The 55308-nt window shown below is 64.3% G+C and carries 57 protein-coding genes and 2 tRNA genes (2 of these 59 running past the window's edge); 30 read left to right on the forward strand and 29 right to left on the reverse strand.

The annotated features are described in order from the left end of the window. On the forward strand, positions 1–55 hold the end of the coding sequence (locus tag ACVJGD_RS11375) for a hypothetical protein (RefSeq protein WP_456634428.1). Its footprint begins 77 nt before the window's first position; only the last 55 of its 132 coding nucleotides appear in the window; its start codon lies beyond the left edge, outside the window; the stop codon is at positions 53–55. Positions 56–365: 310 nt separating this feature from the next. On the opposite strand, the gene ACVJGD_RS11380 is transcribed toward ACVJGD_RS11375, so the two are convergent. After that, positions 366–451, reverse strand: a tRNA-Tyr gene (locus ACVJGD_RS11380). 206 nt (positions 452–657) lie between these two features. On the opposite strand from ACVJGD_RS11380, the gene rlmB reads away from it, so the two are divergent. Beyond that, on the forward strand, positions 658–1488 hold the full coding sequence (gene rlmB / locus ACVJGD_RS11385; RefSeq protein ID WP_456634429.1) for a 23S rRNA (guanosine(2251)-2'-O)-methyltransferase RlmB: 831 nt from the start codon (positions 658–660) through the stop codon (positions 1486–1488). Positions 1489–1543: 55 nt separating this feature from the next. On the opposite strand, the gene ACVJGD_RS11390 is transcribed toward rlmB, so the two are convergent. The 3 genes from ACVJGD_RS11390 to ACVJGD_RS11400 all read right to left on the reverse strand — a co-directional run bounded on the left by ACVJGD_RS11390 (position 1544) and on the right by ACVJGD_RS11400 (position 3405). Beyond that, positions 1544–1978 (reverse strand): hypothetical protein, encoded by a 435-nt coding sequence (locus ACVJGD_RS11390; protein WP_456634430.1) that lies wholly within the window; start codon positions 1976–1978, stop codon positions 1544–1546. 94 nt (positions 1979–2072) lie between these two features. After that, a complete protein-coding gene (locus ACVJGD_RS11395) occupies positions 2073–2549 on the reverse strand; it encodes a hypothetical protein (RefSeq protein WP_456634431.1) in 477 nt (158 codons plus the stop codon). 160 nt (positions 2550–2709) lie between these two features. Then, entirely contained in the window at positions 2710–3405 is a 696-nt protein-coding gene (locus ACVJGD_RS11400; RefSeq protein ID WP_456634432.1) for a HoxN/HupN/NixA family nickel/cobalt transporter, read from the reverse strand. A gap of 216 nt (positions 3406–3621) precedes the next feature. Here ACVJGD_RS11400 and ACVJGD_RS11405 point away from each other — a divergent pair, with 216 nt between their 5' ends. The 7 genes from ACVJGD_RS11405 (at position 3622) to ACVJGD_RS11435 (ending at position 7925) form a co-directional block, all read left to right on the forward strand. Continuing rightward, complete coding sequence (locus ACVJGD_RS11405; protein ID WP_456634433.1) at positions 3622–4068, forward strand: hypothetical protein; 447 nt, start codon at positions 3622–3624, stop codon at positions 4066–4068. A gap of 121 nt (positions 4069–4189) precedes the next feature. Continuing rightward, positions 4190–4264: transfer RNA gene (locus ACVJGD_RS11410), tRNA-Thr, on the forward strand. Positions 4265–4366: 102 nt separating this feature from the next. Continuing rightward, complete coding sequence (locus tag ACVJGD_RS11415; RefSeq protein ID WP_456634434.1) at positions 4367–4519, forward strand: hypothetical protein; 153 nt, start codon at positions 4367–4369, stop codon at positions 4517–4519. Between the two features lie 107 nt (positions 4520–4626). Further along, positions 4627–4806 (forward strand): hypothetical protein, encoded by a 180-nt coding sequence (locus tag ACVJGD_RS11420; RefSeq protein WP_456634435.1) that lies wholly within the window; start codon positions 4627–4629, stop codon positions 4804–4806. A gap of 61 nt (positions 4807–4867) precedes the next feature. After that, positions 4868–6736: an acyltransferase family protein gene (locus ACVJGD_RS11425; RefSeq protein ID WP_456634436.1), complete on the forward strand. Its 1869-nt coding sequence runs from the start codon at positions 4868–4870 to the stop codon at positions 6734–6736. A 162-nt stretch (positions 6737–6898) separates the two neighbouring features. Next, positions 6899–7294, forward strand: a complete 396-nt coding sequence (locus tag ACVJGD_RS11430; protein ID WP_456634437.1) for a hypothetical protein — start codon at positions 6899–6901, stop codon at positions 7292–7294. A 334-nt stretch (positions 7295–7628) separates the two neighbouring features. Then, a complete protein-coding gene (locus ACVJGD_RS11435; protein ID WP_456634438.1) occupies positions 7629–7925 on the forward strand; it encodes a hypothetical protein in 297 nt (98 codons plus the stop codon). On the opposite strand, the gene ACVJGD_RS11440 is transcribed toward ACVJGD_RS11435, so the two are convergent. The 4 genes from ACVJGD_RS11440 to ACVJGD_RS11455 all read right to left on the reverse strand — a co-directional run bounded on the left by ACVJGD_RS11440 (position 7902) and on the right by ACVJGD_RS11455 (position 10200). Further along, on the reverse strand, positions 7902–8141 hold the full coding sequence (locus ACVJGD_RS11440) for a hypothetical protein (protein WP_456634439.1): 240 nt from the start codon (positions 8139–8141) through the stop codon (positions 7902–7904). The genes ACVJGD_RS11435 and ACVJGD_RS11440 overlap by 24 nt on opposite strands. A gap of 146 nt (positions 8142–8287) precedes the next feature. Further along, positions 8288–9004: an outer membrane protein gene (locus tag ACVJGD_RS11445; protein ID WP_456634440.1), complete on the reverse strand. Its 717-nt coding sequence runs from the start codon at positions 9002–9004 to the stop codon at positions 8288–8290. 284 nt (positions 9005–9288) lie between these two features. After that, positions 9289–9714, reverse strand: a complete 426-nt coding sequence (locus tag ACVJGD_RS11450) for a hypothetical protein (protein ID WP_456634441.1) — start codon at positions 9712–9714, stop codon at positions 9289–9291. 210 nt (positions 9715–9924) lie between these two features. After that, positions 9925–10200, reverse strand: coding sequence for a His-rich protein BRANT (locus ACVJGD_RS11455; RefSeq protein ID WP_456634442.1), 276 nt, complete (start codon positions 10198–10200; stop codon positions 9925–9927). 287 nt (positions 10201–10487) lie between these two features. On the opposite strand from ACVJGD_RS11455, the gene ACVJGD_RS11460 reads away from it, so the two are divergent. Next, positions 10488–11030, forward strand: coding sequence for a tetratricopeptide repeat protein (locus ACVJGD_RS11460; protein WP_456634443.1), 543 nt, complete (start codon positions 10488–10490; stop codon positions 11028–11030). Positions 11031–11684: 654 nt separating this feature from the next. Then, entirely contained in the window at positions 11685–13022 is a 1338-nt protein-coding gene (locus ACVJGD_RS11465) for an IS1182 family transposase (protein WP_456633186.1), read from the forward strand. A 353-nt stretch (positions 13023–13375) separates the two neighbouring features. Here the strand turns inward: ACVJGD_RS11465 and ACVJGD_RS11470 are convergent, their stop codons facing one another. Continuing rightward, positions 13376–14965 carry a S10 family peptidase gene (locus ACVJGD_RS11470; protein ID WP_456634444.1) on the reverse strand — a complete coding sequence of 530 codons (1590 nt, stop codon included), beginning with the start codon at positions 14963–14965 and terminating at the stop codon, positions 13376–13378. 287 nt (positions 14966–15252) lie between these two features. Between ACVJGD_RS11470 and ACVJGD_RS11475 the strand changes: the two genes are divergently transcribed. From ACVJGD_RS11475 to ACVJGD_RS11495, 5 genes are all read left to right on the forward strand, one after another. Next, positions 15253–15921 carry a hypothetical protein gene (locus ACVJGD_RS11475; RefSeq protein WP_456634445.1) on the forward strand — a complete coding sequence of 223 codons (669 nt, stop codon included), beginning with the start codon at positions 15253–15255 and terminating at the stop codon, positions 15919–15921. Between the two features lie 215 nt (positions 15922–16136). Continuing rightward, complete coding sequence (locus ACVJGD_RS11480) at positions 16137–18269, forward strand: CHASE2 domain-containing protein (RefSeq protein ID WP_456640228.1); 2133 nt, start codon at positions 16137–16139, stop codon at positions 18267–18269. A gap of 113 nt (positions 18270–18382) precedes the next feature. Then, positions 18383–19162 carry an NAD kinase gene (locus tag ACVJGD_RS11485; RefSeq protein ID WP_456634446.1) on the forward strand — a complete coding sequence of 260 codons (780 nt, stop codon included), beginning with the start codon at positions 18383–18385 and terminating at the stop codon, positions 19160–19162. An 82-nt stretch (positions 19163–19244) separates the two neighbouring features. Beyond that, entirely contained in the window at positions 19245–19790 is a 546-nt protein-coding gene (locus ACVJGD_RS11490; RefSeq protein ID WP_456634447.1) for a response regulator, read from the forward strand. A gap of 20 nt (positions 19791–19810) precedes the next feature. Beyond that, positions 19811–20392: an Hpt domain-containing protein gene (locus ACVJGD_RS11495; protein ID WP_456634448.1), complete on the forward strand. Its 582-nt coding sequence runs from the start codon at positions 19811–19813 to the stop codon at positions 20390–20392. A gap of 154 nt (positions 20393–20546) precedes the next feature. On the opposite strand, the gene ACVJGD_RS11500 is transcribed toward ACVJGD_RS11495, so the two are convergent. The 10 genes from ACVJGD_RS11500 to folE form a co-directional block, all read right to left on the reverse strand. After that, the gene (locus ACVJGD_RS11500) at positions 20547–21722 is read right to left on the reverse strand and encodes a DUF2336 domain-containing protein (RefSeq protein ID WP_456634449.1); all 1176 of its coding nucleotides are present in this window, start codon (positions 21720–21722) and stop codon (positions 20547–20549) included. Between the two features lie 276 nt (positions 21723–21998). After that, positions 21999–22988, reverse strand: a complete 990-nt coding sequence (locus ACVJGD_RS11505; RefSeq protein WP_456634450.1) for a transglycosylase SLT domain-containing protein — start codon at positions 22986–22988, stop codon at positions 21999–22001. A 242-nt stretch (positions 22989–23230) separates the two neighbouring features. Beyond that, the gene (locus tag ACVJGD_RS11510; RefSeq protein ID WP_456634451.1) at positions 23231–24022 is read right to left on the reverse strand and encodes a c-type cytochrome; all 792 of its coding nucleotides are present in this window, start codon (positions 24020–24022) and stop codon (positions 23231–23233) included. Next, complete coding sequence (locus tag ACVJGD_RS11515; protein WP_456634452.1) at positions 24019–25644, reverse strand: b(o/a)3-type cytochrome-c oxidase subunit 1; 1626 nt, start codon at positions 25642–25644, stop codon at positions 24019–24021. The genes ACVJGD_RS11510 and ACVJGD_RS11515 overlap by 4 nt, the downstream gene beginning before the upstream one ends. After that, complete coding sequence (locus ACVJGD_RS11520; RefSeq protein ID WP_456634453.1) at positions 25634–26212, reverse strand: cytochrome C oxidase subunit II; 579 nt, start codon at positions 26210–26212, stop codon at positions 25634–25636. The genes ACVJGD_RS11515 and ACVJGD_RS11520 overlap by 11 nt, the downstream gene beginning before the upstream one ends. A 2-nt stretch (positions 26213–26214) precedes the next feature. Next, positions 26215–26382, reverse strand: coding sequence for a hypothetical protein (locus tag ACVJGD_RS11525; protein ID WP_456634454.1), 168 nt, complete (start codon positions 26380–26382; stop codon positions 26215–26217). A 222-nt stretch (positions 26383–26604) separates the two neighbouring features. Beyond that, positions 26605–27807 carry a c-type cytochrome gene (locus ACVJGD_RS11530; protein ID WP_456640229.1) on the reverse strand — a complete coding sequence of 401 codons (1203 nt, stop codon included), beginning with the start codon at positions 27805–27807 and terminating at the stop codon, positions 26605–26607. A gap of 68 nt (positions 27808–27875) precedes the next feature. Further along, a complete protein-coding gene (locus ACVJGD_RS11535; RefSeq protein WP_456634455.1) occupies positions 27876–28487 on the reverse strand; it encodes a c-type cytochrome in 612 nt (203 codons plus the stop codon). A 209-nt stretch (positions 28488–28696) separates the two neighbouring features. After that, entirely contained in the window at positions 28697–29119 is a 423-nt protein-coding gene (gene hisI / locus ACVJGD_RS11540; RefSeq protein ID WP_456634456.1) for a phosphoribosyl-AMP cyclohydrolase, read from the reverse strand. Positions 29120–29147: 28 nt separating this feature from the next. Next, the gene (gene folE / locus ACVJGD_RS11545; protein ID WP_456634457.1) at positions 29148–29849 is read right to left on the reverse strand and encodes a GTP cyclohydrolase I FolE; all 702 of its coding nucleotides are present in this window, start codon (positions 29847–29849) and stop codon (positions 29148–29150) included. A gap of 247 nt (positions 29850–30096) precedes the next feature. Between folE and ACVJGD_RS11550 the strand changes: the two genes are divergently transcribed. Beyond that, positions 30097–30543, forward strand: a complete 447-nt coding sequence (locus tag ACVJGD_RS11550; protein WP_456634458.1) for an iron-sulfur cluster assembly scaffold protein — start codon at positions 30097–30099, stop codon at positions 30541–30543. 195 nt (positions 30544–30738) lie between these two features. Here ACVJGD_RS11550 and ACVJGD_RS11555 read toward each other — a convergent pair whose 3' ends face one another. Further along, positions 30739–31674: a hypothetical protein gene (locus tag ACVJGD_RS11555; protein ID WP_456634459.1), complete on the reverse strand. Its 936-nt coding sequence runs from the start codon at positions 31672–31674 to the stop codon at positions 30739–30741. Between the two features lie 245 nt (positions 31675–31919). Between ACVJGD_RS11555 and yidD the strand changes: the two genes are divergently transcribed. Continuing rightward, complete coding sequence (yidD, locus tag ACVJGD_RS11560) at positions 31920–32264, forward strand: membrane protein insertion efficiency factor YidD (RefSeq protein WP_456634460.1); 345 nt, start codon at positions 31920–31922, stop codon at positions 32262–32264. A gap of 112 nt (positions 32265–32376) precedes the next feature. Then, a complete protein-coding gene (locus tag ACVJGD_RS11565) occupies positions 32377–32544 on the forward strand; it encodes a hypothetical protein (protein ID WP_456634461.1) in 168 nt (55 codons plus the stop codon). Positions 32545–32562: 18 nt separating this feature from the next. On the opposite strand, the gene ACVJGD_RS11570 is transcribed toward ACVJGD_RS11565, so the two are convergent. Both ACVJGD_RS11570 and ACVJGD_RS11575 read right to left on the reverse strand, forming a co-directional pair. Continuing rightward, positions 32563–33780, reverse strand: a complete 1218-nt coding sequence (locus tag ACVJGD_RS11570) for a hypothetical protein (RefSeq protein WP_456634462.1) — start codon at positions 33778–33780, stop codon at positions 32563–32565. A gap of 2 nt (positions 33781–33782) precedes the next feature. Then, on the reverse strand, positions 33783–35156 hold the full coding sequence (locus ACVJGD_RS11575) for an APC family permease (RefSeq protein WP_456634463.1): 1374 nt from the start codon (positions 35154–35156) through the stop codon (positions 33783–33785). Positions 35157–35509: 353 nt separating this feature from the next. Here ACVJGD_RS11575 and ACVJGD_RS11580 point away from each other — a divergent pair, with 353 nt between their 5' ends. After that, positions 35510–36739: an alpha/beta hydrolase gene (locus ACVJGD_RS11580; protein ID WP_456634464.1), complete on the forward strand. Its 1230-nt coding sequence runs from the start codon at positions 35510–35512 to the stop codon at positions 36737–36739. Between the two features lie 4 nt (positions 36740–36743). Here ACVJGD_RS11580 and ACVJGD_RS11585 read toward each other — a convergent pair whose 3' ends face one another. Then, positions 36744–37913 (reverse strand): MFS transporter, encoded by a 1170-nt coding sequence (locus ACVJGD_RS11585; RefSeq protein WP_456634465.1) that lies wholly within the window; start codon positions 37911–37913, stop codon positions 36744–36746. A gap of 279 nt (positions 37914–38192) precedes the next feature. On the opposite strand from ACVJGD_RS11585, the gene thrS reads away from it, so the two are divergent. Beyond that, complete coding sequence (thrS, locus tag ACVJGD_RS11590) at positions 38193–40238, forward strand: threonine--tRNA ligase (RefSeq protein ID WP_456634466.1); 2046 nt, start codon at positions 38193–38195, stop codon at positions 40236–40238. Positions 40239–40383: 145 nt separating this feature from the next. Further along, positions 40384–40947 (forward strand): nitroreductase family protein, encoded by a 564-nt coding sequence (locus tag ACVJGD_RS11595; RefSeq protein WP_456634467.1) that lies wholly within the window; start codon positions 40384–40386, stop codon positions 40945–40947. Between the two features lie 19 nt (positions 40948–40966). Here the strand turns inward: ACVJGD_RS11595 and ACVJGD_RS11600 are convergent, their stop codons facing one another. From ACVJGD_RS11600 to ACVJGD_RS11610, 3 genes are all read right to left on the reverse strand, one after another. Next, positions 40967–42094, reverse strand: a complete 1128-nt coding sequence (locus ACVJGD_RS11600; RefSeq protein WP_456634468.1) for a lipase family protein — start codon at positions 42092–42094, stop codon at positions 40967–40969. A gap of 186 nt (positions 42095–42280) precedes the next feature. Continuing rightward, positions 42281–44749 carry a putative bifunctional diguanylate cyclase/phosphodiesterase gene (locus ACVJGD_RS11605; RefSeq protein WP_456634469.1) on the reverse strand — a complete coding sequence of 823 codons (2469 nt, stop codon included), beginning with the start codon at positions 44747–44749 and terminating at the stop codon, positions 42281–42283. A gap of 370 nt (positions 44750–45119) precedes the next feature. After that, positions 45120–46181, reverse strand: coding sequence for a hypothetical protein (locus ACVJGD_RS11610; RefSeq protein ID WP_456634470.1), 1062 nt, complete (start codon positions 46179–46181; stop codon positions 45120–45122). Positions 46182–46397: 216 nt separating this feature from the next. Between ACVJGD_RS11610 and ACVJGD_RS11615 the strand changes: the two genes are divergently transcribed. Next, positions 46398–47450 (forward strand): patatin-like phospholipase family protein, encoded by a 1053-nt coding sequence (locus ACVJGD_RS11615; RefSeq protein WP_456634471.1) that lies wholly within the window; start codon positions 46398–46400, stop codon positions 47448–47450. 3 nt (positions 47451–47453) lie between these two features. Here ACVJGD_RS11615 and ACVJGD_RS11620 read toward each other — a convergent pair whose 3' ends face one another. Both ACVJGD_RS11620 and ACVJGD_RS11625 read right to left on the reverse strand, forming a co-directional pair. After that, positions 47454–47882 carry a CBS domain-containing protein gene (locus ACVJGD_RS11620; RefSeq protein ID WP_456634472.1) on the reverse strand — a complete coding sequence of 143 codons (429 nt, stop codon included), beginning with the start codon at positions 47880–47882 and terminating at the stop codon, positions 47454–47456. A 199-nt stretch (positions 47883–48081) separates the two neighbouring features. Continuing rightward, the gene (locus ACVJGD_RS11625; RefSeq protein WP_456634473.1) at positions 48082–48879 is read right to left on the reverse strand and encodes a rhomboid family intramembrane serine protease; all 798 of its coding nucleotides are present in this window, start codon (positions 48877–48879) and stop codon (positions 48082–48084) included. A 402-nt stretch (positions 48880–49281) separates the two neighbouring features. Here ACVJGD_RS11625 and ACVJGD_RS11630 point away from each other — a divergent pair, with 402 nt between their 5' ends. The 5 genes from ACVJGD_RS11630 to ACVJGD_RS11650 all read left to right on the forward strand — a co-directional run bounded on the left by ACVJGD_RS11630 (position 49282) and on the right by ACVJGD_RS11650 (position 51723). Further along, positions 49282–49545, forward strand: coding sequence for a hypothetical protein (locus tag ACVJGD_RS11630; protein WP_456634474.1), 264 nt, complete (start codon positions 49282–49284; stop codon positions 49543–49545). Positions 49546–49751: 206 nt separating this feature from the next. Continuing rightward, positions 49752–49898: a hypothetical protein gene (locus ACVJGD_RS11635; protein WP_456634475.1), complete on the forward strand. Its 147-nt coding sequence runs from the start codon at positions 49752–49754 to the stop codon at positions 49896–49898. A gap of 109 nt (positions 49899–50007) precedes the next feature. Then, positions 50008–50307: a hypothetical protein gene (locus ACVJGD_RS11640; RefSeq protein ID WP_456634476.1), complete on the forward strand. Its 300-nt coding sequence runs from the start codon at positions 50008–50010 to the stop codon at positions 50305–50307. A 354-nt stretch (positions 50308–50661) separates the two neighbouring features. After that, positions 50662–51216 (forward strand): PAS domain-containing protein, encoded by a 555-nt coding sequence (locus ACVJGD_RS11645; protein WP_456634477.1) that lies wholly within the window; start codon positions 50662–50664, stop codon positions 51214–51216. Positions 51217–51279: 63 nt separating this feature from the next. Further along, the gene (locus ACVJGD_RS11650; protein ID WP_456634478.1) at positions 51280–51723 is read left to right on the forward strand and encodes a cupin domain-containing protein; all 444 of its coding nucleotides are present in this window, start codon (positions 51280–51282) and stop codon (positions 51721–51723) included. A 57-nt stretch (positions 51724–51780) separates the two neighbouring features. Here the strand turns inward: ACVJGD_RS11650 and ACVJGD_RS11655 are convergent, their stop codons facing one another. Beyond that, positions 51781–52170 (reverse strand): COG4315 family predicted lipoprotein, encoded by a 390-nt coding sequence (locus tag ACVJGD_RS11655; protein WP_456634479.1) that lies wholly within the window; start codon positions 52168–52170, stop codon positions 51781–51783. A 270-nt stretch (positions 52171–52440) separates the two neighbouring features. Between ACVJGD_RS11655 and ACVJGD_RS11660 the strand changes: the two genes are divergently transcribed. Beyond that, positions 52441–53592, forward strand: a complete 1152-nt coding sequence (locus ACVJGD_RS11660) for a DJ-1/PfpI family protein (RefSeq protein ID WP_456634480.1) — start codon at positions 52441–52443, stop codon at positions 53590–53592. Between the two features lie 106 nt (positions 53593–53698). After that, positions 53699–55308: the 5' portion of an Orn/Lys/Arg family decarboxylase gene (locus tag ACVJGD_RS11665; RefSeq protein WP_456634481.1), read on the forward strand. It continues 748 nt past the right edge of the window; only the first 1610 of its 2358 coding nucleotides appear in the window; it begins with the start codon at positions 53699–53701; its stop codon lies beyond the right edge, outside the window.

Here is a 55308-nt window from a genome sequence, read left to right on the forward strand (position 1 = left end):
GGCGAAGCCCTGCTTCACGATGATCTTCGCCCGCGCGCGAGGATCGCAAGGATGATCTGCAGATCAAGAAATTCATTGCGATTTATCGGTCGCAGCTCGATCGCTCATATCGGTATGGCGATAGTCGGTTCGGACAACCACAATTCCGGCCTTCTCGATTTCGAAATGGTCGCCCGCTGCCTTCGAACCTTGGCACCTTCCGACCAGCGAACCGCATCGCCCAGCCCTTGGCCGTGTCGCTCGCCTGCTGAATTTGGCGGACGATTGGCTTCTTTCGCCGCGTCAGGATCGGGCCGATGCGTTGCTTGAACGCGAGCTCTGTAACGCGCCGCGTCAAACAAATTCAGCAAAATCAAATAATTGGCTGGTGGGGGAGGCAGGACTCGAACCTGCGAAGCCATGAGGCGGCTGATTTACAGTCAGCTCCCTTTGCCACTCGGGACACTCCCCCGTCCTAACAGCGTCGGACGCCACCCGCCCGAGGTGGCGGCGGACAGGTCAATCGGTGACGCTGATGACCGCGGGACCCGTCGGGGTGCGCGGCCGGCGCGTTTATGGGCGAAGGGCGGTGGCAAAGTCAACCAAGGGAAGCCGTTATTCGGCATCCTTTTGCCGGCGAAATTGCCATTGTCCGGAACCCGTGACACAAGGCCTGTGATGAGCGATCGTGACCGCAAGCCCTCGTTCCGCCGTGGCGGGGCTAAACCATTTGAAAAAGGACGAAAATCGGCCGGGCGGCCGGCCTGGCGCAGCCGCGATTCGGACGCGGACGGCCCGGTGATTCTCTACGGCTGGCATACGGTTTCGCTGGCGCTGGCCAATCCGGAGCGCCGGATCCGCAAGCTGTTCGTAACCGAGAATGCGGCCCGACGGCTTGCCGACGAAGGGATCGACACGCGGGTGACCCCGGAGGTCGTCCGCCCCAGCACGATCGACCAGCGCCTGGGGCCGGATGCGGTGCATCAGGGACTGCTGGCGGAGGCCGATCCCCTGCCCTCGCCGGATATCGATACGCTGGAGCCCGAGGGCATCGTGCTGGTGCTCGACCAGATCACCGATCCGCACAATGTCGGCGCCATCCTGCGCTCGGCCGCCGCCTTTGCGGTGAAGGCGATCGTCACCACCGCCCGCCACAGCCCCGAGGCGACCGGGGTGCTCGCGAAATCGGCCTCCGGCGCGCTGGAGCTGGTGCCGCTGGTGACCGTGCAGAACCTCGCCCGCGCGCTGACCGCGCTGAACGAACGCGGCTTCCTGACCGTCGGCCTCGACAGCCAGGGCAGCGAGGATCTCGGCCAGGTCGCGCTACGGCAGCCGCTCGCACTGGTGCTCGGGGCCGAGGGCAAGGGACTAAGACAACTGACGCGGGAGACCTGCAGCGTGGTGGCGCGGCTCGACATGCCCGGCGAGATCAAGAGCCTCAACGTCTCGAACGCCGCGGTGCTCGCGCTCTACATCGGCGCAAGCCGGCTAGGTTTGATGGGCAAATGAAAGCGCCCGCTCGCGCAATGCGAACGGGCGCCGATCCCGGGAAGCTCCGGTCAGGTCAGTAGTAGCGGCGCAGCACGCGCTGGCCGTGGTAATATTGCGAGTGGCCGTAGCGATACTGCGAACGATAGTAGCGCGGGCGCCATGGACGATAGTACGAGACCCCGCCCTCGCGATAAGTCGGGACCGGCGCCCAGTTGCCCGGACCGGTATAGGTCGGACCCTGATTGACGTAATAGTACTGTTGCTCCGGATCCGGGAGCCGCTGGGTGACCCAGCCGTAGCCAGGGCCACAGCCGCCGCAGCCGGAGGTGTAGTTGTAGCTCCAGACCGGTGCAGAATAGACCGGCGCGGCGTAGATCGGCGCCGCGCAGGGACTGGCATAATAGCCATAAGAGCCACACGGCGAGCATGAGCCGTACCCGCACGCCATTGCGGGTGCTGCGGCCATGACCGCGACAGCCGCGATCATTCCCGAAATTATTTGACGCATTACTCTCTCCTGTTGGTGTGTTCTTGTTGGCTCATCTCTTTGTTTGAGCATGATCTTTTTCGGAAAACCGGTTTCCACTTTTCCGGATCATGCTCTAGCGCGGAATTCTCGGCGGCCGGCGGTGATGGTCGCGCGGGAACTGGTCATACTGCGGCGCATAGATGATGGGCGGCGGATCGACGGGCGGGTCGGATTGCGCCGGCAGCGGCATCGACTGCGCGGACCAAGATTGGTGATAGCTTTCGGCGGGCTTGGGCAGACGCCGATTTGAGGGTGGCTCGATCTCCAGGCGCCCATAGCCCGGCATGTGGCCGAGGCTCGGATAGTAGTGGCCGACATTGGGCTCGGGATCGATGTAGCGGCCGCCATAGATGGTCGGCTGCACATGGACGTTCTTGCCGAGGCCCCACTCGCCTTCGATCACGGCATAGGAGGCATCGATGCCGTTGATGATGATCGGCACGCCCCGGCGATAGGGAACGACGATATCGAAGCCGCCGCCGGAGCCACCGCCGGCGAAGGCCGTCGACGTCACCGCCAGAAGGATCCCCGCTGTAATGCCAACGCGCATCGGTTGCTTTCCTGTCTCTTGCAGCAACCTAATCGAATGCGCGCGGTCAAAGGTTAAGGCGGCCGACCAAACTGCCGGTAAGCCTAACGCGTGAGCATGCCGGCTCGCTCAATTGCGACCGATCGCGATCAGGATTTGTTAACGCCGTAAGTGCGGGCCCTTACGCCAGCAGCGTCTCGACGATGGTGTTGACGCCGATCGCGATTGTCGCAAGCCCGACCGCGCCCTGCAGGCCGCGATTGGCCCAGGTGAGCCAGCGCGCGGACGCCGCGATCGGCACCGCAATCACGGTGGACAGCGCGCCCATGCCCACCATCGAGCCGATCCCGAACAGGGCGACGTAGCCCAATCCGACGACCGGGCTCGAGGCTTGCGACACCGCTAGCACCAGCAGCGCCGCGGAGCCGGCCATGCCGTGCATCAGGCCGACCAGCAGCGTGCGCCAGCGAAAGCCGTGCGCGTGGACATGCGTGGCGGAACGATGCGGCGTCGTCTCGCCGGCATGGCTGTGGGCATGGAAATGCACCGTGCCGTCGCTGTGGCCATGGCGGTGGAAATGGACCCGGTCGCGCCACAGACGCCACAGCACATGGGTGCCGAGCCCGATCAGCATGATGCCGACGGCGGCCTCGATCGGCTGGACCACCGTCTCGGGGATCGCGTGTCCGAGCAGGATGGCAACGCCCGCAAAGCAGAACAGCGTGAGCGTATGGCCGAGTCCCCAGGTCAGCCCATGCCTGAGGATGTCGCCGACATGGGCCCGGCGCGCAGCGATGCTGGAAACGGCGGCGATGTGGTCGGGCTCGAGCGCGTGCTGCATGCCCAGCAGAAAACCAAGTCCCAGAATTCCAAACATGCGCCCCGTCCGCTCGAGGCCCCCATTTGACACGAAGTCGCGGCCGTTGTCAGGCCACTCCTTCAACAAAGGCGGCGCGTCAACGTCCGCGAGTACCAGCTCTCCTATGCGCCTGATGCGATCACCTGGGTTTGAAATCGCGTGAACAGGATCGTTGGAACAGGCCGCCTGCACGGCCGCTTGGTTTCCGTTGCGATCTCAACGAGAGGAGCTCACATGAGACAACTCGCTATCGCCGGCGCCGCCGCGCTGCTTGCTTCCGCCCTGGCCGCTCCCGCCGGGGCGCAACAGGTGATCTACAATCCCGGCTATTGCGCGCAGTTCTATCCGAACGCCAATTGCCAGAACAAAGGACCGGGAAATCCCTATACGGGTGACTACCAGCAGCGTCGCGCCGCCGCCTATGGGTACAACAATAGCTGGAACAACAGCTACGCCCGCTGGGACGACGGCCGCGGCTTCTGGCCGGGCAACGTCGCGGCCGGAGTTGTCGGCGGCGCCGTCGGCACGGCAGCCGCGGTCGCAACCGCGCCGTTTGCCGGCTTCGACAACGGCTACCGGGGCGGTTACTACACCCAGAGCTATGCCGAGCGTAACGGCATGGTCTGCACGCCCGGCAGCTGGTTCCGCGGCGAGGATGGCCGCCGCCACCCCTGCCAGTAACGCAATCGACGAGTTGGGGAAAAGGCGGCCGATCGACCGCCTTTTCCTTGCGCGGTCTCGCCTGGCTCCCCTCAGGTTCTGGCCCTGAGCCCACAAGTCTGATATGCGAGCGGCCGAAATCGCCGGCTTAGCTCAGCGGTAGAGCAGCAGTTTTGTAAACTGAAGGTCGGGGGTTCAATCCCCTCAGCCGGCACCACCCGCCCATCAAAGCGCCGTGTTTTGCGCTCAGATCGTTTCAAGTCATTTCTGCTATCGGAGGCGGACTGCGCACGTATTTCAGCCCAACAGGATTTTGAGAATGACTTATTTCATCTACGCCCGCGACGGCACCGGGCAGATCATCCTGAAGCGCGAGAGCGAGGATGCAGCGCTGAAGAAGGCGCACGAACTCAAGGAGATGGGCTGGTGCGACGTCGAGGTCCGCCAGGACAAGAAGCCCGCCGCTGCGTAGCTTTTTTGTTTTGACGCGTTTTCTTGACGCGAACCGGTATCCACTTCGCTCGAAAACGCTTTAGTGAACCTTTGCGGACTGTGCTGGACATACGTTCGAGGTGCGACATGTCCGACACACAACACTACCGGTTTCAATCCGAGCAGGCGAAGCGGTTGGCCCATCAGGTCACTGATGCAGAGGTTCGCGAAAAACTGCTCGAAATGGCCGATGAATATGGCCGCTACGCCGACCTGATCGAAGCAAAGGCGGCAGAACGGATCACCGAAGCGGCGACTACAGGCTGAATGGCTGTGCTCGCCCGCCGCTCTGGCGGCGTCGGCGTGGACCGGGTACACCATCCGCACAATGGTGCATCACGAAACGCCGTACCGGCCCGATATCGACGGCCTGAGGGCAATCTCTATCCTGCTGGTCGTCGGTTATCACGCGCAGCCTTGGCTGGTGCCGGGCGGCTTCATCGGCGTTGACGTCTTCTTCGTCATCTCTGGCTTCCTGATTACGCGGATCATCCTGACGCGGGTCGATGTCGGCACCTTCTCGTTCGCCGATTTCTACGCGCGGCGCATTCGCCGCATCTTTCCAGCGCTCGTCATCGTGCTCACCGCGACCTATCTGGTCGGATGGTTCGCGCTGCTGCCCGATCAATTCGTCCTGCTCGGCGAGAACATTGCCGCGGGCGTCGCCTTTGCGGCCAATCTGTTCCAGCTCAGGCAGACCGGATATTTCGCGCCTGCCGCGGCGGACAATCCGCTGCTGCATCTCTGGTCACTGGGCGTCGAAGAGCAGTTCTATATCTTCTGGCCGCCGGCGATCCTTCTGCTCTCGATAGCCGGAAATCGCGGCCGATGGATCGCGGTCATCGCGCTGGTCTCGTTCGCTTTCAGCTTGAGTATCTTCTTCGGCCACGAGACCACAGCGTTCTACTCACCGCTCACACGCGCCTGGGAATTGCTCGCAGGCGGACTTCTGGCGCACCTGGCGCTCGCAAAGAAGAGCGATGGCTGGGACAAGCCGATCGGCGACTATCTTGCCCCGTTGGGCCTTGCCGCGATCCTTGGCCCGGCACTGCTCTTGGATCGCACCAGCGCATTCCCGGGCCTCTATGCCCCGCTGCCGGTGTTCGGCGCGGTACTGCTGATCGCCACGCCAAATTCGGCGGTGAACAAGATGCTGCTGTCGAACCGTCCAATGGTATGGATCGGACTGATCAGCTACCCGCTTTATCTCTGGCATTGGCCGGTCCTGTCCTATCTCGGCATTCTGCGCAACGGCGTGCCGAACGTCATGGAGATCTGGGCGGCGGTGGCCGTCTCCGTGATTCTTTCCTGGCTGACATTCCGCTTTGTCGAAATTCCGCTTCGCCACTACCACCGGGCGGTCAAGAGACTCGCGCTCGGTCTCGCGCTGGTGGGTATTGCCGGCGTCGTGACCATTGCCGCGGCCGGATTCGATTTTCGTTTTCCCGCGGAGGTGCAGGCGATCGCGCGGACGCAAGCCAAGGACAATGCGGGATTCAGCGACAAATGCTTCCTGGAAGCGCCGGGCGCTGAATTCAACGCCGGCTGCATCGAGCAAGGTACGCAGCCGCTCGTATTCTTGTGGGGCGATTCCACCGCTGCCGCGCTCTATCCGGGCCTCAAAGCGGCGGAGGCCGCGAGGGGGTCATTCCGGCTGGCTAGGTTCAACGCACCGGGCTGCGCGCCGATCCTGGATTCGGGCGCGAACGCACGCTGCGACGAAGTCCATCGCATCGCCTTCGGTTTTCTGCAGTCTGCGCATCCGGATGTCGTGCTGCTCCATGCCATGTGGGGCACGAACAACGATCTTGGCAAGCTGCATGAGACGATCGCGCGGCTGCGCGCCAGCAAGGTCTCGCGCATCGTCATCCTGGGTCCACTCCCCGTCTGGAAGCGAACGCTTCCTCATACGCTCGTCAATCACTACCGGTTTTCGCACGAGATCCCGGAGAGAATCGCGGTGGGCGTATCGGGCCTGGACAACGACCAGCGGATGGAGGCTTTCAGCAAGGCCGAAGGGATCGAGTACATCTCTGCCTGGCATACGCTGTGCAATGCTGCGGGCTGTCTGACGGGAATCGGGACCGACGCCAACCAGGTGCTGATCACTGATACCGTGCATCTCTCCGACGTCGGCTCGAAGTTTCTCATCAGCGCGATCGGCAAGGAGTTGCTGACGTTTCCTCCACGCCCGTAAGGGCCGCGCCGCGCCCCGTTATGGTTAACGACCTCTCCCGATTGACCCGGTGTTACCCATTTGTCACCTCGGTGGAAATTGGGACCGCCGTAACCTGCGATGCTTGATTCCGGAGACAAGCTCTGCTGGGGTTAATTGAGGCCGAGGTGTGCCATGAAATGGATGAAAGAGCGCGATCTCCTGATCGCCCAGACAATGGCGTTCGTGCAATCGGTGACAGGCAAGAAGCCCGAGGCCGAGTTGTTGTCGCCGGCCACTGAAACGACCGTGCGCGCGACGATGGCCACCACGGTGGTTAACGTCGAAGCCGTGCTGGCCGAGCCGCCGACACCGATCCCGGTCGCCGTCCAGCCCAAACCGCCTCAGCCAAAGCCGCTTCAGGTGGCGGGTCTGGACCTGCCCGGCGATTTCCAGTCCGAAATTCGTGCGCGGGTGGCAAGCTTCCGTGCCCACCAGGAGCGCTTCATACGGGAGCGCGAGGAATATTGCCGAGCGACGATGGCGAAGGTCCGCGCCACCCTCAGCGAGGGCATCGAGCCACCTCGCTCCACCGAATAGAATAGTCCCCAACGGCCCCGGTGGCGTCCTGGCGGTCAGAGCCAGGCCCATACGAGCAGCATATTGGCCACAGAGGCCACCAGCAGCGCCACCGTGAGCGCGACATGCACGCGTTCGCTGGATGTGTGCAGGACCGTTGTCATGGCGCGGACCATCAGGCGATTCTAGCGCCGGAGTCTCGGGGATTCTTTTTGGCGGGATTCACCACTTGTTAGGGACTCAAGGCGGGGTGGCCGCTGCCCTCAACCGGGCATGAAGCAAGAGGCGATCCCATATGCTGAAACCCGGGGGGCGGGGTTGGCGTTGACTGCATTTGCGGAGCCAAGAAGCAAGAATGCCCTACGCGCTGTTTTCCAAGGAAGCCAAGCTGAGCAAGGCCTATCCGACCGAGGCGGATGTCTGGAAGGTCGCCCGGAAGAGCGGCCTGGTTGTCGATGTGGCGACGGACGACGACAAGGCCACCCCGCGACCGGTCCTGGACAATGATTACGAGATCAGGCCCTGCCAGGCGGAGCCGAACGAGGACCCCGCCAAGAACAAGGCCGATGCCGAACGCGAAGCGCGGATCGAGCCGCAGCTCTCGCCGCCTGAGCCGCCCCAGAAAGCCCTACGGCGTCGCGCTCACCAGTGAGGCCTGCTCCGAGGCCAGCGTCACGCACACCTTGCGCCGGTGCAGTCCCCTGATCGCGCCGGTGACCTTGAGCACCTTGCCGACCCCGCAGGCCGGATCCTGGACAAAGGCGACTTCGTAGGGTGCAAGAACCAGCGGTTCGGATTTCAGCACGGCCTGGGCAAGGCATGGCGATATCGCCGCAGAGAAAATCAACCCTAACGCAAAAGCACGCATGTTCGTGTGTCCACCTGGCCCGGCGGCCAGCATAATAGACCATCAAGCGTGAAAGTTCCGTGCACTGCAAAAATTATTTTGCGCAGGCCCCTGTCGCTCGATAGCAGCGAAAGGGCCGGCGAAAGCCGGCCCTCGAAATCCGCAAATCAGTATTTGGAAGCGACCGGGCCGCCCCAGCCGAAGCGATAGTTCACGCCGACCTTGACCGTATGCTCGTCGTCCCGGAAGCGGGAGCCGACGATCTCGGGCGGGCCGGAGGTGAAGGTGGTGTGGCCGAAATTGTAATACTGATACTCGGCCTTGGCCGACCAGTTCGGCGCGAACATGTATTCGAGACCCGCGCCAACGGTGTAGCCGTCCTTGCGATTGCCGTCGGTCGTGAAAGGCTGCGGCACGCCGGCGAAGGAGACGCCGATATTGTTGCTGTCACGCCAGGCGTAACCACCCTTGGCGTAGAGCAGCGCCGGGCCCCAGGTGTAGCCGATCCGGCCGGTCACCGAGCCGAGCTGGTCGGTATTGCCCGTCACCACCGTTCCAGCCGGGAACACGACGCCGCTATTGCTGTTGCCGGTCAGCCAGGAGTATTGCGCCTCGGCGCCCACGACCCAGTTCGGCGCGAATTGATAGTCGAAACCGCCCTGCACGCCGCCCAGGAAGCGCGCGTCGCTGCCGAGCAGATTGCTGCCGTCAGTGAAGGCGCCGCCGATATGCCCGCCGATATAGAAACCGGTCCAATTGTAAACCAACGCAGGCGCCGTTTGGGGCGGCGGTGCCTTGGTATAGGGCCGTGCCGGCATGTCAGCCGCGAAAGCCGGGCCGGCGAATGCGGCCAGGGCGACTGCGCCAAGCAAAGTCTTCTTCATCTCAGTTCCCCGTTTACTCAGTTCCCCGTTTACTCACGTCGCGACATCAATCCAAACAACGTGACTTCAATTAGGTTGCTTTGGGGCACCGCCAGAGCATCACGTGTTCGTAACTGTGACAGCGCCGCAACGTCACCCGTCGGTTCCATTGCATGGAAGAATTTTCCCTCCGGTTAACCCGGAGGCCCGGCCACCAGAACGGATGTCGGATCTGACTAAGCCGAGGTTCAATCCTCGCCGAAAAGTGATCCGGTCACGGTAACCCTCCGGCCACCGAACCGCCGCTACCGCGACATCTTCTCCAACTCGGGAAATGGCGCGTAGGTCGCGCCGGCGCAAGGTTCGCCGGCATTTTCAATGACGCGGTCGAGCCGACCATCGACATATACGATCGCACGCTCCCGCGTCGGCCGGTAGGCGCCGTCCGAGTCGCGGGCGCTGAAGCGCAGGCAGGTGACGTAGCGCAGCCGCCCGCCGACCGTCCGCTGCACCGGCTCGGCCATGGCCGCGTCCCGCACGCCGGTGGGGTCGTTGAGATAGGTGTGCATGAACGCCACCGTCTCGGCGCGGTAATTCTTCGGATACGGCTGGTCGGACACGCCGCGGTCATCGGTGAAGCTGATCGGCCTGCTGTCATCGCTGCTCGACGCGCAGGCCGCGAGCGCGACCGGCAACAGCAGGATCGCCGTAAGTCTTGCTTTCGTCCCCAAGTTCCTTTCGCCCCAAAGTCGAATATTTGTCCCGGCGGTTTCTTAGACCGGCCGGCGGCGAAAGGGAATTCGGATCTCGGCCCCGCGGCTCAATGCACCAGCCCACGGCCATTGGGGATGCAATGGCCGTGGGTGGGCCTGATATCCGCCGGCGCGGTGGGGCAATGTGGATCAGAGCCGCGGCGGACGGACCAGTCGTGAAGACCGGATTCAGCCGCGCTTGGCGGGCCGCACGACGTGCTTGACCGCGACCTTCGGCGTCACATGCGTCTTGATCACACCGATGTGCTTGTGGTGGCGGTGATGGCGAACGTACCGATGGTGCTTGTGGTGGCGCACCATCTGGGCATTGGCATTCAGCACCTTCGACTTCGCCAGCTCGGACTTGATCACCGGCGCGTGGGTCGTCTTGCCATAGGTACCGGCAAACGCGGGTGCCGCCATCACGGACACCGCAAGCAGCGCCGCGGAAATGGTCTTGAGCATGGTTGTCTCCTCTTCCAGGGATCGTGGAGATCTCCGGTCGGATGGCCGGGGCTCGCCGATCATGCCCATGACCTTACGCAGGCGGCGCTGAACCCATCCTGAAACGCGCGGACGGAATTCGTTCATCTCCATGACATTCTGGTCATGTCCGTGACGACGTCGCGTCTGCGAGGTGCGAGGTGTGAGTTTCAAAATGGCGTACCGAAACGGGAATGTTTCGGACCACTGGGTGTTCAAGGAAGCGGGCCGCGGTATAGGATCGGCGGGCTGACTATCAGGAGAGAGGCATGCAGAAATTCGCGATCAGGCTGTTGATGTTTACCGTGCTGTCGCTGACGCTCACGGCGGCGCCCGTCGTTACCCCGGTCTACGCCAATCCGGATAATAATCCGCCTCCGCCGCCCCCGACCCAAGGCAAGAAGAAGAAGTCGGAGATTCGCCCGAGCGTCGAGCAGGCCGCATTCGAGAACGGCTATCGGGCCGCCTATGCCACCATCTACGACCGTCACGACTATGCCAACGCGATCGACCAGTTGAAGGCGCTGCACCACGACGACACCGCCGCGGTCGCCAACCTGATCGGCTATTCTTACCGCAAGCTCGGTGACTACAAGCTGTCGCAGGTCTGGTACGAGCGCGCGCTGAAGGCCGATCCGAACCACGTCAAGACCTGGCAGTATTACGGTCTGTGGCAGGTCGAACAGGGCAACCGCGACCAGGCGCAATATCATCTCAACCGCATCGCCCAGCTCGCCGGCACCAACAGCGAGGAATACCGCTCGCTCGCCGCCGCGCTGGAGAAGCCGCCCGGCACCGGGCTGGTGTATTGAGGCAAGTAGCTGTGCTGTAGGGTGGGCAAAGGCGCGCTTAGCGCCGTGCCCACCATGTCCGGCTTCTGTCGCGTCTCACACCGGTGTCGTCCCGTCGAAAGACGGGACCCATAACCACAGGGAGGTGTAGTGGTGTGAGCAAGCGGTTGCAGCGGAGCACACCACAAACGCCTGTGGTTATGGGTCCCGGGTCCCGGCTACGCCAAGGGGATTCGCCGCGGCACGCAAGCCCGGGACGACGTGGGGAGAGATCGTCGGGTTGATTTGTCGCACCTAAAGCGACCACATCGTCATTGCGAGCCAAAAATAAACGCCACCGAGCGCAATGAAAATTGCTTGGTGGCGTTGGTAGTCACTGGGCCCTGAAATCCCCAGCACTGAATTGGTCAGAACCACACATCATCAGGTTCAATCACGACTCTAGAAAACGTGAGTTTCGCATCATTCTAAATGATGCACGTCATGCGGCAGAATCGCTGCCCGATCGCGCAAAAACAGCAACTTCAAGTAAGCCGCAGAATATCGTTGCGTCTCTTGCGCGACGAAGCGACGACGGACCTCATCCCGAGAGCGTGAGAATCTTTAGGCAATGAGCATTTGCCACAGCCGCGGTGCTGTGATTCGCTTGCATTGCGCGCGAGGCAGGGGCTGACGATGGCTGACGAGCAATTGTTCGAGGGGTTACCTGAGCAGGAAAGACCGCAGGCCGAAGGGCGTGGTGCGCTGCGGCTGCGGGTGCCGGAACGCAGTCAGATCGGCATGCAGGTGGCGGCATTGGACGATCTGATCTCGGAGGATCATCCGGTCCGCTCGGTCTGGGCGTTCGTCGAGGGGCTGGATCTGTCGGCGTTGCACGAGGTGATCAAGGCGCGCGAGGGCCAGCCCGGACATCCGCCAGCAGCACCGGAACTGATGTTGGCGCTTTGGCTGTGGGCCACGGTCGATGGGGTGGGCAGCGCCCGCCAACTGGATCGGCTGTGCCGCGATCATCTGGTCTATCGCTGGTTATGCGGCGGGGTGTCGATGAACTATCACAGCCTGTCGAACTTCCGGATCGCGCATATGGCAGTTCTGGAGCGGCTGCTGGCGCAGGGGGTCGCATCCATGGTGGAAGCTGGCCTGGTGTCGCTCGACACGTTGGCGCAGGATGGCTTGCGGGTGCGCGCGGGTGCCGGGGCGAGTTCCTTCCGCCGGCGCGCGCGGCTTGATGATCTGCTCACCGCGGCGCAGACGCGGGTGGCGCGCCTGCGCGCTGAAGCCGAGACGGATCCGGCGGCTGGCGATCGTCGCCAGCGGGCGGCGAAGGCGCGTGGCGCCCGCGAGCGCGAGGCGCGGATCGCGGCGGCGCAGCAGCGCATGAAGGAACTGGAGGTCGAGCGGGAGCGGCGCGAGAAGACCAACAAGAACCAGGTGGCCAAGCAGAAGGAGCCGCGCGCTTCGACCACCGATACCGACGCGCGGGTGATGAAGATGGCCGATGGTGGGTGGCGTCCGGCTTATAACATGCAGATCATCTCGGCGCCGGAACACCAGGTGATCGTTGCGGTCGACATCGATACCAGCGGCTCGGATCGCGGCCTGGCGCAACCGGGGATCGAGACGGTGCACGCTGAAGGCTACGACCCCTCCAACTATCTGGTCGACGGCGGCTTCACCAAGAACGACGACATCGAGTGGGCCCACGCCAAAGATATCAAACTGTGGTGCCCGGCGGGGCAAACCAGGCACGGCACCGACCCTTATGCGCCGAAGCAGGGTGACGGTGTTGGCGTCGCGGATTGGCGTGAACGCATGCAGAGCAAGGACGGTAAGGCATTCTACCGACTGCGCGCCGAGCACGAATGCATCAATGCCCATGCCCGCCGCATGGGACTGCGCCAGCTAACCCTGCGCGGCAAGATCAAGGCCCGCCTCCATCTGCTGTGGTTCGCCGTCGCTCACAACATGATGCGCTTCCTCGCCTTGCACGCCAAGGCGCAGGTCGCGGCATGAACAGAGGCGTCCACGCCAGCAGGTGCCCACAAAGCGCCGCAGCAGCCGCAGCACCGGCCCGGAGGTCAGATCGCGGTCATTCGGCGCCGGCTCAACCGAAAAGCTTTACGGTCTGTGCCTTCCAGCCCATCACATGTAAAATTCTCCGGACAAGGCGAATCATTCTCACCCTCTGAGGAGCCGCGCCAGCGGCGTCTCGAGGGATGGGCCGCGAGTGCGAGCGGGGCCTCATGGTTCTCAAGGCGATGCGAAGCATCGTCCGGAGACGGCGCTTCGCGCCTCCTCACCATGAGGGTCTAGTAGCGTGCACGCTGTTGGAGTGCTGGTAAGAAGCGCGCTCGTAGATTCGATAGCTACTTCATCACCGCTTCGACTTCGCCTCTGAATGCCTGGCGCGAGGTGTCGCGGGAGTAGAACATGTGGCCGCCGGGATAGACGACGAGTTTGACGCGGTCCGGGCTGGCATAGGCCGGCAATTGGTCGAGCGCCATCTTCGAGCCGAAGTAAGGGGTCGCCAGATCGAACAGGCCATGACCGATCAGGAGCTTCAGCTTCGGATCGAGCGCGAGAATCTGCCGGAGCTGCGAGACCGACTCGGCCGGATTCGGCCCGCGGCCGAAATCCCAGGAGCCGGCGACCCGGCCGTTGAGCAATTGATAGGATCCGTCCGGCTGCCAGTTCAGCCGGCCTCTGATGAGGTCGACCGCCGCACTCGTGAGCGGCGCAATCAGCGGATCGCCGGAAGGATCGCCGAAGCGGGATGCGCTCGAATCCGGATTGGGATCGAAGCCTTCGACGGACGCGTCGTAGCGCCCGATCACCTTGCCACTGCGGCGATCGAATTCCCTGCGGAATTCGGAGACACCGAAGCGCCCCGCGAGCCTGCGGCTCACCGCCGGATCTATGCCGGTCAGGGCCGCGACCTTGTCGGCGAGCCGCGTCGTAGCCTCGTCGTCGGCCTGGCCCTTGACGAGGTCGACCAGGAAATCGCCCCGCGCATAATTCTCGACCTCGGCGAGGTCGCCGCGCGTCACAGGCCCCTTCGTCTGGCGCGCCACCGCCGCCATGGTGGGAAGGCTAATCACATATTGCAGCAGGCTCGTGCCCTGGAATTCCCGGAAATCGAGCAGCGGCGACAGCAGGATCAATCCCTTCACGCCGACGCCCTGCTCGGTCTGCAGGTCATGCACGATCTTCGGCCCGCGAATGCCGCCATAGCTTTCGCCCACAACATATTTCGGCGACAGCAGCCGATCGTGCTTCTCGAGCCAGCGACGGATCACCAGCGCGATCGCGTTGACGTCGCCGTCGACGGAGAAGAAGCGCTTGCGCACATCGTCCCCGGTCGCGACAAAACGGCTATAGCCGGTGCCGACGGGATCGATGAAGACGAGATCGGTGAAGTCGAGCCAGGTTTCCGCATTCGGCACCAGCTCGGGCGACGCCGACGACACCGCCCCCTCGCCGCCCAGCGAAATCCGCCACGGTCCGGCGCTGCCGAGCTGCAGCCAGGCCGACGATGCGCCCGGGCCGCCGTTGAACAGGAAGGTCACCGGGCGGTTGGCCCGATCGGTGCCGTCGAGCTGGTAGGAGGTGTAGGCGATATCGGCCTGCGGCTCGCCCTTCTGGTCGAACAGGCGGATCGAGCCCGCGGTGGCCGTGAACTCCAGGGTACGTCCCGGCAGCGCCAAGGTCTGCTTGGTCGTGGAGTCAGGCGGCAGGCGGTGCTGCTCGGAGGCCGACGGTGGATTGCCTGCCGCGCTGCGGTCGGCGCCTCCTTTCCGACCAGCCGGCGCCTGCGTTGTCGGCGAAGCCGACTGCGATGATGGTTGGGGGGCGTCGCTAGCGTCCTGCGCCCACGCGCCGCTCACGACCGAAAATGCGAGCAGCGCGACCATCACGCGCGTGCGCGCGCGGCGCTCTGTTCCGATCCAGCTTGCCATGTCCCACTTCCTTCGTAGCCCTCCCGCCGGCAGCAGAGAGAGGCGGCGTCCATCGTGGATGCAGCTACACAATGGGAGGAATTGTGTGGAAATCACAATCGCGCCAGCCGGTTTGACCTGCGATGAATGCGACAGGCCTGCGACAATACGCGCCGATCAGGTTGTCCGCGACAACGGTTGAGTGATATCCGTCACATCCACAAGGTTGCCAGCCCAACTATCCCGCAGAACCAAAACGGCGCCGCCGCGACTAAAGCGCGATGACTTTTCTTCGAGGGGTTCCCAAAATGAAACGAGCGATCGCTATTTGTGTCGGGCTGTTGGCGCTGGCTTCGCCGGCCGCGGCCGAGCCACCTGTGGCCGTCGTCGAGGACGTGCAAGGCAAGGTCACTGGCGCCGAGTTCATGGACTATGTGGCCCCGAAGACCGTCATCAAGATCGCAGACGGCGGCTCGATCGTGCTGAGCTATATGACGTCCTGCCGGCGCGAGACGATTTCCGGAATCGGCACGGTGATCGTCGGCACTGAGGAGAGCGTCGTGCATCTTGCCAACGTCAAGGGCGAGAAGACCGATTGCGATTCCAACCAGACGCACGCCACGACACGGGCCACCAGCGCGGTCGCCGCCACCGTGTTGCGCAGCGTCGATGCCAACAAGACCGTGTTGCCACAGCCGCAGCTCACCCTCTATGGCGCTTCGCCATTCGTGGAAGCGAAGGGACGCGGCACGCTGATCGTGCGGCGCCTCGACGTCCCCGGCGAGCGTCAGCAGGTTGATCTCGGCGGCACCCAGCTCAAGGGCAGGTTCTTCGATTTCGCCCGGGAGAACGGTGCACTGGTCCCCGGCGGCCTCTACGCCGCCACTTTCAAGTCGTCGCAGATCGTGTTCCGGGTCGACCCGCAAGCCAAGCCCGGCGCCACGCCGATCGTCGGCCGCCTGCTGCGGATGAATTAGGGTGTGATGAGAACTGCATCCACGATGGATGCTGCGCTCCCTCTCCCGCTTGCGGGAGAGGGCTGGGGTGAGGGTATCTCCGCGATTCACGCTGTTCGACCGTGGGGAGAGAGCCCCCACCCGGCGCTTGCGCGCCGACCTCCCCCGCAAGCGGGAGAGGTAAGAGCGAGCTCGGGCCCACGACCTTGAGCATCGCCCGCACCGCGCGCGAGGTGATGACGGTCGCCGCAATCGCGCTCGTCTGCGCCGCACTTTCCGTCTCGCCCGCGCTCGAGCCGATCCGCGGCCTGTCGCTCGATATCCTGACTGCGCTGCGCTGGAAGATGTTCGCGAGCACGCCCGACCCTGCCGCTTCGCCTGCGGTCGTCGTCGCGATCGACGAGGAAAGCTATCGCGCGGCACCGTTCAAGGGATCGCCGACGCTGACCTGGACCGGCGAGATCGGCCGCGTGCTCGGCGCCGTCGTCGATGGCGGCGCCAGGGTGGTCGGCTTCGACCTGGTGATCCCGACCTCGATCGAGCTGTCGCAAATTCCATTTGGCGACGGCGTGCTGGGCGAGAAGGTGCGCGGCTTCGATCGCGACTTCCTGCGTGCGCTTGCCTCCGCCTCGACATCCGGCAAGGTCGTGCTCGGTGAGATCCTGCGCGGCGACCAGCCGATCCGTCCCTCCCCCGGTCAGCGCGTCGCCGTCCGCCAGCAGCAGAACATCCGTCCGCTCAACGTCCATACCGATAGCGACGACACGGTGCGGCGGGTGCCGCTGACCTTTGTCGTCGGCGACGCCCGGATTACCGGCATGGCGCTCGAACTGGCATCGCGGGCACTTGCCACGACGCCCGACATCGATGCCGGCGGCAACGTGACGCTCGCCGGTTACCAGACTCCAAGCCCGGTGCCGAACACGATAACGCTGAATTTTGCCGGCGGCGCTGACGACATTCCGACGTTCTCCTTCGCCGACCTGCGCGCCTGCGCCGCCAAGGGGGAGAAGGATTATTTCCGGCGCTGGTTCGACGGCAAGGTGGTGCTGATCGGCACCGTGCTCGACATCGAGGATCGCCGGCTGACATCCAAACGCTTTGCCACCGGAGGCGAAAGACGCCATGTGCCGCGCTGCGCGCCGGACGCCAGTCCGCCGGGCGCGCCGGGCATCGCGCGCAGTACGATCGCGGGCGTCTATATCCACGCCACCGCCGTCAACAACCTGATCAGCCGCAACGCGGTGGTCGAGCTCGGCCGGCTGCCGACGTTCCTGATCGCCTTTGTGTTCGCGGCGCTCGCCGCGACAGCGGCGCGCCTATTCAAGCCGCTTGCCGCCGTCCTCTCCGTCGCAGCCATGAGCGCGCTCGGGCTCGCCGGCGCGACCTTCGCATTCACCCAAGCGTTAGCGCTACCATTGGTCGAGCCGTTCGCGGCAGGCACGGCCGCGCTCGCGGCGATGGTCGGGCTTCGCTTCGCGGTCACCGATCGCGACCGCCGGCTGCTGCAGAAGAGCTTTGCGCTCTACCTCGCCCCTGATGTCATCAACCGCATGCTGTCTTCGAAGAAGCTGCCGGAGCTCGGCGGCGAGACGCGCGAGGTCACAGTGTTCTTCTCCGACCTCGCGGGATTCTCCGAGATCGCGGAGAACATGCCGCCGGACCGGCTGATGGCGCTGATGAACGAGTATCTTTCCGATATGACCGAAATCATCGAGGCCAATAGCGGCTACGTCGACAAATATATCGGCGATTCCATCGTGGCGGTGTTCGGCGCGCCGGTCGACGATCCTGATCATGCCGCGAACGCGGCGCGCGCGGCGCTCGACTGCTGCGCGCGACTTGCCGAACTCAACGCCACCTCGCCGGTCTTCCGCGATCATCCGTTGACACAGCGCATCGGCATCAATTCCGGCGAGGCGCTGGTCGGAAATTTCGGATCGCGGCGGCGCTTCAATTATTCCGTGATGAGCGATGCGGTGAACCTCGCCTCGCGGCTCGAAGGCGCCAACAAGTTCTACGGCACCACCATCATCGTCTCGGACGCGACGGTGGCGCTCGCAGGCAGCGGTTTTGCCTGGCGCGAGCTCGACGAAATCCGCGTCAAGGGACGCAACCAGGCGCTGAAGATCTTTGAGCTGATGGCACGGTCGGACGAGCTGTCGGAAGCGCAGCAGGCGCAGATGAATGCTTATGCCGATGGCCTCGTATATTGGCGCAACCGCGAGTTTCGCCGCGCCGCCGATTGCTTCGCCCGTGCGGCCGGGACGGACAAGTCGGCCGCCCTGTTCCGCGACCGCGCCGAGCAGATGGCCCGGCAGCAGCCGGGCGCCGACTGGGAGCCGATCCGCACACTGCAGGAGAAATGATGGAGGCTTGCGACCGGAAATGACGGTGTTCTGATCTCGACAAGTGCGGCCAAGCCGTATAGAGGGGCGCGGCGCGGAAACCCGCGCGCCATCAGAGCCGAGCTTGTCGTCCCATGACCAGTCCCGCGCGATATGAGAAGATCGCCTTCGTCGCGAGCGGCGGCGCCGAGGCGCAGGCCGCGCTGGCGCAACTGACCGCGCTCTACGGCAATTGCGATGCGGCGGACGCCGACGTCGTGGTCGCGCTGGGCGGCGACGGGTTGATGCTGCAGACGCTGCACGCCAACATGCGCACGGACAAGCCGATCTACGGCATGCATCGCGGCACCGTCGGCTTCCTGATGAACGAATACTCGACCCACAATTTGCGCGAACGGCTGACGGCGGCGCGGGAATCCCTGATCAGCCCGCTGCTGATGCGCGCCACCGACATCCATGGCGCGGTGCACCTGCATCATGCCATCAACGAAGTCGCGCTGTTCCGCCAGACCTACCAGGCCGCGCGCCTGCGCATCCTGATCGACGAGCACGAGCGGATGCCGGAACTGATCGCCGACGGCATCCTGGTCGCCACCCCCGCCGGCTCGACCGCCTATAACCTCTCGGTGCAGGGACCGATCATCCCGATCAACGCCGCCCTGCTCGCGCTGACCCCGATCAGTGCCTTCCGCCCGCGGCGCTGGCGCGGCGCGCTATTGCCGAATTCGGCATTTGTCGTGATCGAGGTTCTCGAAGGCGAAAAGCGTCCGGTGGCGGCGGTCGCCGACCATGACGAGGTGCGGGACGTCAGCCGCGTCGAGGTCCTGACCGACAAGACGATCTCGATGCGGATGCTGTTCGACCCCGGCCACAGCCTGGAAGAGCGCATCCTGCGCGAGCAGTTCGGCTATTGATCCCCCGCCTGCTTGCAACCTTTCCTTAACCGGCCCGGCGATATGGTTAACGTCGGGTAATGCCGTTTGGGCCGGGCGGGACATGTATCGCATCGATTTCAACAAGCTGCGGTTTCTGATCTGCGACGACAATCCGCACATGCGCCGCATCCTGCGGACGCTGCTGCATTCGTTCGGCGCGCGCGAAGTCTATGAGGCGGAAGACGGCGCCACCGCGCTCGAAATGTACACCCACTACGTCCCCGACATCGTCATCACGGACTGGTCGATGCCGATCTTCGACGGGCTCGAGCTCGCGCAGATGATCCGGCAGCCGGAATCCAACGCCAATCCCTATGCGCCGATCATCATGCTGACAGCGCATTCGGAGAAGCGGCGCGTCACGGTGGCGCGCGATGCCGGCGTCACCGAATTCCTGGCCAAGCCGATCTCGGCCAAGGGACTCTATCAGCGCATCCTCAACATCGTCGCCAATCCCCGCCCCTTCATCAAGACCAAGACCTATTTCGGCCCGGATCGCCGCCGCAACAACAGCACCACCTATATCGGGCCCGAGCGCCGCGTCGGCGGCGAGATGGAAGTGATGCAACAGCCGTCGCTGCTCGATAAGGCGCGTTCCAGCATCTAGCGGGCATCAAGGAGGTCATCATGGCGAAAGAGAAGCCCGGCACGCTGGAGATCCAGACGTTCGCCACGCACCATGTGATCAGGCAGCCCAACCCGCTGCGCAAGGTCTTACGCCGCATCCCTCCGGACATCGATCACGACGATCCCGTCGCGCGCGCCGAGCAGGCGCTCGCGGATCTCTCCGGCGAATTCAAGCAATGGATGACGATCGAGGCCGACCGGCTGTCGGCCGCGCATGCCGTGGTGCTGCGCCACGGCTTCTCCCACGAGACGCGCGAAGAGCTGTTCCGCGCCGCCCATGACATCAAGGGCGACGCCGCGACCTTCGGCTTCCCCTCCGCCGGCGCGGCCGCCGAAAGCCTGTGCCGCATCATCGAGCACGCCCCCGATCTCGATCAGGTGCCGCCGGAGCTGATCACCCACCACATCAACGCGATCCAGGCGATCGTGCGCGAGCGCACCAAGCTCGACACCACCGTGATGGCAGGCGCGCTGAGCCGGCAGCTCCGCGGCATCGCGGATGAATTCCTCGTCAAGGTCAACCGCGACCGCCCCGAACATCTCGAAGCCATCCTCGCGCCGAGCATCGCACCGGCGGAGTAGCTCTCTGTCGTCCCGGGCTTGACCCGGGACCCATAACCACAGGCCTTTGTGATGTGCTCCGCAGCAACCGCTTGCTCGCGTCACAACAACCGTCTGTGGTTATGGGTCCCTGCTTTCGCAGGGACGACATCCGATTTGTAGCGACAGCGCAGCTTTACGCTGCGATCAAATCGTGCTGCAGCGGCGCGATCGCTTCTTCGGCGACCAGCTCTTCGCAGAACAGCCGCGCCTCCTCGCGTGCAGACTCGGTGGCGAAGCGGCGCAGCAGAATCAACAGCGGCTCGGCGGCCTGCCGGTCGGTCTCGCAATGGGTCAGCACGCGCTCGACCATGCGGCGGCGCAGCCTGACCGCACCGTCGATGCTGTCGACATAGCCGGCCTCATGGCTTGCCTGAAGCGCGGCGCGGAAGGCAGCGAAGGTGGATTCCGGCAGCCCCGCGCGGATCAATAGCGCATCGAGGCTGGCGACGCCGCGGTCATGCAACAGTGCGGCGATGCGCGCCTGCGGCAGGCCGGAGAGTTCGGCGAGCGCGGCATGGAACAGTTCGAGATTGCCCGAGAGTAGCGCGCGCAGGATCAAGCCGGCGGTGAGCTGGCCCGTCGTGCGCAGATGCGCGACGAGACCACGCATCTCCTCGCCGCGCGAGCGCGCCGCGATGTGGACGGTCGAGCGCTCGCGCGCTTCGCTGGCAATGCGCCCCGCCCGGTCGGCGGAGAGCCAGTTGCGGGCGACCACGAACTGCGCCAGCGTCTCCGACAGCTTTGCCACCAGCGCCATGCGGGTGGCGGCCGGCAGGCCTTCCAGCACCAGCATCGCTTCCCGGATCGCGGCCAGATGGCCGTGCCGCTCGACGATGCGATCCCAGGAGAACGGCGCAAGCTCGGCATGGGCGTTCTCGATCAATTCGAGCGCGGCGGCGGCGCAGCCCACTTCGGCGATCGCCGCGCCGACAGATGCCGGCAGATTGATCCTGCGCGCGATCGCGCACTGCATCTCATTGTCGCCGGTCGCGACGATGTCGACGAGGTCGGCATCGATCAGGAGCGGTGAATGTTCCAGCACCGGCAGCGCGATTCCGGGCTGGTCGAGCGCGAGCGCCTGCACGATGGCCGCCGGCGCCTCCGCGCTGCGCGCAAACACCTCGGCCATCGCCCGCCGCACCAGCGGCGACGGATCGTCGAGCAGCATCAACAGCGCGCCCTCGGCGGCGATGCGGTCGTCCTCGGAAAGATCTGAAATCAACCAGGCCCGCGCCAATGCCCGGGTGGCCTCGGCCCGCTCCCCTGCCGGAGCGGTCCTGATCCAATTGATGAACTGCCGAACGATCATGGTCCTTCCGGCTTACGCAACGAAACGGCACGGTGATGCGGTGCCAATGTAACAAAAGATAAACCATGACGCTTAACAAAGAGTTCACCATAACTCTTTGGGTTTATTGACGTTTCGTTAATGGTGAAAGGACGCCTCCGCGCCCTCCGACCTCATCCTGAGGAGCGCGGAACGCGCGTCTCGAAGGATGGGCCACGGGCGAGATCGGGGCCTCATGGTTCGAGATGCCGCTTCGCGGCTCCTCACCATGAGGAGCGACTACGGGCGCACGTAGCGTCAGCCGGAGAACGTGCCGTTGCGGTCGCTGAAGAGGTCGAGCCGGCCTGGAGGCCGCACTTCGGGAGTCTGGCCGGAGAGCGAGGCGGTCGTGACCTGGGCTGGGCGCCCCCACAATTCCTGAACGGTGGGCGAGATCGGCTCGGCGCGGTCGCCGGCCTGGAATAGCGAGCGGAACATCGGATCGCCCGGAGCGGATGCCGTCTGCGAGCCGGCCACCGGCGTCACCGCGCGCGAGTCCGGGAAGCTCGAGAGATAGGCGGCGTTATCGAACGACAGCGCCGTCGCGGGCGCGGTCGCAATCTCGCCGCCGGCAGCAGTGAAAGCAGTGCGGGTGTCGCTGGAGTTGGCGGCGCCGGCATAACGCGCGCTCAGCACCGAATAGACTTCCGACACGCTGCGGGCGCGTCCCGAACGCTCATAGAAGATCGACGTGTTGGCCGCGGCCGGCTTCGGAAACATCTGCGCGGCGTTGGCGCTCGGATTGTTCTCGGCGCTCGAGATCAGTTTCGCCGCGCCGCCGACACCCATGAAATGCGCCATGTAGAGCTCGGCATCGCTCGGACGGCGGCCGATGCTGCCCGTGAGCTTGAAGCTGTTGGACTGCGTCAGCACGCCCGCCATCGCCGACGAGGCATCCGGGTCGTCACGCAGCCGCATGATCGCGTCGCGCGCCCGGGGATCGCTGACCGAATAGCTGCCGTCGGAATTTTTGGTGATGGCGTCGGCATATTTGCCATAGCCGAGCTGGCTTCCCGCTTCCTTGACGGTCCCGAGCCAGGTCTGGTCGATGAATTGATAGAGCCCGCGAGCCGACGACGTCGAAGCCGCCGCCTTCGGATTGAAGTTGGATTCCATCTTGGCGGTCGTGAGCAGGTATTGAAAGCTCGTGCCGGTGGTGGACGCGGCCAGCTTGATCGAACCCGCGATCTTCGCGCGCGTCGCCTCGACACCTGCCGCAGCCCCGGCATTGAATATGTCGATCGCCATCGATGGATGCCCCGCTCCTCGCGAAACGCTCGCGTGGGCCTCATGAACGCCGGTCATCGGCGCAGCTCCCTCCGATACCCTGCGGCAAGTATGGTTAATGGGAGGTTAAGGCGGCGGACACCGACCTCATCCTGAGGAGCACGCGCAAGCGTGCGTCTCGAAGGATGGGCCGCGGATGAGAGCGGGGCCTCATGGTTCGAGACGGTGCGAAGGCGCGCCTCCTCACCATGAGGGTGGACACCTTACGGCTGCGCCTCGTAATAGCGTGCGACCTGATCGATCTCTTCCGCCGTCATCTGGCGGGCGATGTTGCGCATCTGCTCGCTGATGTCGTTGCGGCGGGTGCCCGATGCGAAGGCCTGCAATTGCGCCTTGATGTAGACGGCGGACTGGCCACCGAGCCAGGGGCTGCCGGCCTTGATGTCGATTTCGCCATGGCAGGAGCCGCAGGGCGGAACGTTGCGCATCGGCGCGCCCGTGACCACGATCGCAGGCGGCGGCAGGCCTGGATTGACCTGGCTGGAAGGCACACGCGGCAGATAGGCGTAATAGAGGGCGACGTCGCGCATGTCCTGGTCGGTCATGTTGACCGCGAACGGGCTCATGACGACGTTGACCCGCGCTCCGGTCTTGAAGTCGTTCAATTCCTTGTACGTCACCGCGGCGTACTGCCCGGCAAGGTTCGGCGAGTTCGCGTCGCTTACGCCCTGCGGCCCGTGGCAGATCGCGCAGCGCTGCGCCAGCGTCGCGCCGCGGCCGATCGAAACCTGGTCCTGCCGCGTCAACATGTCCGGAGTGACCACGACATTGGACGTCTTGAACGCGGGCGGGACTACCCCGGCCTGCCTCGGCAGGTTGGGCACGCCCGCTGCGCTGCAGATCGCGTCCCAGATGCCGGCAAGCTTCAGATCGGGCTGCAGCAGCGGCAGCCAGATCAATCCCACGATCGCAGACAGCACCGCGATGGCGGCGGTGATGCCGACGCTGATGCTGAACCAGGGATTGCGCGGCGAATAGAGCTCGTCCTCGCTCATCTGCTGGCTCCGACATAAACGGCGGGCACGCTGGTGTTCTTCACGGCCATCAGTTGGCCGATCGGGTAGCCGTAATTGACGACCGTCAGCCCGATCATCAGCGCCAGCCACAATCCAAAACTGTTGAGCGCAACCGGAATGCGCGCCGGCATGTGCAAGGGGATGGCGAAGCGCCAGGCGCCCGCCTCGCCTCTCGGCGCGAACTGGCCGCGGATCAGCACGATCAGGAACAGTATCCCTGACGTCAGCAGGATCAATCCGCCCACCGCCGACATCGTCACCGAGAAGGCCTGCGGCGAGATCGCGGGGTTGGCGTAGTCATAGAACGCCATGCGGCGGGGCATGCCGAGGATGCCGACATAGTGCCAGGGGAACGTGGTGACGATCATGCCGATGAACCACAGCCAGAGCTGGGCGCGCATCATCCCAAGGCTATCCAGCGCGCGGCCTGTCAAATGCGGCCACAGGTCATAGGCGATCGCGAAATACATGATGACGATGGCGCCGCCGAAAATCAGGTGGAAGTGGCCGGTGACCCATTGCGTGTTGTGGATGGTGGAATCGAGCTGATAGCTCATGTTGATGAGGCCGCCAGCGCCGCCGAAGCCAAGCATCACGAGCGACAGCGCGGTCGCCAGCATGATCGGATTCTTCCATGGCAGTGCGCCGATCCAGCCGAAGGCGCCCTTGCCTCCGCGCAGCCGGCTCGCGATCTCCGCGGACGCAACAATCGTGAACACCGTGAGCAGCGTCGGCAGCGCGACGAGGCCGGTGAACACCGAATGCATGAACTTGAAGCCGGCGCCGACCTGTGGATCGGCAAACAGATGATGCACGCCGATCGGCATCGCGACGACGACGAACAGGATGAAGGCAACCCGCCCCATCGCGTCGCTGTAGAGCCGGCCGCCGATCGCGCGCGGGAAGATGGTGTAGTAGGCGATGTAGGTCGGGATCAGCCAGAAATAGACGATGGCGTGCAAGGTCCAGGAGAAGAAGACGCGCGCCAATCCCGCGTCGATGGTGGTCGTGAGCCCAAGCGCGGTCGGAATGATCTGGAAAATGAGCTCGAGCGCGGCGCCGACCGCGGTCCAGCCCCAGAGATAGGAACCGGCGACATTGGCGAACATCGCGAGCGGCACCGGCTTGTCCCGGTTGTCGCGCTTCCAGGCCGCGAGATTGATCGACATCAGCGCGACCCAGATCCATGAGCCGACCACGACCAGAACGACGCCGATGTAATAAAAGGGATTGCCGATCATCGGCGGATAGAAGGTGTAAAGCACGGAAGCGAGCCCAAGCGAGACCGGGATCATCGCGACCACGCTGCCAATCGCGACCAGAATGATGCCGGCCCAGGCCCAGCGCCGTCCGACCAGCGGCCGCTCCAGCGCCGCTTCGCTGATGGCGTAGCCAAAGCCCATCGCGATCAGGGTCGGGAAGACATAGCCCATCACCGTGCCATGCGCCGTGACCGAGCGATAATAGAATTCCGGATTGAAGTGCCAGACGTTCAGCGGGCTGCGCTCGAACATCTGCCAGGCGCCGAGCACCAGCGCCGCGCCGAAGACGATGAAGGCGAGCCAGAAATGCGCCAGGATCAGCCGCTTGTTAATCAACACAGGTGAGCCTCCGTTTGCTCGCCGCCATGTTGCGGAACGCGGTCTGGTCGACCACCTTGACCTTGCCCCACATGCCCTGATGACCGATGCCGCAGAATTCCTGGCAGGGCATCACGTGTTCGCCCGGCGCATTGAAGCGGATCGGCAGATCCGAGACATAGCCCGGCACCAGCATGGTGTTGATGTTGGTGCCCTCGATCAGGAAGCCGTGCACGACGTCGGCGCTGGTGGCGCGGATGGTGATCGGCGTTTCCGCGGGCACCACGAGGCATTGCGGGGTGAAGGAATATTGCTGGCCGATCGCGCGCACCGTCACCGAACCGTCGGCTTCCAGCGCGCTGCCGAGATTGCTTTCGACGAATTCGCCGGAAAGATGCAAGGTCGTGGGATCGGCGGTCTCGACGCGGCCCTGCGGCATCGTCGCATGGTAGATGCCGAAAAAGGCGGCCAAGCCGACGAGCACGCCGACGATCACGATCGACAACGCTGCCCAGCGCCGCTCGATGCGCGCGGCAACGGCCTCGCCGAGGCCATGCGCGCCGTGACTGTGATCGGTCTCGCTGGTCACGATCAGGCGCTCCGCGGCAGGAAGACGAAGAGATAGAAGGCGAACCACAACGCGACGACGATCGCAGTCGCGATTCCCGCCACCGCAATCGCGCCGCTCGGGCCCTCGCGCACGATGGCGTCGACCGCCTCGTCCTCTGACGAGTGCTGTTGCGAAGATGGATCCGTCATAGAGAACCTCTATCGCGATTGGGCTGAACCAGCAGCACGCTCACTTCACCTCTCCCGCTTGCGGGAGAGGTCGGATCGCATCGCAAGATGCGATCCGGGTGAGGGCTCTCTCCCCACGAGGGTTCTCGCCCGCGGAGACACCCTCACCCCGCCCTCCCCCGCAAGCGGGAGAGGGAGAGCAGCGTGCATCGCGGATGCAATTCGACCTGATCCCATCATGCTCTACTTCAGCGTGGCCGTGCGCAATTCGTTGGCCTGACGCGCCGAGGCCGGTGCGCCGCGATTGCCCCAGGATGTCCTGATGTAAGTGACGACGGCGGCGACCTCATCGTCGGACAGGCGCTGCGCGAAGGGTGGCATGCCGTAGGGCATCGGGTTGCCCGCGGTGCCCGGCGGATAGCCGCCATTGAGCACCATGCGGATGGCATTCACCGCCGACGACATCTGGATCGACTGGTTGCCGGCAAGCGGCGGATAATGCGGCGGCATGCCGAGCCCGGTCGCTCCATGGCAGCTCGCGCAATCGCGATCATAGATCTGCTTGCCGAGCGAGAGCAGAAGGCTGCTCTCAGCAGACGGTATCGCGGGCGGCGGCTTGTCCGGCGAGGCGCCCTGCGCGAGGCCCTTCAAGTAGACCGCCATCGCGCGGATGTCCTCGTCGTTGAGGTATTGCAGGCTGTTGTAGACGACTTCCGCCATCGGCCCGTAGACCGCGCCGCGGGCGGAGACGCCGGTGCGCAGATAGTCGACGATCTCCTGGATGCTCCAGTCGCCCAGCCCCGCCTCCTTGTTCGAGGTGAGCGACGGCGCGTACCAGTACTGCATCGGAATCAGGCCGCCCTCGAACGCCTGCGACTCCGAGCTGCCGCCGAGCGCGTTGATCGCAGTGTGGCACATGCCGCAATGGCCGAGGCCTTCGACCAGATACGCGCCCCTGTTCCATTCCGCCGATTTGGTCGGGTCGGGCTTGAACTCGCCTTCGTTGAAGAACAGCGTGCGCCAGCCGATGATCAGCGAGCGGTTGTTGAACGGAAAGGTCAATTCATGCGGCTTGTTGACCTGCTTCACCGGCGGGACCGAACGCAAATAGGCGTAGATCGCGTCAGAGTCCTCGCGTGTCACCTTGGTGTAGGAGCCGAACGGCATCGCGGGATAGACGAGGCCGCCGTCAGGGAAGCGGCCGTTATGCATCATCTGGTAGAACTGGTCCGAGGTCCAGGTGCCGATGCCGGTCTGCGGATCGGGCGTGATGTTGGAGGTGTAGAGCGTGCCGAACGGCGTCTTCATCGGCAGGCCGCCGGCGAAGGTCTTGCCTTCGCGCGCGGTATGGCAGGCGATGCAGTCGCCGGCGCGGGCGAGATATTCACCCTTCTTGAGCAGCTCGGCATTGGCAGGCGGATTCTGCTGCGCACTTGCCGCCGTCATGCCGGCGAAGCACAGCGCCAGAAAGACGATCAGCTTGGTCGAGAGGCGGTGCATCGGCGATGCTCCCTTCAACGCGGCTCGCTGCCGCATGCGAGCGGCATCGGCAGGCTGCCTTGCGCGGCGAATGACGGATCCGTCGGCGCCGGACGCGAGGAGAGATAGGCGGCGATCGCCTTCACATCGTCCTCGGTGAGCAGGCTCGCGACGATCTGCATGCAGTCAGGCGCAATGGCGGTGCGCGTCCCGTAGCGCCAGCCGCCGAGCTGGCCGCTGATGTAGCTGGCGCGCAATCCGAGCAGGCCGGGAATCGCCGGCTCCATGCCGCCGAGGCTCGGCCCGTGGCAACTCACGCAGGGCGGAATGCCGCGCTGCGCATCGCCGCTCTTCACGATCGATTCGCCGCGCGCGAGAATCGCGTCGCTGACGGTCGGGATCGCGGGCTCCGGGAATGGCGGCCGCAACGAGGCGAAATATTCGGCCATCTTCTTCAGATATTCGTCGGGCAAGAACTCCAGGAGATAGTTCATCGGCGGATATTTGCGCCGGCCATCCCTGAAGGCCACGAGCTGATTATAGAGATAGCCCGCGGGCTTGCCGGCAAGGCGCGGGAAATAGACATCGCTCGTGCCCTCGCCCTGCGCGCCGTGGCAGGACGCGCAGGCGAGCACGCGTGCGGCCATCGTGTCGGGCGCGCGCTCCGTCGTCTGCGCCTGCGCAGGAAGAAACGGCAGCGCGAAAAAGACAAAACACGATCGGATTAGAGAAAAACGACGCGCCACCGCTGCGACCCCACTTCGACGACGAGTGGGAATCTTTGCACATCATGTTGACGGTGGCAACGCAGCTCACGCGCGTTGTGCTGCGTCATCTGTGCGCCGATGAATTGAGTCTATTTGCGATAGACTTTTTCCGGATCGAACAAGCGATCGGCGTCGACGAATGACAATCCTGTGTCACCGTTCTCATGCGTGACCGCGCGATAGAAGCAGGAGCGGCGTCCAGTGTGGCAGGCCGCGCCGACCTGCTCGACGCGAATCCATACAGCGTCCTGGTCACAATCCATGCGCATCTCGATCACGCGCTGGGTTTGTCCGGAACTCTCCCCCTTGCGCCAGAGCGCATTGCGCGAGCGACTGAAATACCAGGCTTCGCCGGTCGCGATCGTCTTGCGCAGCGCTTCGTCGTTCATATGCGCGACCATCAGCACGTCGCCATTGGCGACGTCAGTCGCGACGCAGGTCACGAGGCCGGACGCGTCGAACTTGGGCTGGAATGCCAGCCCTTCCTCGCGATCGTGATCATGTGCTGACACGGAATAAGCCTCGCAATGTTGTGCGAGGTTACCGGTTCGGTCCTCGCACCAGGGACAGGAAACGCTGCTGCTCCGCCGGATTGTCGCGGAACATGCCGGTGAAGCGGCTGGTGAAGGTCGACGCACCATGCTTGGCGACCCCGCGCACCGACATGCAGGTATGCTCCGCCTCGATCAGCACGGCAACGCCGCGCGGCTTGAGGATCTCGTCGATCGCAGCCGCGATCTGGGCGGTGAGATGCTCCTGGGTCTGCAGCCGGCGGGCAAAGATGTCGGTGAGCCGGGCGAGCTTGGACAGGCCCACCACCCGCTCGACCGGCGTATATGCAATATGTGCCTTGCCGTAGAACGGCATCATGTGGTGCTCACATTGCGAGGTGAACTCGATGTCGCGGACCAGCACGAAATCGTCGTAGCCGGCCGTCTCGCCAAAGGTACGGTCGAGCACCTCGGCCGGGCACTGGTGGTAGCCCTGGTAAAGCTCGTCAAAGGCCTCGACGACCCGACGCGGCGTGTCCAAGAGGCCCTCGCGATCCGGATCCTCGCCGATATAGCTGAGCAGCGTCAGCACCGCCTGCTCGGCTTCAGCGCGCGACGGGCGCGGCTGGTCGGCGCGGACGGCAGCGGCGAGGAATTCGGACGGATCAAGCTCGGCTGGCCGGGTTTCGACCACCTTGGGCTTGGGCTCATTGCTCTTGGCAGGGCGGATTGATTTGATGGCAGCGTCCATTCGACGTCTCTCCGTTCGACCGGTCCCCTTCTCGGACCGGGTGTGTCACCGGGCAGACGGGGCGGCTTCATGCCGCCGGACGCCTGGAGTCCCTTCATCCTAACACCGGCAGCATAGCATTGGCTTCTGATCTGGCCCGCACCGGTGGCATGGCCGGACTGTATTTCGGCCGATACGGTCCATATATAGGACAGTGAAACCCTGCAGCCAAGGGCGCCCCTACCTTGCGCCTAGGACCTTTGTTCGCATGCTGAATGACATCTACAACAAGCGGATCATCGAACTGGCCGGGAATATTCCGCGTCTCGGACGTCTTCCCGATCCCGATGCCAGCGCCATCGCGCACTCGAAACTCTGCGGCTCGACCGTGAAGGTCGATCTGAAAATGGACGGCCCCGTCGTCACCGACTTCGCCCATGACGTCAAAGCCTGCGCGCTCGGGCAGGCCTCCTCCTCGATCATGGCAAGGCATGTCGTGGGCTCAACCGCCGATGAGCTGCGCGAATTGCGCGAGACCGTGCGCAAGATGCTCAAGGAAAACGGCAAGCCGCCGGAGGACGGCAAATGGGCCGAGATCGCCCTGCTCGAACCGGTGCGCGACTACAAGGCCCGCCACGCCTCCACCATGCTGACCTTCGATGCCGTGGTCGATGCGATCGGCCAGATCGAGGCGAAGGCGAAGCAGCCGGCGTAGGCACTAGCCTCACGGTTTGAGACAGCCGGGCCTCATGGTTCGAGACGGCGCTAGCGCGCCTCCTCACCATGAGGGTCTAAGAACTCGCTTGCGGCTAGCAATATCCACCGCCAACGACGGTATTTCCCCTCATCCTGAGGAGCGCGGAACGCGCGTCTCGAAGGATGAGGCCACAGGCGGCGGCCCCGGTGAATCTTACTTCGTCGGCTGGACCGGGGGCGGCGTGGCGGTGCCGCCGGTGGGAACCAGGGCTTCCGCGGTCTTGGTCGATGTCGACTTCGCGGGCTGCGCCGTCGTCTCGCCGTCAGCCGCGCTGGTGGCGAGACGGTCCTGGTTTGACTTGGTCTTCGCTTCCGCGACCGGCACGGTGGCCGCGTTGTCCTGCGCCGGTGGCAGCACGTCGGCGACCTGCTCGGTGGTGACGAGATTGGTCAGCCGCAACTCATCGCGCGACAGCTCGTGCAGTTCCTCCCAAGGGGGAACGCTCAGCGCCAGCGACAACAGATCGCCGGCGCCGCCCATGTCGAATGTGTACTTCGCCAGACGGCCGATATCCCGCTCCACGATCATCAGGTCCTGCGCGGTGTAGCTTGCGGCACGCGCATCGTCGGCGCGGTCGCCCATCCAGATCTGGTGAACGCGCACATGCGCAGGCTCCGGCACGTAGCGGGTCGTGCCGGACAAGAGCAGGAACACGCACATCGACTCGCAATAGGCTTCGGGCCTGACGCTGGCGTGCTGGCCCTGCGCCGTCTGGTTGAGGACGGTCGTGCCGACGGTGGTCAGCGCGCCCAGCCCACGGAAGCGGCGGCCGAGCGCGATGGCGTCGTTGACCGAGCCGCCGCTGGAATCGAGCACGATGGTGGCGCCGCCGAGCTGGCGGCCGCGGGCGAACTCATCGAACTCGCGCGGGCTGTCCGCGGTGATGATGCCGACCGCCGAGACCCATCCCCGGCAGTTGGGCTCGCAAGCCACCCAACTGAATCGCATCGGCGTCTTGCGTGCTTCGAGACTGGCCCCGGCGCGGGCCGAATTGCCCAGCGTCGTGACCGAGCCAGGCAGTGTGATGCAAAGGGCGGCGGCGCCGAGGAGTGCCAGACCGCGAAGATGAAGCGACGTCACGAGCCTCAATTTGGTTCCTTCCCCCAAGCCCCGAGGGTGAGCAGTGGCAACGGCCCCATCGCAACGTGACATGATGGTGTCATCGAAGCGTTATCAAAACGGTAACCGTACTGACCTGTGCCGTCCATAGGACCTTCGCTGCAGCGGCGCCCGTGCGGTGCGATAGTTGCGAACTGTGGCGTAAATATCTGCGGAAACAGAGTTCCTTGCTTGGGAACCCCCGCAAGACTACGTAAGTTTGCGGCATGACTCCCATGCAAGATCGAACATCACATCAATTTCGATGCACGGATTGTGCCAGCACAGCCCGGCGGCTGCCGCGTAATCTCGGTCGCGCGCTGATCTGGGTCTACCGGCACACGCTGTCGCTCCTGGTCGGCTACAACTGCCGGCATCTGCCGACCTGCTCGGTCTATGGCGACGAAGCAATCGAGCACTTCGGCCTGTGGGCTGGTGGCTGGATGACGCTGGCGCGGCTGCTCCGCTGTCATCCCTGGGGCACGTCGGGCATCGACAATGTGCCGGAACAGGCGCCACCGGGCGCGCGCTGGTACCTGCCGTGGCGCTACGGCCGCTGGCGCGGCGTCAACGCGCCGTAGGAAGATGGTCCTCTACGTGCAGCGCTTTCAGGCAGTGCATGCATCGATGGCGTGCGGGAACTGTGGCGGCAGTGCGGCATTGAATCCTTGCGTCCGCACGGAGGCACCAACAATGCGCTGGAAAATCAGCCGCCACGGTCATGACCCCCGCCAGATCGACTTGCTGGCCATCATCGCACTGCTCGTTCTGATCGTTTCCGCCTATCTGTATTTCACCCACAAGCCGAACACGCCTGACAACTCCGCCTTCATCGTGCCGAGCCAGAGCGCGCGGTGGTGACACACTTGAAACGAAACGCTAGCGCCCGAACCAGAAGAAGCCGCCGGGCTGCGGGCTGAACAACGACTCCGGCGGCCGTGGCGCCCTGGGACGAGGCGGCGGCGGTTTGGGCGCTGGCGCATCCTGAGCCACCGCATCGGCGGTGCCGAAGCCGTCACCGGGCAATTGCACGGCAAGCAGCAGGTTGGTCTCATGCGTGCGCCAGCGGTAGCCGATGCCGAAATCGATCGGCTGGGCGCGGCGGAACAGTTCGGCGTAGGATTCCTGAAAGCGGCCCGGGAATTCGGCGATCGGGCCGGCATAGCGGCCGAACGGGAAGAAGCGCCAGCGCTTCTGGTTGAAATAGACCAGTGGAATCCCGGAATCGTCCTGGACGATGGTGGCGCTGTTCTTGAGGATGAAATCTCGCACGACCGTGAAATTGCTGGCGTGCATGAGATAGGACGCGCTCTTGATCAGGCTGTTGCCGGGCGCGAGCGTCTCGCAGAATTTCAAAAAGCCGCTCGCCTTGACGCCGGAATTGGAGAGGTCGGTCGAGAAATAATAGAGCGTGCGCTCGACGCCGTCATTGCCGGCGAAGGTGATGCGCGCGCCGCGCACCGCGCCTTTCCCTCCGCCTTCGGAACTGACGACGCCATTCTCGTCGAGCACGACCGGCGCGACGGTGTAGATGGTCTTGCCCGAGCGCGCCAGGAACACATAGAGGATCGGCAAGGTGCCGCTGATATCGCCCGCATGCAGGTCGACCTTCATCTTCTTGGTGATGAAGAAGGAGAAGCTCAGGATCGAGGACAGCGAGCGCTCGACACTGTAGAGCGCGGCGCCGACACCGCCGCGCGGCAGCCTGGTCAGGTCGGGCACGGAGCCCGTCGGCTCGAGCGCGCTCAGCACATAGGTCGTCGCCCTGGAATAGAAGGCGTCGGCGTAGATGAAGTCGGGCCCGGAGAACATGTAGAACATGGTCGGCCGCGGCGCCGCGAGATTGGCCTCCGACCAGGCGCGGATCCTTGACAACTGGCGCTGCTCGAGCTGCGCAAAGGCCCGGTCGAAGAATCGGGCGTGCTGTTGCCAGGCCGGGTCCCTGGTCAGCGGGATCAGCGGAGAATCCGCCGACGGCATCATGCCGGCAAGGAAGCGCGCGGTATCGTCGGCGGTCACGGTGTCGGCGGCACGCGCCGGCAGCGCCGCGAGCATGACCGCGAAAGCGAGCGCGACAACCTTCAATGGCAGGAACATCCTCATTCGCGACCCGATGCGCCAGCGGTCGCGGCGCCAGCCTCCCCTTTGCGGAAAACGGCGTAGATCAAAAGGCCGGAAAGCATGATCAAGGTACCTAGCGCCGACTGCAGCGGACGATCGGTCAACAGATAGTACATCATGAAACCGGTCACGAGCAGGAAAACCACCGGGGTGACCGGGTATCCCCAGGCGCGGTAAGGCCGCGGCAGGTCAGGACGCGTGATGCGGAGCTTGATCACCCCGAGCACGGTGAAGAACGAGCAGAACAGAAGCGCGAACTGGATGAAGTCGAGCACCGCCTCGAAGCTGCGCGTGAACAGCATCAAGGTTGCCACCGCAAGCTGGAACAGGATCGCATAGGCCGGCGCGCCGCTGGTCGAGCGGCGGGCGAAGATCCGCAGCGCCGGGATGTCCTCGCCCATGGTCATCATCACGCGCGGGCCGATCCACATCATCGCGCTGATCGAGGAGATCAGCCCGACGCAGATCATCGCGCCGACGATCCGGCCACCGACCTCACCGAAGACATAGCTGCCGGAGATGCGGGCGACGTCGATCTGGCCGGCAAGCTTGTCGATCGGCGCGGTGTGCAGGAACACCGCGTTCAGCGCGACATAGAGCACGAGCACGATCAGCGTTCCCGACAGCATCGCGCGCGGCAAATTGCGTTCCGGCAGGCGCATCTCGCCGATGATGTAGGTGGCGGCGTTCCAGCCGGAGAACGAATACATCACGAACACCAGGCTGATCGCGAAGGGCGCGCTGACGATATGGGCGAGATCGGCCGAGGTCGGCGCGAACGAGATCGGCTGCGGCGTCGTGATCAAATATCCGGAGACGAGAAACGCGACGATCAGCACCACCTTCAGGATGGTCGAGACCAGTTGGAAGGTCGAGGAGTGCCTGACGCCGGTGAGCTGGACGATCGACACCAGCCACACCACGCCGAGCGCGAGCACGAGCGGCGGCGCGCCCGGCAACACCGACTTGCCGTATTCGCCGAACGCCATTGCGGCGAGCGCGACCGGTGCGGCGAAACCCACCGTCGCCGACACCCAGCCGGCGACGAATCCGAACGCCGGGTGATAGGCCCGGCTCAGGAAATTGTACTCGCCGCTCGAGCGCGGGAACATCGCGCCAAGCTCGCCGTAGGAAAACACGCCGCACAGCGCGACGATGCCGCCGACGGTCCACAGCAGGAGGATCGAGAAGCCGGAGGGGATGTCCTTGACCTGGAAGCCGAGGCTGGTGAAAACGCCGACGCCCACCATGTCGGCGACCACGATGGCCGTGGCCACTAGGACCGACACGGTCGAGCCGCTGCCGGGGAGCGAACCGGACCACGCCGCGCTGCCCGTGTGTGATGCCGCCATATCGGACCGTACCTTCAGCGCCACGCGCTTCGACGATTCTCATCGTGCAGGCGGAAAACGGCCAATTCAAGCAACGTTAACAAGCATCTAACTCAAGCCCAGATTTCAGTATTATAATACCATAATGTTGCCTTCAAAGGGCCCGCGTTTATGTGAACACCGCGTGCGGCCCACAATCGCGACACGATTGGATGGTCTTCTTGCTACTTCCGGATGGGGAAATTCTCCGGAAGCTTAACGTCACCTAAACACCGGTGCGCTCAGATTCGGCGTTTGCCAGGAGTTTCGGGGTAAGTGGGTGGATGATCTGGGCGGCGAACCCAACGTTCCAGAAGTGTGATCGCGCGGACCGGATGACATCCCCGGCGGCGCGGTCGCACGCGCCGACGTCACCGTGGCGCTCGATCGTGACCTGCGCGCTGCTTCTGCCGCTCACTGCCGTACTGGCTCAATGCGGCAGAGCGCCAAGCGCCTCCGCGCTCGCGGCGAACACGCAAGCCACTCCCAGCGACACGTTCGTGGACCGCTTCCCGACACCATCGTTCAAGGAGCGCTTCCCGACCGAGCAGGAAAGCTTCGTGCAACGGCAGGCCGCCGCACCCGCGGCGGAGCCGCCGCGTCCTGCGCCGGTCCGGGTGGCGTCGCTGACACCCACGCTCAATCTGCCGAAGCCGGGCGAGCGCGAAGAGCTGACCACGCTGGTCAGCATGAAATCCTCCGCCTTCCCCTATTTCGGCAACAATCCCCGCTCGGATGCCCCGTTCCTCAATGTCTCGAACGGCAGCCGCAAGGGCCATCGCAGCTATTCGGGCCGCGTCTATTGGCAGGACGAGACCTACAATGACAACCGCGTGCTGGTGCACGTCCCCGAGAATTTCGACGTCCGCAAACCGGGCGTGATCGTTGTGTTCTTCCACGGCAATGGTGCGACGCTGGAGCGCGACGTGCGCGACCGGCAATTGGTGCCTCAGCAGATCTCGGACTCCGGCGTCAACGCGGTGCTGCTGGCGCCGCAGATGGCGGTCGATGCCGCCGATTCCAGCGCCGGAAAATTCTGGCAGCCGGGTGGCTTCAAGCGCTTCCTCGACGAATCCAACTCCCACCTCGCCCGGCTGTCTGGCGATCCCAAATCGGCGGCAGCCTTCGCCAACATGCCGGTCGTGATCGTCGGTTATAGCGGTGGCTTCCTGCCGACTGCCTGGAGCCTCGAGGTCGGCGGCGCCACCAGCCGCGTGCGCGGCGTGGTGCTGCTCGATGCGGTCTATGGCGAGCTCGACAAGTTCGCCTCCTGGATCGAGAACAACCGCACCGGTTTCTTCGTGAGTTCCTATACCCGCTACACCAAGCGGCGTGATCAGGAACTGATGACGATGCTCAGAGACAAGGGCATCCGCGTCCGCGAGAGCATGGACGCGCCGCTGCAGCCCGGCAGCGTCGTGTTCGTGCAGACGCCCGACGGCGTCACCCACCGCGATTACGTGACGCAAGCCTGGACGCAGCACCCGGTCAAGGAAGTGCTGGTGAAGATGGCGGGAACCACATCGCTGGCGCGGATCGCAAGCGCTCCATCGGCGAGCCGCTAGCTCATTACTCCGCCGCTGCGCGGCGGGGCCGGGTCAGCACGATGGTCGCAAGCGCAAGCGCGACGAAAGCCGCGGAGACGTAGCCTGCACCGTGGAGCCAGCCGCGCGCGAACAGCGCGCCGCCGATCGCGGAGCCGATCGCCTGCCCGATATAGAGCACGGAGGTGTTGAGCGACACCGAGGCGGAAGCGAGCGCCGGCGCCGCCGCGACCAGCCGCACCTGCTGCATCGAATTGGTGGACGCAAAGCCAAGCCCCCAAACCGCAACCGAGCCGGCCATCAACGCATAGACGCCCGCGCTCAGCGCCCATCCGGTCACGCCGGTCAGCATCAGCGAGGTGAACAGCACCGACGTCCGATACGGCCCCCAGGTATCGACGATGCGGGTCGCAATCACGACGCCGATGAAGCCGCAGACGCCGTAGAAGCCGAAGACGAGCCCGATCGCGTTGGCGCCGGCGCCGGTCAATCTTGCAAGCAGCGGTCCCATGAAGGTGAACACCACGAACTGGCCGGACATCTGCAGCGTCGTGATCGCGAGCAGCACGAGGACCATCCGGTTGCGGCCGAGTTCGATCCAGGTCTTCAGATCGACGGGCGCGCCGAGCAATCCGCGCGGCAATCGCCACAACAGCAGCGCGCAGCTCACGCAGCCGACCAGCGCGATGCCGCCATAGGCGACGCGAAAGCCATAATGGCTTGCGATGAAGGTGATCAGCGGCAGCCCGACCGCAGCCGCGAGCGACCAGCCGAGGAAGATATAGGCGATGGTCGAGCCACGCCGTTCGCCCGGCACGATCAGCGCGCCGGTGCCGGCCGCCTGCGGCGTATAGAGCGCGCCGATCGCCAGCATGACAAGGCGGATGAGCAGAAGGCTCGCATAATCAGGTGCCAGGGCGGACGCGAGATTGGCAACCGTGAGCACCGCGAGCGTCACGCCGAGCAAGGTGCGACGATCGATGCGGCTGGTCAGCCATGCCGTCAGCGGCGAACCGACGCACAACACCATCGCGCCGAAGGTGATCAAGAGTCCCGCGGCGTGGATCGAGACGTCGAGTGCGTCAGACAGTTCCGGAAGCATCCCAGCCGGCGCCAGTACGGAGCAGCCGGTGACGATATTTCCAAGCATCAGGGCGGTGGGCGCAAAGGGACGCGTGGCAAGCTTCATTTTCATGCAGGTGCATGTAAAGCAGCCGGCCGAAGAAGAAAAAGGGCCAGCGGTCAGCGCTGGCCCTGAAGTTTGACATTCACCAGCGAATTCGCGGCGCGGCCGCCGGAGCACGATCGAAAACATCGAGATATCCAACGACTGAGGCTCCTGCGAGCAAGGCAATCCGGCCGATTCCTCGCCGATTTCTTGATATTGCCGGATTGCGCCAGCCCAATCGCCTGCTATATCGCTGCTTTCAGCTTACCTGCGTTCGTTCGCAGGAGTGAGCCACAGGAGAATGACATGCCCGACGACCACAAGTCCGAGTCCGGATTCCAGTACAGCATCGCCAATCTGAAGCCCGCCCAGCCGGTCGACAAAGTCACCCTCACCTTCCCTGACGGGGCGAAGCGCGAATTCGCCAGGAACATCACCGGCCTCGATGTCGCCCAGGGCATCTCGCCCTCGCTGGCCAAGCGCACGGTCGCGATGGCGCTGGATGGCGTTCTGCGCGATCTCAACGATCCCATCACGGAGGATGCCAGGATCGAGCTGGTCTCGCGCGACGACGCGCGCGCGCTGGAACTGATCCGGCATGATTGCGCCCACGTGCTGGCGGAAGCCGTGCAGTCGCTGTGGCCGGGCACGCAGGTCACGATCGGCCCCGTGATCGAGAACGGCTTCTACTACGACTTCTTCCGCAACGAGCCGTTCACTCCGGAAGATTTTGCCGCCATCGAGAAGAAGATGCGCGAGATCATCGCGCGCGACAAACCTTTCACCAAGGAAGTGTGGTCGCGCGAGAAGACCAAGGAGGTGTTCCGCGACAAGGGCGAGGCGTTCAAGGTCGAACTGGTCGACGCCATTCCCGGCGACGAGCCGATCAAGATCTATTTCCAGGGCGACTGGTTCGATCTCTGCCGCGGTCCGCACATGACCTCGACGGGGAAGATCGGCAACGCCTTCAAATTGATGAAGGTCGCGGGCGCCTATTGGCGCGGCGATTCCAACAATCCGATGCTGACCCGTATCTACGGCACGGCGTTCGCGAAACAGGACGATCTCGATGCCTACCTGAAGCAGATCGAGGAAGCCGAGAAGCGCGACCATCGCAAGCTCGGCCGCGAGCTCGACCTGTTCCACTTCCAGGAAGAAGGCCCGGGCGTCGTGTTCTGGCACCCGAAGGGCTGGACCATCTTCCAGCAGTTGATCGCCTATATGCGCCGCCGCCTCGCCGGCGACTACCAGGAGGTCAACGCACCGCAGATCCTCGACAAAGGGTTGTGGGAGACCTCCGGCCATTGGGATTGGTATCGCGAGAACATGTTCGCGGCGCAGTCCGCCGGCGATGAGGCCGAGGACAAGCGCTGGTTCGCGCTCAAACCGATGAACTGTCCGGGCCATGTGCAGATCTTCAAGCACGGCCTGAAGAGCTATCGCGACCTCCCCTTGCGGCTCGCCGAATTCGGGGTGGTGCATCGCTACGAACCGTCAGGCGCGATGCACGGCTTGATGCGCGTGCGCGGCTTCACGCAGGACGATGCGCATGTGTTCTGTACCGAGGAGCAGCTCGCCGACGAGTGCCTGAAGATCAACGACCTGATCCTCTCCACCTACTCCGATTTCGGTTTCGAGGGCGAACTCACCGTCAAGCTCTCGACGAGGCCGGAAAAGCGCGTCGGCACCGACGCGATGTGGGACCATGCCGAACGCGTGATGGCGACCGTGCTGTCGGAGATCAAGGCCAAGGGCAGCAACCGCATCAAGACCGAGATCAATCCGGGCGAAGGCGCGTTCTACGGGCCGAAGTTCGAATATGTGCTGCGCGACGCCATCGGCCGCGACTGGCAGTGCGGCACGACCCAGGTCGACTTCAACCTGCCGGAGCGGTTCGGCGCGTTCTATATCGACCATGACGGCTCGAAGAAGGCGCCCGTCATGGTGCATCGCGCGATCTGCGGCTCGATGGAACGCTTCATCGGCATCCTGATCGAGCACTATGCCGGCAATTTCCCGCTTTGGCTGGCGCCGGTGCAGGTGGTCGTCACCACCATCACCTCCGAGGCCGACGAATACGCCAAGCAGGTGGTGGCCGAGGCACGCCGCGCCGGCCTGCGGGTCGAGATCGACCTGCGCAACGAGAAGATCAACTACAAGGTCCGCGAGCATTCGCTGGCGAAGATCCCGGCGCTGCTCGTGGTCGGCAAGAAGGAAGCCGAGACCCACTCGGTCTCGGTCCGCCGGCTCGGCAGCGAGCGCCAGACCGTGATGCCGACGGCAGACGCGCTCGCCGCGCTGGTGGACGAGGCGACGCCGCCGGACATCAAGCGGTCGAAGTCGCTGTCCTGATGCTTTAATCCGTCTAAACTCGCTTCCGGTCGCGGACGTTCGTCCCTATCTCGTGGCAAGAATGTCCGTGACCGGTTTGAGCATGATCCTTTTCGGAGAACCGGTCCGTTTTTCCGGATCATGCTCCAGTTTGAGGAAAGCCGCAGTGCCCGACGCCATTGAATTGTTGAAGACCCGCCGCTCGGTCAAGCCGCGCGAGATGACGGGGCCTGGCCCCTCGCCGACTGAGCTCGAGACCATCTTGACGATCGGCGCGCGGGTGCCGGACCACGGCAAGCTCACGCCCTGGCGCTTCATCGTGTTCGAGGGCGAGGCGCGCAACCGCGCCGGCGACGTGATCGCGAGCGTATTCGCGAAGAAGAACCCGGGCGCGCCGGCGGCCGACGTCGAGGTGGAGAAGCGGCGGCTCACCGATGCCCCGCTGGTGATCGGCATCGTCAGCTTCACCAAGCCGCATCCGAAGGTGCCGCCGTGGGAGCAGGAACTCTCCGCCGGCGCCAGCGCGATGAACATGGTCACCGCGGCGACCGCGCTCGGCTATGGCGCGTGCTGGCTCACCGGCTGGTTCGCCTTCGACCGCGATGTGCTCGACGGTCTTGGCCTGAAGCCCGACGAGAAGCTCATAGGGTTCATCCATATCGGCAAGCCGACCAGGCCCAGCGAAGACCGCCCGCGACCGGCGCTGTCGGATATCGTGACCCGGTTCTAACGCGCCGCGCGACGCGGCCTCAGAACGACTTGCGCGTGCAGCCCGCTGGGGGCGGCTCTTTTGCGAAGCGTGCCGCGGTCCATGCCATGAGCGGCTCCTCAAGCTTTGAGCCCGGCTGCACCATGCCGTGGTCCAGCCTCGCGAAGGTCCAATATTCGAGCCGCTGGCCGGCGGCGCAGCGCTCCTCGACATAGCTGGCGGTCGCCGCCGGCGGTACGACATCATCCTCCGCTCCTTGCGCGATCACGACTGGCGCCGGGATCGGATGATCGGCGCTGTTCTGGGCGAGCCGTGCGGAAAGCGCTGCGTTGCTGCGTGTGGCCAATGCGGGACCCTCGAAGGTCGCGGTGAGCGCCGCTGCTCGCGCCGGCTCCTCCGCCGGGAGGAACCCGCACAGGCCCGCGATCTCGCGTGCGGCCGCAAGCGCCTCCGGGCGAACCGCCTGCTCGAAGGTGACGTCGGGATAGAAGCGGCTATAGGACAGCGCGACATACGGCCCGAGCCGCTTGTCGACCGGCGGGTTCATCGCAAGGATGCTCCGGACGTTTGCGGCCGGCGCTATCGCGGCAACGCCGACGATCTCGATATCAGGCGCATAGCGCGGACCGACGATGCCGGTCCACAGCGCCGCGTGCCCGCCCTGCGAATGCCCCCACACCACGGTGCGCGCATCGAGCGTCAGCTCGGACATCTGCCGTGCGGCCCGTACCGAATCGAGCGCGGCCCGCGCTTCGCCTTCGCCGATGAGATAGGGATGCGGGCCGCCCTTCTCGGCGAATGAGTAGTCGGTGGCGACGATCACCCAGCCTGCCCGCACGACCCGGTCGAGTGCGGGAATGCCCAAGGCCGGGGCCGATATCAGCGACGGCATGCACTTCTGCTGCAGGCCGGTGGTGCCGTGCTCCCACGCGATCAGGGGACGCGGCCCCGCCGGCGGATCGACCGGTGCAAACACGGTCGCGACGGCGGTCGCACGCGTCGTGTCGCTCACCGTGGTCGTATAGAGGATGCGCCAGCCTCGCATGCCGGCCGGCAGCCTTACGTTCTGCAGGGGCTCGCTGCGGAGCAGTGCGCCCGGTGCATCCGCCACTTGCGCCGGCGGATCATAGAACGCATCGGGCACCCGCACCGTGACGCTGGCGACCATGTCTTGCGTCGCCGTCGCAGGGTCCGACTGAGCGGAAACTTCGCATGACGTGGGGACGGCGCCTGCAAGAAGGGCCAGCACGGCGAACCGGAGCAAACGACGTCCTGGAGCGATGGTCATAGCCCTCGCTCAATATCGCCGTGAGCCGACAAATTTGCGGCGGAGACGGCCGCGCCGCAAACGGCGTCAGGCCGCCTTCGATGCGCGCCCGGCAAACCCAGCCAGGAGCGTTGCGATTTCGTCCGCCGGCCGTGCCGCGCTGAACAGGAATCCCTGCACCTCGTTGCAGCCTTCGGCGCGCAGCCAGTCGAGCTGATCGACCGTCTCCACGCCCTCGGCGGTGGTGGTGATATTCAGGCTGCGGCCAAGGCCGGAGATCGCGCGCACGATCGCCACGCAATCGGTGCGGCGCGCCAGATCCTTGACGAAGGAGCGGTCGATCTTGATCTTGTCGAACGGAAAGCTGCGTAAGTAACTCAGGCTGGAATAGCCGGTGCCGAAATCGTCCATGGAGATGCTGACGCCGAGCTCGCGGAGCTGATGCAGGATCGCGAGATTGGCTTCGGTCTCGGCAAGGAACACGGACTCCGTGATCTCGAGCTCGAGGCGCCGCGGCGACAGGCCGGAATGCGCCAGCGCGGAGATCACCGCCTGCACCAGATTGCGGCTGCGGAACTGCACCGGCGACAGGTTGACGGCGACCTTGATCTCGTCGGGCCATTTCATCGCTTCCGAGCAGGCCTCGCGCAGCACCCATTCGCCAAGCTGGACGATCAGCCCGATGTCTTCGGCGACCGGCACGAACTCGGCCGGCGAGATCATGCCCTTGTCCGGATGGCGCCAGCGCAACAGCGACTCGAACCCGCTGATGCGGTCGGAAGCGATGTCGACCAGCGGCTGATAATGCAGCTCGAATTCGCCATTGGCGAAGGCGTGGCGCAGGTCGCGCTCGAGATCGCGGCGCTTCTGCGCCTGGCGGTCCATCTCCTGCTCGAAGAAACGATGCACGCCGCCGCCGTCCGACTTGGCGCGATAGAGCGCCATGTCGGCGTTGCGCATCAACTCCTCAGAGCTGGTGCCGTCGCCCGGCGACAGCGCGATGCCGACGCTCGCGCCGACCACCACCTCCATGCCGTCGATGTCGTAGCGGGCGCTCAGCGTCTCGATCAGGCGTTCGGCGAGGTCGCTGGCGTCGTTCGGCGTGACATCGCAGAGCACGATCGCGAATTCATCGCCGCCGAGCCGCGCGGCCAGATTATCGCCGGTGATGTCGGCCGTGAGACGCTCGGCGACCTGCTTGAGGAGCCGATCGCCCATCGCGTGGCCGAAGGAGTCGTTGACGTTCTTGAACAGATCGAGGTCGACGCACAGCACCGCGACGCGCTTGCTCCCGGACTTGCTCCGCTGCAGCGCCTCGCGCAGGCGGTCCTGGAAGAAATCCCGGTTCGCCAGATTGGTCAGGCCGTCATGATGGGCCATGTAGGCAATGCGGGCCTCGGCCTTGCGCCGCTCGGTGATATCGACGAGGGCCACGAGGTAACCGTCGCGGCCATCGAAGGAAACACGGCGGCCAAAGGTCAGCACATGGATTTCGCTGCCGTCCGCCTTGATGTGCCGCCAGTCGCGGCTGGAATGGTAGACGTCGCCGATCTCCTGCAGCGCCTTGCTGTGCGAGGCCCATTCGTCCTCCGGCCAGATCTCGCGCAATTTCATTGTCAGGAATTTCTCGCGCGAATAGCCATAGTGCTGGACCGCCGCGTCATTGACGCCGAGGAACTCCATCGTGGCTGCATCGAACACCCACATCGGCATCGGGTTGTTCTCGAACAACAGGCGGAACGAGACCTCGCGCCGTTTCAATGCCGTGACATCGGACAGGGTCAGCGACAGCATGTCGCCGAACGCCGTGACAGCGAGCCGCAGGCAACGGTCCTCGCTCTCGATCTCGAACTGGGTCCCGCTGGTCCTGCGGAGGGTCTCGCGCAGGCGCTCGGTGACCTCGGCCACGCAGAGCAGGTTTCCGCCCGCGCTGAGTCTTTGCCACGACAGCTCGTGCTCGGGCTGCTTCAGGAGCTTTGCTGCGCCCTGGTTGAGATGGACGATCTGGAAATCGAACGGCTCACCGTGGGGATCGCGAATGGCTGCCAGCGACAGCACCCCTTCATCGGTCGCCGCGAAGATCGTATCGAGCAGATTGTATTGGGCGCCGCGCTCGTTGACATAGGCGCCGATCAGCGTGCCGCCCCAGCGCGAGGAGGTCGGCAGCGCCAGCACGTCATAGGTGCGGACCAGGCCGTCGCGCACGCAATGCGCCGTGGCAAGATAGGGCCGGTCATTGCGGGCCGCGTTAGCGGCGGCTTCGCCGAGCGCGGTCGCACAGTCCGGCGGAAGCTCGTTCAGCGTCATGTCCCAGCGGTCGTCATTCAGCCATTGCTGGATGTAGCGGCCGGGTTGCGAGACGCTGAGCGTACCGCCCCTTTCCTTGAGCAGGACGATGTGATCGGCGAGCCGGCCGAGGCTGCCGAGCATGACGTCCTCATAGCGGGGCAAGCGGTCGCCCGGACGCAATGCGGCCTGCCATTTGCGCTTGAGAACCGGGACGTCGCCGAACATTTCTGTGGTGAATTTTCCCGACGACTTCTTCGCCGCACTCATGACGCGCCCCGAACAACCAGATCATGAGCCGGCCAACTCGGATCACGACCTCACTTCACATTCGAGCATGATCGCGGCGCAAACGCTCCGCGTTTTTCATGCTCCAGTCCCCGCCCACATCCAAATCAGGCTCGCTTAAAGCAATGTAAAGATTGCGCAGGCGCCGGAGCGTCGGCGCCATTATGACAGTTTTAAGTCAGGTCTTGGTTAGTGCGCGTTAGAGACTGTGACAGTCGTCGAAGATTTTACGCGTAAGATCAAGATCCGGAGCCGGATCATGATCTTGTCCTTCTGTTTGAGCATGATCTCCGCGCAAACGCTTCGCGTTTGTCGCGAGGGAAAACCGGCTTCCACTTTTCCGGATCATGCTCTAACGCGCGACGACTTCGACCTCGCCGTCGACGCCGTTGACGACGTTGAAGGGCCGCTCGAACACCTTGCCCTCGTTCTTGGCGATGGCGCGATATTCGCCTTCGGAGAGCACGACGCGCGGGAATGCACCGATCGATTCCTTGATGACGTCGCCGCCCGGCGTGATCACCGACCATGCCGTGTTCGCCAGTGCCTCGCCGCCTTTTTCGCTGACGAGCTTGAGCGTGATGACCGCCGCGCGATGGCTGACGGTGACGTCGGTGAGCTTGCCGGCCTGGACGCGGATGTCGGAGCGCACCACCGAATTGGCGTCGCCATAGTTGGAGATGATGTAGTAGGTCCCCTCAGGCAACAGCGCCACATCGCCGGCGGCGACGTTGGGGATCAGGGCATTGCGGTCCGATCCGTCGAACTGGCTACCCTTGTAGATCGCAAACGAAATCTGGTTCGGCGGAATCTTGCTGGAGCCGACCCGGCCTTCGATCCGCAGGCCGCCCGCCGGCAGGATGAAGGATTCGCGATCGGTTTCCGACTTCAGGCTCACGGCGCGCACCGCGCTGACCAGGCCGAGCGCCACGTGGACCACGTAATTGCCTGGTGCCAACACGATGTTGGGCGTGGCGCCGCGGTCCTCGCGGATCAGCTTGAAGGTACCGTTGTCGTCCGGCTTGTCGGCAAACACCCGCCATACCAGGCCATTGTTGATGACCGGCAAATCCTTGCCATAGCGGGCGGTCAGCGACAGCACCGCCTGATTTGCAGTCGAGGCCCCCGGCGGCGGGGCCGGCGGGGTGGTGGCGATCGAGGGCTGCATGATCGTCGGCTGGGTCAATGGCGCCGGCAGGTTCGGCGTCGACCCCGGTCCGGACGGCGGCGCCAGGTTGATCGCAGGCCCGGCGTCGGGAACCGCAGCCGGCGGTACTGGGGGCGGCCGCTCCCCAAACCATTGCGCCGAAACGGCAGTCGGAACCGTCAAAACCAGGGCTACGGCAAGCAGAATCGCCGGGAGGAGCAGCAAGCCCCGCCCGCATCGTCCGATGCGATCGCCCCAAACAATCATGGAACGATGCTTTTCAACGAAAACGCGGCAAATTCAAGCCTCCACAGCCTTACCGCGTTGCAGTTACGGAACCCCAGACCCTCGCCACCTGACTGTCGCGCTCAAGTCACAATCGCTCCCTAGGCCCTATGCTGCTGAGGCATAAACCATGCATGCGATCGATTCTGGCGGCGCCTCGTCGCGGAGCCTAATCTCGCGCCGGCAGGAGAAGTCAGAGTGTTGGATAGCTGGATGGGCCGGAGCCAGAAGAGCGCCGATGGCTCCGACAAGCTAGGCCTTGGCGCCCAGCGCCGCCCCGTGATCGGGCTGGCACTGGGTGGCGGCGCCGCGCGCGGTTTTGCCCATATCGGAATCGTCAAGACGCTGATCGCCCACGGCATCATTCCGAACGTCGTGGTGGGCACGTCGATCGGCGCCGTGGTCGGCGGCGCCTACGCGGCCGGCCATCTCGATACGCTGGAGGCCTGGGCGCGCAGCCTGCAGCCGCGCAACATCCTCGGCTATCTCGATATCCGGCTGAACGGCTCGGGCCTGATCGGCGGCACCAAGCTTGCCGCCGAGCTCGAAGCCGCGATCGGCCAGACCCAGATCGAGGAGCTGCCGGTCAAGTTTGCGAGCGTCGCGACCGAGGTACGCACCGGCCATGAGATCTGGCTGACCCATGGCCGCGTCGTCGATGCGATGCGCGCCTCCTACGCGCTGCCCGGCATCTTCGCACCTGTCCTGGTGGGCGACCGCTGGCTGGTCGACGGCGCGCTGGTCAATCCGGTGCCGGTGTCGGCGGCGCGCGCTTTCGGCGCGGAGATCGTGATCGCCGCCAACCTTTCCAGCGACGTGTTCACCCATTCCACGACGATCTATTCGCACGGCCAGCCGACCGAGGTCACCGTTGTGCCCGAAGTCGTTCCGGATCCGGTCCCGCCGAAGCGCCGCTTTGGCAAGTTCTTCTCGGCCGAGCGCACCATGAAGCGCGAGTTCTTCGGCAGCAGCACGCGGCCGGGCATCTCGACCGTCATGGTGGACGCCTTCAACATCATGCAGGACCGCATCACCCGCGCGCGGCTCGCCGGCGATCCGCCGGACCTCTTGATCTCGCCGCGCGTCGGCAAGATCGGCTGGTTCGACTTCCATCGCGCGGACGAGCTGATAGTGCATGGCGTGCGCGCCGCCGAGCGTGCGATCGAGTCGATCCAGGAGGCGATCGACATCCTGGTGCCGCCGGCGACGACCACCGCTGCCGGCGCAGTCCCCGACGAGACCAAGGAATAGGCTTCAGGCCGTCTTGATGTAGTCGCGCAGCGCTTCCTGCTCGGCTTCGTATTCCTGGACCCGGCGCTTGACGATGTCGCCGATCGAGATCAGGCCGACCACGCGACTGTCCTCGAGCACGGGCAGATGGCGGAATTTTCCGAGCGTCATCATTTCCATGATGCCGGCGACGGTGTCGGACGGCCGGCAACTGACCACCTTACGCGTCATCACCTCGCTGACGGGCTCATCGAGCACGCGGGCGCCGCGCTCGCCGAGCACGCGAACGATGTCGCGCTCCGACAAGATGCCCTCGATGCGGCCCTCGTCCATGACCAGCACAGCGCCGATCTTGCGCTCGCCGAGCGTCTTGATCGCATCGCTCAAGGTGGCGCCCGGCGGGACGCTCGTGATGTGATGGCCCTTGGAATCAAGAATGGAACGTACCGTCATTGCCGCCTCCTGAATCACTGCCGCGCCTCGACCAGAAGGCGTGACATCGTTCGCGAGTCTTCAATCAACAGTTCCGCGCGGTTTTCGTTTACGGCGCGGCGGGCAACAAGCGCGGCCATCGTGCAGCGCAAGAGGCGGCAGCTTGCGTCACAACTTTCAACCAATGATGGATGAAATCGCCCTGCGCCGCAAGCGGCGATCAGACGCGGTCCGACCCGTCAGGCGACAACGCATCTGCAGCATGACGGCGTTCCCGCGGCACCGGATCGAACAGCGAGAACAGCACGAGCCCGGCCAGAAAGCCGCCGATATGCGCCTGCCAGGCGACGCTGGCGCCATCGGCGCCGATCGCGATCGAGCCGATGCCGAAGATGAGATTGACGCCGAACCAGATCGCGAGAAAGGCGAGCACGCGACCATCGCGCAGCGCGCGCGACAGCGACAGTGCCGGCACCTTGGCCGCCGCCTCCGCGTCGCCGCGGCTGAAGGAAAGGAAGCTGCCCTTCACGAAGGCAAAGCGGATCGCCGCCGCCATGGTGCCGGAGACGGACGCGGATGCGCCGATCATCGGCGCGATGGCATGCTCATGGGTCAAGAGATGCGCGAGCGCGCCGGCAGCCGCCGTGACCGCCATGAACAGATAGAAGCGCAACGCGCCGAACCGCCGCGCCAGCGCGCTGCCGAACGGCAACAGCCAGAGCACGTTGAAAACGATATGGGTGAGGTTGGCGTGCAGCAGCGAATAGGTGACGAAGGTCCAGACCTTGGCCCCCTCGCCGCCGGGAAAGGTGATGTTGAGCAGCGTGGAATCGTAGCGCTTCGGAATGAAGCCGAAGACGTCGATGGTCCAGTTCTCCCACTCCGGCGGCAGCAGCACGCGCAAATGAATGAGCGCGATCAGCGCAATGTAGGCCGTCAGCGCCGACGGCAGGGTGAGGATCGGCTCGCGCGGAGGATCCGGCGGCGCATCTGGCGGAGGTTCAAACTGCGATTCCAAGGGACTGATGACCTTAGCGCGGCGCGGATGGGCGATCAGCCCAGATAGGCGGCTTTGGCCGCATTGTGCAAGTGCACAAGCAGCAAAGAGCAAGAATAAGGGCGGGCTCTGAGAATTTCACCTTACACTGACATTGCCGGAATTTTGGAAAACGGACGCGCTCTCCTCAATCAAAATCCATGGAACAAATCGTGATTCGGAAAACAGAAAACGGCTGAGATCCACGGAAACCGAGATCACCTTCAATCTGGGCTGCCTCCGTCGATCGCCGAGCCATGCGAGCTGATTGGTGAACGGTCCACCCGCGGCTTGCGGAAAAGAGTCGTTACGTCAACAGCGCTGCATTTTTCCGATTCGCCGAAGCGATATCCTTCTCGAAACATAGGCTTTGTCGGATGCCTCATGCAGTTCAACCGCATCATCGGTCCGACGGAAGACTTCCAGGTATGGAGCGCGAGCAGCCACGGCTTCTCGTTCGTGATCAGCAGTGAGAGTCGTAGCGGTCCCGGCCTTCACGGTGAACCCGGCTTTGTTGCCTCATGGCGTCCCATCGATCTGAACAGGCCTGCGATCAGAGTGGGCGGTTCGCCGTTCAAGAGCTTTGCTGAAGCCGAGAAAGCTTGCGAGGCCATGCTGACGCACCTTACGGATGACAAGGCCGGATAACCGGCGCGAAATTCGACCAGGAGTTCGCGAGGCACATGGTCGCCGATCAACATTCCGGGTCTGTGGAATTGCTCACGATCGCGTTCGCAACCGCCGTTACCCAACTGTTGTAGTTGTAACTCGCTCATTCACGTTCCCGTAGCCGGCTTTACGCCCGACGTTTGCTCGGATTAGGTCCCGCCGCGTTGGCGCAGGATGCCGTGTCTATGAACTTCGATCATGATGATGAGAGCGACTACAAAGTCTCGATCGGCAGCTTCGTGGCGGGCTTCATCCTTGTGATCGGCCTTATTATTGTCCTGACGTCATTGGCCGTGCCGATCTTCGAATGGGCCTTGAGCTATCCGTTCTAGATTCATCGAACGCCGCGCTTGATGCGCGTCACCGTGTTTACTGCGATCTTTATTACTTGCCTATGCGAGGAAGCCTCGAGCCAGCTCGATTTCTTACGCAGCCTCGGATTTGAACGTGCCGCTTGCTGGGGTGCGACCGGGAGGCGGCAATGACCTTACTCACACCGTTATTCATCGTCACCGCGATCATTGGTCTCATGCTGTTCGTCAGCGGCTGCTGGACACGGCGGCGATGAGGCTCTTGGATATCACCGCCCTGATCGCGGGCGTCCTCATTCTGACCAACCTCATCGTGGCCGGCATGCGGCGCATGACGAACAAGCCGCTGTGGCACCGACGCAGTGCTCTTCAGGGCCATCCTCTGCGCCGCCAGACAGCGATTCCCAAAAGCGTTGAGGGCGGGCCCTGAGAAAGCCCGCCCTCTGCTGCTGTCGGTCTTGTCGCGCCCAAGGGGAACGGGAGAACATCCCATCCCCTCCCCGCGCGATGACCTGATTGTTCGACGCCACCTGTGTACGGACCCGCCGGCCCCTGGAGAACAGCCGGCAAGAACGGGAATGAGCAAACAGTAGAGGGGCATGCGGGCGGCGCCAAGCTCATAGTTAATTTAACGTTAACACCGCAAAGCTGCCGGAAAGCTTGCGAAAACGTGGCCGCGGCATGGACGCTGCAAAAGTTCCCCTGCACTACTGAGAATGAATGCGTTTGCGCGAAACCGGGACAGATGTGTCCCGCCACGGCAAGCGCGGAGCAAGGTTCTTGAATGAAGCATCCGGGAAGCCGCGAATTCTTCGCTTATTGGGACAAGACGCGCGGCAACGCGCGCGCGCCCGATCGCAGCGACCTCGATCCCGAGGCCGTTCGCGAGCGGCTCGGCGACATTTTCGTGCTGTCCTACGAGCATGAGGCCGGCTTTCCCTTTCGTGTCGCCGGCACACGGGTCTGCGCCCTGCTCGGCCGCGACCTCAAGGACGAGAGCTTTGCGGCGCTGTTCACCGGCGAGAGCCGCCATCAGATCGAGGACATCGTCACCTTTGTCGCCGAGGAGATGCTGCCCGCGGTCGCCGGTGTCACGGCGGCGAGCCCGGCGGGCACACCGGAGCATCTTGAACTGCTGCTGCTACCCTTCAACAACCGCGCGCACGTGCCGGTGAGCCTCACCGGCCTGCTCACGCCGTTCGAGAGCGTTGCGGCCACGCTCTCCGATTTCAAGCTGACCTCATGGCGCTATCTGCACCCGCCGGAAAGATTCGTGCCGCGTGCACTGCGAAAGCTCGCGATCGCGCGCGGCTGCATGGTCTATGAGGGTCTGCGGTAACCGCTGACGCGGCCGCGCGATCCGGTTATCATCCCTGCGGTTCAACGAAACCGGAGGAACGCCATGGACGCCGCGACGCCGCAGGCGCATCAGACTGCCGACACGCATTCCCATCTCGTGCGCCCGCAGGAAATGGAGTGGCAAAGGACCCGTTTCCCCGGCTGTGAGGCCAAGACGCTGCTGTTCGACCGCAAGACCGGCTTGATGACGGCCTTGATGCGCTTTGCGCCGGGCGCAGTGCTGCCCGACCACGAACACGTCAATATCGAGCAGACCTATGTGCTCGAAGGTTCGCTCGTCGACAAGGAAGGCCCGGCGCAGGGAATCGCCGCGCAGGCGGGCGAGTTCATCTGGCGCGAAGCCGGCAGCCGCCACGCCGCCTGGTGCCCGGAAGGTGGCTTGATGCTCGCGATTTTCCAGGTACCGAACAAGTTCTTCGAAGCGGACGGCCGCGTGGTCGACGCGGCCGGTGCCGATTGGGACGAGGCGTGGGGGCACACGAGATAGTGGCGCGATAGCTTGCCCACGATGGCGATCGTGGACGCGACGCCACCTTCTTGCTCATCAGGGTTGCGCGAGATGCCAGGCGCCGTTGAGGAAGCCGTCGCCGGTGATGTCGCCGGGCTTCTGGTCCTTGGCGAAAGTGTAAAGCGGCTTGCCCTTGTAAGCCCACTGCTTGGAGCCATCGTCGCGCGCGATGATGGTGTAGCCCTCGCCCGGCTTGTCGTTCGCTTCGGCCTTCAGGACCGGCCAGTTTGTCGCGCACGGGCCGTTGCACGCCGACTTGCCATCGGAGTCCTTGTCAAAGGTATAGAGGGTCATGCCCTTCGCGTCCGTCAGCACAGTTCCTTTCGCGGTGGCACCGGTCTTGGTCGGCGGCGCCGCGAACGCCGCGGAGACCGCCGCCAGCGAGATGGCGGTGGCGAGTGCGAAACCAATCGATGGGTTCTTCATGATAGCTCCTGTAAGGAAGTGGCTTGCATGAGTAGGACATGCAGCGGCGCGTTCTATTCCGCGGGAGAGCACGGAGAATTTTTTCGCCCTGTCTGCCTGACAGGGGGGAATAATTCGGCAAGTGGCGTTCGGCCGAAAGTTCGCTGGTCCGCCCTATCCATTCGTTGTCCGCGGTGTCGGTTTTTGCCGGATTTGCGTCATTTCGGAGCGCGCGGTAAACGGGTAGCTTGTGCTGCAGGGACGACGTGATTTCGTCGAGCAACGTAAGCAATGAACTGGCGACTTCTCGCGTGGGGCGGTCTTGCCGCTGCCGCGCTTTTCCTGATCATCGGTGGTAGCTGGCTTCTGACGCTGCCCTCGGCGCCGGCATTTGGCAATGCGCCACCAATCGCGAACCAAGAGGCTGATGCGACGGTGGCGGCATTGAAGCCGCCGAAGCGGCAGCGGCCGCTGATCGCGATCGTCGGCATCAATGAGCAGACCGAGACCACCGACTATCTGATGCCCTATGGCATCCTCAAGCGCGCCGATGTCGCCGACGTGGTGACGCTTGCGACGGGACCCGGTCCGGTGACCCTGTTTCCGGTGCTGAAGGTGGAGCCGCACGCCACCATCGCGGCGTTCGATGCGCAACATCCTGACGGTGCCGACTATGTCATCGTCCCCGCCATGAGCCGTGACGACGATCCAGTCGTCGTGCAATGGATCAGGCAGCAGGCGCAAAAGGGCGCGATCGTCGTCGGCGTCTGTGTCGGCAGCATGGTGGTCGCCAGCACCGGGCTGCTCGACGGCAAGCGGGCGACCACGCATTGGTACTCCGTGAAAGATCTGCGCGAGAAGCATCCGGCGGTCCATTACGTGAGGGATCGCAGGATCGTGGTCGACCAGGGCGTGGCGACCACAACGGGGATCACGGCTTCCATGCCGATGTCGCTCACGCTGATCGAGGCGATCGCAGGTCGCGACAGGGCGCAAGCCGTTGCACGCGAGATCGGCCTCCCCCATTGGAATGCCCGCCACGACAGCGGCGCGTTCCAGTTCACGCGGCCGTTCGCGCTGACGGCGATCCAGAACACGCTGGCCTTCTGGAACCGCGAGCAACTCGGCATCGCGCTTACGCCAGGCATCGACGAAGTCTCGCTCGCGCTTGCAGCCGACGCCTGGTCGCGGACCTATCGTTCGCGGGCGGTGACCTTTGCCGCAACGGCGGAGGCGCAGCCGAGCCGCAACGGCCTGCGCATCCTTCCCGATCAAGTCGCGAACCAGTGGCCCGCCGAGCGATTGCTGCAACCGGTCGGGTCGCTGCCGCCGGCGCAAGCGCTGGACCAGAGCCTGCAGCGGATCGAGGCGCGCTATGGAGGGCGCACGGCCGACTTCGTCGCCATGCAGCTCGAATATCCGAAGCAAGGCGCACCGGATTGAAGTTGCCTCGGTCCGCCCAGGCATAATTTCCTCTCGCTGGCGCCACCTGTCATCTGCCTGTCACGAAATGTGCCGACTTCTCGCTCGGTACATTCCGAGGACACCGATGGACTATTTCCGACGCTTCACCTTCCTGTTCGCGGCGCCCGTGTTCGATCCGGAGGATCTCGAGGGCATCCGGTTCAACCAGATCATCGACGAGATCCAGCGCTCCGGCTTCGAGGTCGTGCGCGCCCGCAAGCTCGAGGATGCCGAGATCGCCGTGCAGACGGATGCGGCGATCGGCTGCATGGTGGTCGACTGGGGCAAGAAGGGCCTGGAAGGCAAGACCGCGTCGCTGATCAACCTGATGCGGCGGCGCGGGCTCGACTTCCCGATCATCCTCCTGATCCGCCGCAAGCGGTTCGAGGACCTGCCGGTCGAGGTGCTCGACTTCATCGATGGCTATGTGTTCCTGTCCGAGGAAACGCCGCCCTTCATCGCCAAGAACCTGATCAGCCGGCTGAAGCAATATGCGGAGACGCTGAAGACGCCGTTCTTCGGCGCGCTGGTCGATTATGCCGAAGAGGGCAATCAGCTCTGGACCTGTCCCGGCCACAATGGCGGCGTGTTCTACAGCCGCAGCCCGATCGGACGCGTGTTCGTCGAGCATCTCGGCGAAGCCGTGTTCCGCGACGACCTCGACAATTCCGTGCTCGATCTCGGCGATCTCCTGACCCATGAGGGGCCGGCGCTGTGGGCGCAGAAGGAAGCTGCGAAGATCTTCGGCGCGGAGAAGACCTATTTCGTGCTCAACGGCACCTCCACGTCCAACAAGGTTGCGCTCGGCTCGCTGGTCACCGACGGCGACCTCGTGCTGTTCGACCGCAACAACCACAAGGCCGCCCACCATGGCGCGCTGCTGCTCGGCGGCGGCATCCCGGTCTATATGCCGACCGTTCGCAACGCCTGGGGCCTGATCGGGCCGATGCGCTGGGACGCGCTGGATGAGGCCGCATTGCGGGAGCGCATCCGCAACCATCCGTTGGTCAAGGACAAGGACGCCTGGAAGCGGCCCCGCCCCTTCCGCGTCGCCGTGGTCGAGCAGTGCACCTATGACGGCACCATCCACAGCGCGGAAATGATCCTGGGGCGCATCGGCCATCTCTGCGACTACATCCTGTTTGACGAGGCCTGGGCCGGCTTCATGAAGTTCCATCCGATCTATGCCGGCCGCTTCGCGATGGGCCTTGCCGACCTCGGCCCCGAGGCGCCCGGCATCATCGCCACGCAATCGACCCACAAGCAGCTCGCGAGCTTCTCGCAGGCCTCGCAGATTCATGTCCGCGACCGCCACATCAAGGGCCAGAAGCGCCGGGTCGAACATCGGCGTTTCAATGAAAGCTTCATGCAGCACGCCTCGACCTCGCCGTTCTATCCGCTGTTCGCCTCGCTCGACGTCGGCGCGCAGATGATGAAGGGCCGCTCCGGCGAGGTGTTGTGGGACGACACGATCCGGCTCGGCATCGAATTGCGCAAGAAGATCCGCGCCACCCGCCGCGAGTTCGAGGAGAACGAGGCCCGTCCCGAGCGCCGCTGGTTCTTCGAGCCGTTCGTGCCGGACCGCGTGATGATCCCGGACGTCGCGCGCGAAGGCGGGGCGCACAATGTCGCCTGGGAAACCATCTCGACCGACCAGCTCGCGACCAATCCGGCATTCTGGCAGCTCAAGCCCGG

The sequence above is a fragment of the Bradyrhizobium sp. USDA 10063 genome, from assembly GCF_054063735.1.

Excerpts from the sequence above, each read along its gene's own strand:
- rlmB (WP_456634429.1), top strand. The coding sequence starts at position 658 with ATGAGCGATCGTGACCGCAAGCCCTCGTTCCGCCGTGGCGGGGCTAAA.
- ACVJGD_RS11390 (WP_456634430.1), bottom strand. The coding sequence starts at position 1,978 with ATGCGTCAAATAATTTCGGGAATGATCGCGGCTGTCGCGGTCATGGCC.
- ACVJGD_RS11395 (WP_456634431.1), bottom strand. The coding sequence starts at position 2,549 with ATGCGCGTTGGCATTACAGCGGGGATCCTTCTGGCGGTGACGTCGACG.
- ACVJGD_RS11400 (WP_456634432.1), bottom strand. The coding sequence starts at position 3,405 with ATGTTTGGAATTCTGGGACTTGGTTTTCTGCTGGGCATGCAGCACGCG.
- ACVJGD_RS11405 (WP_456634433.1), top strand. The coding sequence starts at position 3,622 with ATGAGACAACTCGCTATCGCCGGCGCCGCCGCGCTGCTTGCTTCCGCC.
- ACVJGD_RS11415 (WP_456634434.1), top strand. The coding sequence starts at position 4,367 with ATGACTTATTTCATCTACGCCCGCGACGGCACCGGGCAGATCATCCTG.
- ACVJGD_RS11420 (WP_456634435.1), top strand. The coding sequence starts at position 4,627 with ATGTCCGACACACAACACTACCGGTTTCAATCCGAGCAGGCGAAGCGG.
- ACVJGD_RS11425 (WP_456634436.1), top strand. The coding sequence starts at position 4,868 with ATGGTGCATCACGAAACGCCGTACCGGCCCGATATCGACGGCCTGAGG.
- ACVJGD_RS11430 (WP_456634437.1), top strand. The coding sequence starts at position 6,899 with ATGAAAGAGCGCGATCTCCTGATCGCCCAGACAATGGCGTTCGTGCAA.
- ACVJGD_RS11435 (WP_456634438.1), top strand. The coding sequence starts at position 7,629 with ATGCCCTACGCGCTGTTTTCCAAGGAAGCCAAGCTGAGCAAGGCCTAT.
- ACVJGD_RS11440 (WP_456634439.1), bottom strand. The coding sequence starts at position 8,141 with ATGCGTGCTTTTGCGTTAGGGTTGATTTTCTCTGCGGCGATATCGCCA.
- ACVJGD_RS11445 (WP_456634440.1), bottom strand. The coding sequence starts at position 9,004 with ATGAAGAAGACTTTGCTTGGCGCAGTCGCCCTGGCCGCATTCGCCGGC.
- ACVJGD_RS11455 (WP_456634442.1), bottom strand. The coding sequence starts at position 10,200 with ATGCTCAAGACCATTTCCGCGGCGCTGCTTGCGGTGTCCGTGATGGCG.
- ACVJGD_RS11460 (WP_456634443.1), top strand. The coding sequence starts at position 10,488 with ATGCAGAAATTCGCGATCAGGCTGTTGATGTTTACCGTGCTGTCGCTG.
- ACVJGD_RS11465 (WP_456633186.1), top strand. The coding sequence starts at position 11,685 with ATGGCTGACGAGCAATTGTTCGAGGGGTTACCTGAGCAGGAAAGACCG.
- ACVJGD_RS11470 (WP_456634444.1), bottom strand. The coding sequence starts at position 14,965 with ATGGCAAGCTGGATCGGAACAGAGCGCCGCGCGCGCACGCGCGTGATG.
- ACVJGD_RS11475 (WP_456634445.1), top strand. The coding sequence starts at position 15,253 with ATGAAACGAGCGATCGCTATTTGTGTCGGGCTGTTGGCGCTGGCTTCG.
- ACVJGD_RS11480 (WP_456640228.1), top strand. The coding sequence starts at position 16,137 with ATGACGGTCGCCGCAATCGCGCTCGTCTGCGCCGCACTTTCCGTCTCG.
- ACVJGD_RS11485 (WP_456634446.1), top strand. The coding sequence starts at position 18,383 with ATGACCAGTCCCGCGCGATATGAGAAGATCGCCTTCGTCGCGAGCGGC.
- ACVJGD_RS11490 (WP_456634447.1), top strand. The coding sequence starts at position 19,245 with ATGTATCGCATCGATTTCAACAAGCTGCGGTTTCTGATCTGCGACGAC.
- ACVJGD_RS11495 (WP_456634448.1), top strand. The coding sequence starts at position 19,811 with ATGGCGAAAGAGAAGCCCGGCACGCTGGAGATCCAGACGTTCGCCACG.
- ACVJGD_RS11500 (WP_456634449.1), bottom strand. The coding sequence starts at position 21,722 with ATGATCGTTCGGCAGTTCATCAATTGGATCAGGACCGCTCCGGCAGGG.
- ACVJGD_RS11505 (WP_456634450.1), bottom strand. The coding sequence starts at position 22,988 with ATGGCGATCGACATATTCAATGCCGGGGCTGCGGCAGGTGTCGAGGCG.
- ACVJGD_RS11510 (WP_456634451.1), bottom strand. The coding sequence starts at position 24,022 with ATGAGCGAGGACGAGCTCTATTCGCCGCGCAATCCCTGGTTCAGCATC.
- ACVJGD_RS11525 (WP_456634454.1), bottom strand. The coding sequence starts at position 26,382 with ATGACGGATCCATCTTCGCAACAGCACTCGTCAGAGGACGAGGCGGTC.
- ACVJGD_RS11530 (WP_456640229.1), bottom strand. The coding sequence starts at position 27,807 with ATGACGGCGGCAAGTGCGCAGCAGAATCCGCCTGCCAATGCCGAGCTG.
- ACVJGD_RS11535 (WP_456634455.1), bottom strand. The coding sequence starts at position 28,487 with ATGGCCGCACGCGTGCTCGCCTGCGCGTCCTGCCACGGCGCGCAGGGC.
- folE (WP_456634457.1), bottom strand. The coding sequence starts at position 29,849 with ATGGACGCTGCCATCAAATCAATCCGCCCTGCCAAGAGCAATGAGCCC.
- ACVJGD_RS11550 (WP_456634458.1), top strand. The coding sequence starts at position 30,097 with ATGCTGAATGACATCTACAACAAGCGGATCATCGAACTGGCCGGGAAT.
- yidD (WP_456634460.1), top strand. The coding sequence starts at position 31,920 with ATGCAAGATCGAACATCACATCAATTTCGATGCACGGATTGTGCCAGC.
- ACVJGD_RS11565 (WP_456634461.1), top strand. The coding sequence starts at position 32,377 with ATGCGCTGGAAAATCAGCCGCCACGGTCATGACCCCCGCCAGATCGAC.
- ACVJGD_RS11570 (WP_456634462.1), bottom strand. The coding sequence starts at position 33,780 with ATGTTCCTGCCATTGAAGGTTGTCGCGCTCGCTTTCGCGGTCATGCTC.
- ACVJGD_RS11575 (WP_456634463.1), bottom strand. The coding sequence starts at position 35,156 with ATGGCGGCATCACACACGGGCAGCGCGGCGTGGTCCGGTTCGCTCCCC.
- ACVJGD_RS11580 (WP_456634464.1), top strand. The coding sequence starts at position 35,510 with ATGACATCCCCGGCGGCGCGGTCGCACGCGCCGACGTCACCGTGGCGC.
- ACVJGD_RS11585 (WP_456634465.1), bottom strand. The coding sequence starts at position 37,913 with ATGAAAATGAAGCTTGCCACGCGTCCCTTTGCGCCCACCGCCCTGATG.
- thrS (WP_456634466.1), top strand. The coding sequence starts at position 38,193 with ATGCCCGACGACCACAAGTCCGAGTCCGGATTCCAGTACAGCATCGCC.
- ACVJGD_RS11600 (WP_456634468.1), bottom strand. The coding sequence starts at position 42,094 with ATGGTCGCCAGCGTCACGGTGCGGGTGCCCGATGCGTTCTATGATCCG.
- ACVJGD_RS11605 (WP_456634469.1), bottom strand. The coding sequence starts at position 44,749 with ATGAGTGCGGCGAAGAAGTCGTCGGGAAAATTCACCACAGAAATGTTC.
- ACVJGD_RS11610 (WP_456634470.1), bottom strand. The coding sequence starts at position 46,181 with ATGATTGTTTGGGGCGATCGCATCGGACGATGCGGGCGGGGCTTGCTG.
- ACVJGD_RS11620 (WP_456634472.1), bottom strand. The coding sequence starts at position 47,882 with ATGACGGTACGTTCCATTCTTGATTCCAAGGGCCATCACATCACGAGC.
- ACVJGD_RS11630 (WP_456634474.1), top strand. The coding sequence starts at position 49,282 with ATGCAGTTCAACCGCATCATCGGTCCGACGGAAGACTTCCAGGTATGG.
- ACVJGD_RS11635 (WP_456634475.1), top strand. The coding sequence starts at position 49,752 with ATGAACTTCGATCATGATGATGAGAGCGACTACAAAGTCTCGATCGGC.
- ACVJGD_RS11645 (WP_456634477.1), top strand. The coding sequence starts at position 50,662 with ATGAAGCATCCGGGAAGCCGCGAATTCTTCGCTTATTGGGACAAGACG.
- ACVJGD_RS11650 (WP_456634478.1), top strand. The coding sequence starts at position 51,280 with ATGGACGCCGCGACGCCGCAGGCGCATCAGACTGCCGACACGCATTCC.
- ACVJGD_RS11655 (WP_456634479.1), bottom strand. The coding sequence starts at position 52,170 with ATGAAGAACCCATCGATTGGTTTCGCACTCGCCACCGCCATCTCGCTG.
- ACVJGD_RS11660 (WP_456634480.1), top strand. The coding sequence starts at position 52,441 with ATGAACTGGCGACTTCTCGCGTGGGGCGGTCTTGCCGCTGCCGCGCTT.